The sequence below is a fragment of the Algorimicrobium echini genome, assembly GCF_900115185.1.
Taxonomy (GTDB): domain Bacteria; phylum Bacteroidota; class Bacteroidia; order Flavobacteriales; family Flavobacteriaceae; genus Algorimicrobium; species Algorimicrobium echini.
This window is the reverse complement of sequence record NZ_FOVN01000005.1, coordinates 199903-257573: the sequence shown is the minus strand read 5'-3', so window position 1 is coordinate 257573 and position 57671 is coordinate 199903. Positions and strand designations below refer to the sequence as shown.

At 34.2% G+C, this 57671-nt stretch carries 42 protein-coding genes and 2 tRNA genes (1 of these 44 running past the window's edge); 28 read left to right on the top strand and 16 right to left on the bottom strand.

Annotated features, from left to right (window positions below):
- From BM239_RS12455 to BM239_RS12435, 5 genes are all read left to right on the top strand, one after another.
- On the top strand, nucleotides 1-213 hold the 3' portion of the coding sequence (locus BM239_RS12455; RefSeq protein WP_092209110.1) for an ExbD/TolR family protein. It extends 180 nt beyond the left edge of the window; only the last 213 of its 393 coding nucleotides appear in the window; the start codon falls outside the window, past its left edge; it ends in the stop codon at nucleotides 211-213.
- A gap of 15 nt (nucleotides 214-228) precedes the next feature.
- Nucleotides 229-1125: an energy transducer TonB gene (locus tag BM239_RS12450; RefSeq protein ID WP_092209108.1), complete on the top strand. Its 897-nt coding sequence runs from the start codon at nucleotides 229-231 to the stop codon at nucleotides 1123-1125.
- A gap of 3 nt (nucleotides 1126-1128) precedes the next feature.
- Nucleotides 1129-2346, top strand: coding sequence for a bifunctional folylpolyglutamate synthase/dihydrofolate synthase (locus tag BM239_RS12445; RefSeq protein ID WP_092209106.1), 1218 nt, complete (start codon nucleotides 1129-1131; stop codon nucleotides 2344-2346).
- A 63-nt stretch (nucleotides 2347-2409) separates the two neighbouring features.
- A tRNA-Val gene (locus tag BM239_RS12440) sits at nucleotides 2410-2484 on the top strand.
- A gap of 40 nt (nucleotides 2485-2524) precedes the next feature.
- A tRNA-Val gene (locus BM239_RS12435) sits at nucleotides 2525-2599 on the top strand.
- A 253-nt stretch (nucleotides 2600-2852) separates the two neighbouring features.
- Here BM239_RS12435 and BM239_RS12430 read toward each other — a convergent pair.
- On the bottom strand, nucleotides 2853-4139 hold the full coding sequence (locus BM239_RS12430; protein WP_092209103.1) for a UDP-N-acetylmuramoyl-tripeptide--D-alanyl-D-alanine ligase: 1287 nt from the start codon (nucleotides 4137-4139) through the stop codon (nucleotides 2853-2855).
- Nucleotides 4140-4205: 66 nt separating this feature from the next.
- Entirely contained in the window at nucleotides 4206-5888 is a 1683-nt protein-coding gene (gene gldJ / locus BM239_RS12425) for a gliding motility lipoprotein GldJ (protein ID WP_177209040.1), read from the bottom strand.
- 264 nt (nucleotides 5889-6152) lie between these two features.
- Between gldJ and porU the strand changes: the two genes are divergently transcribed.
- The 9 genes from porU to ctlX all read left to right on the top strand — a co-directional run bounded on the left by porU (nucleotide 6153) and on the right by ctlX (nucleotide 21759).
- Nucleotides 6153-10022: a type IX secretion system sortase PorU gene (gene porU, locus BM239_RS12420; RefSeq protein WP_092209101.1), complete on the top strand. Its 3870-nt coding sequence runs from the start codon at nucleotides 6153-6155 to the stop codon at nucleotides 10020-10022.
- Nucleotides 10023-10055: 33 nt separating this feature from the next.
- On the top strand, nucleotides 10056-11294 hold the full coding sequence (gene porV / locus BM239_RS12415; protein ID WP_092209098.1) for a type IX secretion system outer membrane channel protein PorV: 1239 nt from the start codon (nucleotides 10056-10058) through the stop codon (nucleotides 11292-11294).
- Nucleotides 11295-11381: 87 nt separating this feature from the next.
- Complete coding sequence (cdd, locus tag BM239_RS12410) at nucleotides 11382-11864, top strand: cytidine deaminase (protein WP_092209096.1); 483 nt, start codon at nucleotides 11382-11384, stop codon at nucleotides 11862-11864.
- Between the two features lie 111 nt (nucleotides 11865-11975).
- The gene (pdhA, locus tag BM239_RS12405; RefSeq protein ID WP_092209094.1) at nucleotides 11976-12974 is read left to right on the top strand and encodes a pyruvate dehydrogenase (acetyl-transferring) E1 component subunit alpha; all 999 of its coding nucleotides are present in this window, start codon (nucleotides 11976-11978) and stop codon (nucleotides 12972-12974) included.
- Nucleotides 12975-12977: 3 nt separating this feature from the next.
- A complete protein-coding gene (locus BM239_RS12400) occupies nucleotides 12978-14681 on the top strand; it encodes a pyruvate dehydrogenase complex dihydrolipoamide acetyltransferase (RefSeq protein WP_092209092.1) in 1704 nt (567 codons plus the stop codon).
- Between the two features lie 122 nt (nucleotides 14682-14803).
- Complete coding sequence (locus BM239_RS12395) at nucleotides 14804-15769, top strand: M28 family peptidase (protein ID WP_092209090.1); 966 nt, start codon at nucleotides 14804-14806, stop codon at nucleotides 15767-15769.
- Complete coding sequence (locus tag BM239_RS12390) at nucleotides 15762-16445, top strand: SDR family NAD(P)-dependent oxidoreductase (protein ID WP_092209088.1); 684 nt, start codon at nucleotides 15762-15764, stop codon at nucleotides 16443-16445. Before BM239_RS12395 ends, BM239_RS12390 begins: the two co-directional genes overlap by 8 nt.
- Nucleotides 16446-16600: 155 nt before the next feature.
- Nucleotides 16601-20671 carry an FG-GAP-like repeat-containing protein gene (locus BM239_RS12385; RefSeq protein WP_092209086.1) on the top strand — a complete coding sequence of 1357 codons (4071 nt, stop codon included), beginning with the start codon at nucleotides 16601-16603 and terminating at the stop codon, nucleotides 20669-20671.
- A 155-nt stretch (nucleotides 20672-20826) separates the two neighbouring features.
- Nucleotides 20827-21759, top strand: a complete 933-nt coding sequence (gene ctlX, locus BM239_RS12380; protein ID WP_092209084.1) for a citrulline utilization hydrolase CtlX — start codon at nucleotides 20827-20829, stop codon at nucleotides 21757-21759.
- A gap of 5 nt (nucleotides 21760-21764) precedes the next feature.
- Here the strand turns inward: ctlX and BM239_RS12375 are convergent, their stop codons facing one another.
- On the bottom strand, nucleotides 21765-23831 hold the full coding sequence (locus BM239_RS12375) for a tetratricopeptide repeat-containing sensor histidine kinase (protein WP_092209082.1): 2067 nt from the start codon (nucleotides 23829-23831) through the stop codon (nucleotides 21765-21767).
- Nucleotides 23832-24315: 484 nt separating this feature from the next.
- Here BM239_RS12375 and argS point away from each other — a divergent pair, with 484 nt between their 5' ends.
- Both argS and BM239_RS12365 read left to right on the top strand, forming a co-directional pair.
- Nucleotides 24316-26094 carry an arginine--tRNA ligase gene (gene argS / locus BM239_RS12370; RefSeq protein WP_092209079.1) on the top strand — a complete coding sequence of 593 codons (1779 nt, stop codon included), beginning with the start codon at nucleotides 24316-24318 and terminating at the stop codon, nucleotides 26092-26094.
- Nucleotides 26095-26164: 70 nt separating this feature from the next.
- Complete coding sequence (locus BM239_RS12365) at nucleotides 26165-27340, top strand: hypothetical protein (RefSeq protein WP_143094923.1); 1176 nt, start codon at nucleotides 26165-26167, stop codon at nucleotides 27338-27340.
- Between the two features lie 4 nt (nucleotides 27341-27344).
- Here BM239_RS12365 and BM239_RS12360 read toward each other — a convergent pair whose 3' ends face one another.
- The 3 genes from BM239_RS12360 to BM239_RS12350 form a co-directional block, all read right to left on the bottom strand.
- Nucleotides 27345-29648 (bottom strand): TonB-dependent receptor plug domain-containing protein, encoded by a 2304-nt coding sequence (locus BM239_RS12360; protein ID WP_092209075.1) that lies wholly within the window; start codon nucleotides 29646-29648, stop codon nucleotides 27345-27347.
- A complete protein-coding gene (locus BM239_RS12355) occupies nucleotides 29638-30537 on the bottom strand; it encodes a FecR family protein (protein ID WP_092209073.1) in 900 nt (299 codons plus the stop codon). Before BM239_RS12355 ends, BM239_RS12360 begins: the two co-directional genes overlap by 11 nt.
- Nucleotides 30538-30602: 65 nt before the next feature.
- Entirely contained in the window at nucleotides 30603-31118 is a 516-nt protein-coding gene (locus tag BM239_RS12350) for an RNA polymerase sigma factor (RefSeq protein ID WP_092209071.1), read from the bottom strand.
- A 103-nt stretch (nucleotides 31119-31221) separates the two neighbouring features.
- On the opposite strand from BM239_RS12350, the gene BM239_RS12345 reads away from it, so the two are divergent.
- From BM239_RS12345 to BM239_RS12330, 4 genes are all read left to right on the top strand, one after another.
- Entirely contained in the window at nucleotides 31222-33537 is a 2316-nt protein-coding gene (locus BM239_RS12345; protein WP_177209039.1) for a LamG domain-containing protein, read from the top strand.
- 140 nt (nucleotides 33538-33677) lie between these two features.
- A complete protein-coding gene (gene ffh, locus BM239_RS12340; protein ID WP_092209067.1) occupies nucleotides 33678-35006 on the top strand; it encodes a signal recognition particle protein in 1329 nt (442 codons plus the stop codon).
- A gap of 153 nt (nucleotides 35007-35159) precedes the next feature.
- Nucleotides 35160-36038, top strand: coding sequence for a bifunctional 5,10-methylenetetrahydrofolate dehydrogenase/5,10-methenyltetrahydrofolate cyclohydrolase (locus tag BM239_RS12335; protein ID WP_092209065.1), 879 nt, complete (start codon nucleotides 35160-35162; stop codon nucleotides 36036-36038).
- A 16-nt stretch (nucleotides 36039-36054) separates the two neighbouring features.
- Entirely contained in the window at nucleotides 36055-36771 is a 717-nt protein-coding gene (locus BM239_RS12330; RefSeq protein ID WP_092209063.1) for a YwaF family protein, read from the top strand.
- Between the two features lie 49 nt (nucleotides 36772-36820).
- Here BM239_RS12330 and BM239_RS12325 read toward each other — a convergent pair whose 3' ends face one another.
- From BM239_RS12325 to BM239_RS12295, 7 genes are read right to left on the bottom strand one after another with little or no spacing between them, the layout of a single operon-like run.
- Nucleotides 36821-37243: a VOC family protein gene (locus tag BM239_RS12325; protein ID WP_092209060.1), complete on the bottom strand. Its 423-nt coding sequence runs from the start codon at nucleotides 37241-37243 to the stop codon at nucleotides 36821-36823.
- A 5-nt stretch (nucleotides 37244-37248) separates the two neighbouring features.
- Nucleotides 37249-38013, bottom strand: coding sequence for a 23S rRNA pseudouridine(2604) synthase RluF (gene rluF, locus BM239_RS12320; protein WP_092209058.1), 765 nt, complete (start codon nucleotides 38011-38013; stop codon nucleotides 37249-37251).
- Between the two features lie 17 nt (nucleotides 38014-38030).
- Nucleotides 38031-38855, bottom strand: a complete 825-nt coding sequence (locus BM239_RS12315; protein WP_092209056.1) for an alpha/beta fold hydrolase — start codon at nucleotides 38853-38855, stop codon at nucleotides 38031-38033.
- Nucleotides 38852-39217: a cupin domain-containing protein gene (locus BM239_RS12310; protein ID WP_092209054.1), complete on the bottom strand. Its 366-nt coding sequence runs from the start codon at nucleotides 39215-39217 to the stop codon at nucleotides 38852-38854. Before BM239_RS12310 ends, BM239_RS12315 begins: the two co-directional genes overlap by 4 nt.
- Before the next feature lie 5 nt (nucleotides 39218-39222).
- Complete coding sequence (locus tag BM239_RS12305) at nucleotides 39223-40194, bottom strand: YitT family protein (RefSeq protein WP_092209052.1); 972 nt, start codon at nucleotides 40192-40194, stop codon at nucleotides 39223-39225.
- A gap of 5 nt (nucleotides 40195-40199) precedes the next feature.
- Nucleotides 40200-40754 carry a hypothetical protein gene (locus BM239_RS12300; RefSeq protein ID WP_177209038.1) on the bottom strand — a complete coding sequence of 185 codons (555 nt, stop codon included), beginning with the start codon at nucleotides 40752-40754 and terminating at the stop codon, nucleotides 40200-40202.
- Between the two features lie 34 nt (nucleotides 40755-40788).
- The gene (locus BM239_RS12295) at nucleotides 40789-42318 is read right to left on the bottom strand and encodes a helicase HerA-like domain-containing protein (RefSeq protein ID WP_092209047.1); all 1530 of its coding nucleotides are present in this window, start codon (nucleotides 42316-42318) and stop codon (nucleotides 40789-40791) included.
- A 194-nt stretch (nucleotides 42319-42512) separates the two neighbouring features.
- Here BM239_RS12295 and BM239_RS12290 point away from each other — a divergent pair, with 194 nt between their 5' ends.
- Complete coding sequence (locus BM239_RS12290; RefSeq protein WP_092209044.1) at nucleotides 42513-43145, top strand: 7-carboxy-7-deazaguanine synthase QueE; 633 nt, start codon at nucleotides 42513-42515, stop codon at nucleotides 43143-43145.
- A gap of 53 nt (nucleotides 43146-43198) precedes the next feature.
- Here the strand turns inward: BM239_RS12290 and BM239_RS12285 are convergent, their stop codons facing one another.
- Nucleotides 43199-43738: a DUF2911 domain-containing protein gene (locus BM239_RS12285; protein WP_092209042.1), complete on the bottom strand. Its 540-nt coding sequence runs from the start codon at nucleotides 43736-43738 to the stop codon at nucleotides 43199-43201.
- 229 nt (nucleotides 43739-43967) lie between these two features.
- Between BM239_RS12285 and asnB the strand changes: the two genes are divergently transcribed.
- The 7 genes from asnB to secDF all read left to right on the top strand — a co-directional run bounded on the left by asnB (nucleotide 43968) and on the right by secDF (nucleotide 55715).
- On the top strand, nucleotides 43968-45629 hold the full coding sequence (gene asnB / locus BM239_RS12280; protein WP_092209039.1) for an asparagine synthase B: 1662 nt from the start codon (nucleotides 43968-43970) through the stop codon (nucleotides 45627-45629).
- 691 nt (nucleotides 45630-46320) lie between these two features.
- A complete protein-coding gene (gene gyrB / locus BM239_RS12275; RefSeq protein WP_092209037.1) occupies nucleotides 46321-48270 on the top strand; it encodes a DNA topoisomerase (ATP-hydrolyzing) subunit B in 1950 nt (649 codons plus the stop codon).
- A gap of 94 nt (nucleotides 48271-48364) precedes the next feature.
- Nucleotides 48365-49375 (top strand): DUF6588 family protein, encoded by a 1011-nt coding sequence (locus BM239_RS12270; protein ID WP_092209035.1) that lies wholly within the window; start codon nucleotides 48365-48367, stop codon nucleotides 49373-49375.
- 323 nt (nucleotides 49376-49698) lie between these two features.
- Nucleotides 49699-50688, top strand: a complete 990-nt coding sequence (locus tag BM239_RS12265; protein ID WP_092209032.1) for a hypothetical protein — start codon at nucleotides 49699-49701, stop codon at nucleotides 50686-50688.
- A gap of 230 nt (nucleotides 50689-50918) precedes the next feature.
- Nucleotides 50919-51845 (top strand): malate dehydrogenase, encoded by a 927-nt coding sequence (gene mdh, locus BM239_RS12260; protein WP_092209030.1) that lies wholly within the window; start codon nucleotides 50919-50921, stop codon nucleotides 51843-51845.
- Between the two features lie 76 nt (nucleotides 51846-51921).
- Nucleotides 51922-52584 (top strand): hypothetical protein, encoded by a 663-nt coding sequence (locus BM239_RS12255; RefSeq protein ID WP_092209029.1) that lies wholly within the window; start codon nucleotides 51922-51924, stop codon nucleotides 52582-52584.
- 161 nt (nucleotides 52585-52745) lie between these two features.
- Entirely contained in the window at nucleotides 52746-55715 is a 2970-nt protein-coding gene (gene secDF, locus BM239_RS12250) for a protein translocase subunit SecDF (RefSeq protein WP_092209023.1), read from the top strand.
- Between the two features lie 271 nt (nucleotides 55716-55986).
- On the opposite strand, the gene BM239_RS12245 is transcribed toward secDF, so the two are convergent.
- Together BM239_RS12245 and lgt are read right to left on the bottom strand one after the other, a co-directional pair.
- The gene (locus BM239_RS12245) at nucleotides 55987-56481 is read right to left on the bottom strand and encodes a DUF192 domain-containing protein (protein WP_092209021.1); all 495 of its coding nucleotides are present in this window, start codon (nucleotides 56479-56481) and stop codon (nucleotides 55987-55989) included.
- A gap of 5 nt (nucleotides 56482-56486) precedes the next feature.
- Nucleotides 56487-57413, bottom strand: coding sequence for a prolipoprotein diacylglyceryl transferase (gene lgt / locus BM239_RS12240; RefSeq protein WP_092209019.1), 927 nt, complete (start codon nucleotides 57411-57413; stop codon nucleotides 56487-56489).
- Between the last annotated feature and the right edge of the window lie 258 nt (nucleotides 57414-57671).

The following is a 57671-nucleotide window of genomic DNA, read 5'->3' as shown; positions in this document are numbered from 1 at the left end:
AGTATTACTAAAGATCTTCGATATTATGTAGATCAAAAATTAGTAGGAGAAAGTATGTTAGAAGGGGAACTACTATCCGCTTTATCAAGCCAAGAAAAACCAACTGTTGTTTTACGTGCTGAAAAATCAGTTCCAGTAGATAATGTGGTTAAGGTTATGGATATTGCTAATAGAAATAAAATTAAAGTTATACTTGCTGTAAAACCGAATTAAACAGCCACGCTATTCATGAAATATTTAGAGACCAAACATGAACGTAATTCTGCTAAAATTACAACCTTAATTGTTGTAATTTTGGTACTACTTCTGTTTGTGGTTGGGCCTCCATATATGGATCCTCCTGAAGAATATGGTGTTGCTGTTAACTTTGGAAATTCTACTGTGGGTAGTGGAAATATCCAGCCTAAAGAGCCTGTTAAATCCGAACAAAAAAACATAGAACGTCCGCCAGAGGAAGCGGTGACAAAACCGCAAGAAACAAAACCTGAAGCGGCTTCATCTAAACAAACAAAAGCCGAAGATGTTATAACTCAAAATAACGAAGAAGCGTTAGCTATAGAGAAAAAAAAGCAAGCAGACGCCCAGGCAAAAAAAATTGCTGATGCAAAAGCTAAAGCACAAGCTGAAGCAGATGCCAAGGCAAAAGCGGAAGCTCAACAAAAAGCTAAAGAACAAGCGGAGAAAGAAGCTAAAAAGAAAAAATTAGACGCCCTCATTGGCGGTGTCAGTAAATCGGATGGTACGGCATCTGGTAGTGAAGGTAATGATGACAAACCAGGCGATAAAGGCCAATTGGATGGCGACCCATATGCCGCCAGTTATTTTGGCGACCCAGGTTCTGGAAGTGGAGGGGTTGGTTACGGTTTAAATGGACGTGGTAAAGCAACCTACCAAAAGTTAAAACAGGATTGTAATGAGTCTGGAATGGTTATCGTTAAAATCATAGTTAATCGAGCTGGTAATGTTATAGAAGCCATTCCAGGTGTTAAAGGCACAACTAACACGGCCGAATGTTTATTAGAACCAGCAAAAAAGATTGCCTTATCTCACAAGTGGCGATCCGATAACAATGCGCCAGCAAAGCAAGTTGGATTTGTTAAAGTAAATTTCAATTTAGGTCAATAATTTATGACATATCAAGATACTTTAAACTGGATGTTTTCAAAACTTCCTATGTATCAACGACAGGGTAAAATAGCGTTTAAAGCCAATTTGAACAATTCTATTAACTTCGCAAATCATTTAAATAACCCTCAAAATAGAATACAAACCGTTCATGTTGGTGGTACCAACGGTAAAGGTTCTACAAGTAATATGTTGGCATCTATTCTTCAAGAAGCAGGTTATACAGTTGGTTTGTTTACATCGCCCCATTTAAAGGATTTTCGTGAGCGAATTCGTATTAATGGTACAATGATTTCTGAAGATTATGTTATTGGTTTTATTAAGGCGAATAAGAACTATTTAGAAAGCGCTGGGTTATCTTTCTTTGAGATGACATCTGGAATGGCTTTCGATTATTTTTCTAACCAGGAGGTTGATATTGCCATAATTGAAGTCGGATTAGGTGGCCGATTAGATTCTACTAATATAATTACACCTGTATTGTCTATTATTACTAACATAGGATTAGATCACACACAGTTTTTAGGTGATTCACTTGATAAGATTGCTATTGAAAAAGCAGGTATCATTAAAAATCGCATTCCCGTTGTAATCGGAAAAACCCAAGTAGAAACAAAACCCATTTTTAATGATATAGCAAGTAAAAACGGAGCATCTATTTTTTTTGCAGATCAAAACTTACCAACCGACTATGAATCCGATTTGAAAGGAGACTATCAAAAAGAAAATATTCAAACAGTCCTTCAGTCTGTATCGGTTTTAAAAACCTTAAATTATAATATTGGTGAAGATCATATAATAAATGGATTGAAGCACGTCATGTTGAATACCAGTTTTCAAGGTCGTTGGCAAATATTACAAGAACAGCCTTTTATAGTTTGCGATACAGCTCATAATTCTGATGGTTTAACAATAGTGATGAAACAGTTACTTAATGTACCTCATACTACGTTGCATGTTGTTTTTGGGGTTGTTAATGATAAGGATTTACTTTCTATTATGCCGCTTTTACCAAAAAAAGCCACATATTACTTTTGTAGACCTAATGTTCCAAGAGGTTTAGATGAAAATAGTTTAAAAGATACTTTTCTTGAACAAGGTTTTACAGGATCTGCCTATCATAGTGTAAATGATGCACTTATGGTGGCAAAAAAAGCGGCTCAAGAGAACGATGTAATCTATATTGGTGGTAGTACGTTTGTAGTTGCAGAAATAATTTAATTTTTTTTGAAAAAAAGTTTTGCAGTATGAAAAACTACTTTATATTTGCAATCCAATTACGAAGGGCGATTAGCTCAGTTGGTTCAGAGCACCTCGTTTACACCGAGGGGGTCGGGGGTTCGAATCCCTCATCGCCCACAGAAAAAAGTCCGTTTTTACGGACTTTTTTTAGTTTAAGGGGTCATTAACTCAGTTGGTTCAGAGTGTCACGTCGACAACGTGGAAGTCACTGGTTCGAATCCAGTATGACCCACATCAAGGGGAAATCTGTATGGAAATGCAGATTTTTTTATTTCACAAAACCCGCAAAGCTCGTTTTAAAGGGTTTTGAAATGCAAAAAGTTAGAATGCGTGAGCATACAGATTTACATTTGCAGACGTGGTTTTATTTGGGTCAATGGATTTAATCCAAGTGTCGTATGGTTGGACCTAACAGTTTTACAAAACCTGTTAAGTTTATATACATTATAAATTGGTTTAGGATTTTGTTTTAAATGAGTTCAATACTAATCTAGTAAACCCAAAACGCGTTCTAAAGCCATCCCTCGAGAGCCTTTAATGATTACTAGAGCATTATTAAGTGTATTAAGGTTAATAGTTTCTTCAAACGCTTGAAATGATTTAAAAAAAGTGGCTTTAGTGTCCTTACTTGTAGTTTTATAGAAATTTTCACCAAGAAAATAAACTTTATGAATATCAAGCGAGTTGGTTAAATTAACGATGGCTTGATGTTCTTCTTTAGCTTCTGACCCAAGTTCAAACATATCACCCAAAATGGCAATTTTATTTTGATGTTTTTGTTTTGAAAAATGTTCTAAAGCAACTTTCATACTTGAGGGGTTGGCATTGTATGCATCTAGAATGATATTGGTGGTTCCTTTATGGATAATTTGTGAGCGATTATTGGAAGGTGTATAACTTTCTATAGCGTTTTTGATATCAGAATCTGAAACCTTAAAATAATCTCCCATACTAATAGCTGCGGCAATATTACTGAAGTTATAAGCTCCTATTAGCTTACTAGTAATGGTAAGGTTATGGAACAATAGACTTACAAAAGGATTGGCATCTAAAAACTGAATGTTTAAATGATTAGTTTTATCTGAAAAACCAAAAGTAATTGTATTGGCGTTTTTTGTTTTTTCTACCTGTATAGGATCTTCAGTATTCACAAAAATGTGTTTGCCAAGGGATATCAAATAATCATATAATTCGCTTTTTCCTTTAATGACACCCTCAACACCTCCAAAACCTTCTAAATGTGCTTTACCAAAATTCGTGATATACCCAAAATCTGGTTTAGCAATTTTGCATAAAAATTCAATTTCTTTTTGATGATTTGCACCCATTTCAACAACACCTATTTCAGTTTTTTCTGTCATAGATAAAAGGGTTAAGGGAACACCTATATGGTTATTCAAATTACCCAAAGTAGCCGTTGTTTTATATTTTTTTGAAAGAATAGTATTTATGAGTTCTTTAGTCGTTGTTTTACCATTACTACCTGTTAGTGAAATAATAGGGATGTTTAAATATTCTCGATGAAAGGTTGCTAGCTTTTGTAAAGTTAATAACACATTATCTACAAGAATTGTTTGATGACTTTCTTGATATGTTTGGTTGTCAATAATGACATATTTGGCGCCTTTTTCAAGGGCTTTTTTGGCAAAGGTATTGCCATCAAAATTATCACCTTTAAGCGCAAAAAACAGGCAGTCTTTGGTTATTTTTCGGGTATCTGTGCAAACGCCTTGGCATTCCAAATAACGTTTATGAAGTTCATGTAATTCCATAAAATAAAAGTATAAAAAAAGTCCTGACAACTGTCAGGACTTTTATATTTTTTTAAACTAAATTAATTAGTTTTTCTTTTTGTTTTTGTTTTCAGATTTTGAACCTACACGAGACATTGCACATCTAAATCCAATATAATCAGTTGCCATATTTTGTGGGAAATAACGACGTTGAGCAGGGTCTAACCAGTACTCTCTGTCTTTCCAAGAACCTCCTTTATAAACACGAACTTCATCGTTAATTAAAGATGTACGCTTGTCTGAACGGTCGTACTCACGAATTAAAGCACCTGTTGAATCTGTTTCAACATTGTGTTTTGGGGAGTTGTACATTTGTCTTGTGTGCGTATCAGTAGAGGAAGAAGTTTGGCTAAAGTCTCCATCACGATAATCACGAGAAGAACGTCTGTCACCATCTCTATAATTTCTGTTATCGCTGGTGTCAAAGTTTGTTCTTAAGTATGTTTCATCTTCGTCAACTGGTACTTGGTGGATTTCGCCTGGTAAATTTCTAGCAATAACATCACCGTTTGGTAATGTGTCAAACTTAATTTCATCGCTAGTAACAATTCTTACAGTACCATCTTCATTTAGCTCATTTTTAGTATACACGTTTCCACGATAATAATTAAAATCACTAAATTCATCATCAACAATAGGTCTGTATACATCGGCAACCCATTCAGCCACATTACCAGCCATATCATATAATCCAAAATCGTTTGGTTCGTATGATTTTACAGCGTTGGTTATATCGGCACCATCATCAGACCATCCTGCAATTCCGCCATAGTCACCTTTACCTTGTTTAAAGTTAGCTAATTGATCACCTCTTACTTTACGTTTTCCAGAACGTGTATATTGACCATCCCAAGGATATTTTTTACGGCCTCTGTAAACGTTATAGCTACGAATAGACGTTAAACCTAAAGCCGCATATTCCCATTCAGTTTCTGTTGGAAGTCTGTATTTTGGAGAAATAATTCCTGTTTCACGAGTAGCATACACATTAATGGTATCTCCAGCAGCTGTAGTTTGAACTCTGCGTCTCGTGTTGTTAGGATCAGTGATGCTATCATTACCACCATAAACTTGAGTAGGAGCATTGATATAAGTATCTGTATTAAAGGTTGCATCTGAAGAAACAGAATTTAATTTTGCGTCTCTTGCTATGTAACCAGCTTCTTCTAAATTCGCTTCATTTACACGGTCAGAACGCCAGTTTGCAAATTCCACAGCTTGAATCCAGCTAACACCAACAACTGGATATTCTGCATAACCAGGATGACGTAAATAGTTTTCAGTCATTACTTCATTATAACCTAAACGATTTCTCCATACTAATGTGTCTGGAAGAACACCATCATAAATTGCTCTAAAGTTTTCTTCAGTTGGTGGATAAATACGCTTAATCCAATCTAAATATTCTAAATACATTAAATTGGTAACTTCTGTTTCATCCATATAAAAGGATTGAACGTGTTGTTGATTTGGCGTATTATTCCAATCGTGCATTACATCATCTTGAACTTTACCCATTGTAAATGTTCCACCTTCCACAAACACGAGTCCTGGACCAGCTTCTTGGCCTTTAAAACTTGTGTTATATTGGAATCCTCCATCTCTGGAATTGATATCCCAACCGGTAGCTCGAGAACTGTTAGAGCCTGATCGTTTACAACCAACAGCTGTAACAGCTATAGCTAAAACTAACAATAATTTTATTGTTAATACATTTTTCATATCCATACGTTTAAGTAAGCTAATATTAATTTTGGTGACGCAATATAAGAATTCTACCTAATATTACAAGTAATTATTTAATTTTTACTTAAAAAATTATGCATTTCATCCTATTTATTAAGCATTTTAACGATGCTTTTTGTGCGTTTGTCCGTTGTTTTGTTACAGTATAACGAGTGATTTTATTTTTTATTATTGTAATTTAGATTCATTTTCTTAAAATTGTTTAATTTTTAATAATAAGCGACACTAAATTGCGTTATTTGTGTAATGAAAAAGAAATTACTACTATTTGTTTGGTTCGTTTCTGTTGTGGCATTTTCTCAACAAAAACGTTTCGATATTACTTGGAATGGCACTAAATCCATTGCTACCGAGAGTTTTGCTATAGAAGTTCCTGCCTTTAATTCAGAATATTTTAGTTACAGCCTAACAGATGGTTTAGAATTTATTGCACAATGGGATATTCCGCAATTTATTAATGAGAATTCCGTTCAGATTTCTAATGTTAATTATGCGAACATTTCAATTACGGACTTGAAGGATGTTGATTTAAAAACAGTTCCAAATAGTTTAAAATTCCAACTTAAAAATAGTGTTAGCCGTACTAAAAATCATGCTTTTTTAACTGTTTCTGCAATTGTAAAAGATAAAGGCGTTTATAAAAAAGTCACGTCCTTTACTGTAAATTATAATTCTCAAAACAGCTTTAGGGCCTCAAACCGGTCTAATATTGTAAATTCTGTTTTAAGTTCAGGAGCATGGTATCGTTTTGAAGTGGATAGATCGGGAGTATTTAAAATATCCAGACAGTTTTTAGAACAGTTAGGTGTTAATATAGATGCCGTAGATCCTAGAACCATTAAGCTTTACGGTAATGGTGGTCGAATGATTCCCTATGCAAACTCAGACCCTTATCCTACTGACGTCATGCAAAATGCTATTCGTGTTATTGGTGAGTCTGATGGTTATTTTCATGACGGAGATTATATATTGTTTTATGCCGAAGGGCCAAATGGCTATGATGTTAAGCGAAATACGAATGTAAATGCTTATAATTCGGCTACCCATTATTACATCAATATAAGTCCAGGAAACGGAAAACGGATTCAGCCTATGATTCAACCTTCTGGTTCAGTTGATATGGTCATTAATACATTTCAAGATTATAAATATCATGAGTTAGATGAATATAATTTAGCAAGTGTTGGCAGACGCTGGTTTGGAAATAGATTTGATATCGAAACGACTCAAACATTCGATTTTTCATTCCCTAATATAGTATCAACAATTCCTGTGAAATTAAAAACCTATGTGGCTTCAACATCTGAAATTCCTACAACTATGGATTTACAAGTGAATGGTACTTCGGTTTCAAACCTTGTAATTCCTGCGGTTACTGAAACAACTTTGGTTAGTGAATCTATATTTAATGGTGATGTTGTGGTTGCAAATTCAAATGTTGCGGTTACACTTGATTATAATAATGGTGGTAATCCATCAGCATTAGGTTATATAGATTATATATCACTTGAGGCCACTCGCGAATTAAAATTTGCTGGCAGTCAATTTGTTTTTTACAATAGAGCAGTAACAGGCGCTTCAGGGGTAGGGCAGTATACCCTTTCTAATGCCAGTCAGGTTAATGAAGTTTGGGATATAACAGATATTTATAACATAAAGAATTTTAGCAATACGGGTTCAAACGCTACTATTTCATTTACAGCGCCTCTAGGGTCATTAAAGAAGTATGCGGTTGTTGCAGCACCTAGTTTTTTTGAGCCCATTATGGTTTCTAATCCTTATTTAGGCAATCAAAACCTAAAAGGAACGATTTTTAATAATGCACAAGGTGTTTTTCAAGATATAGACTATATTATAATTGCACGTGGTGATATGTTGGGACAAGCCGAACGTCTCGCGCAAATTAACAGAAATCAATATGGGTTAAATGTTAAGGTAGTTAGCTTAAACAGTATTTATACAGAATTTGGCCCTGGAACTCAAGATATTGGTGCTATCCGTAATTTTGTGAAATATGTTTATGATAATGCGAGTTCTCCAGAAAACCGTTTAAAATACCTTTGTTTATTTGGCGATGGTTCTTTTGATTATAAAGATAGAATTCCGAATAATACGAATGTCATACCATCTTGGCATGCTTACGATAGTTTTAATTTAACCAGTTCCTTTGTATCGGATGACTTCTATGGCATGATGGATCCTAATGAAGGTGAAATGCAAACGTCAGATAAATTAGATATAGCAACAGGTCGAATTTTAGCCGATTCACCACAACGTGCTAAAGAGATGGTTGATAAAATAGCATCTTATTATGTGGAGGCTTCTTATGGTAATTGGCGTAATAATGTTGTAGTTATTTCTGATGATGTCGATGAGTCTTGGGAAAAAGATATCCAATTAACAACCAATTCCATTGGTGATAATATAACTGCAGAAAAAGGCTTTATAAATGTTACTAAAATTCATTCAGATGCTTATGTGCAAGAGTCTTCGGCAGGAGGAGATACGTATCCAGCCGTTAAAACAGCCATGATAAATGCCATTGAAAATGGCGTGCTTGTAGTTAATTATTTCGGACATGGTGGTGAAGATGGTTTGACAAAAGAACGGGTTTTTGAAAAACCTGATGCTCAAAACTTAAATAATGTTTGTAAATTGAATTGTTTTGTTACAGTTACTTGCGAATATACCCGATTTGATAATCCATTTCGTCCTACTGCAGGAGAATTTACATACTGGAATAAGGATGGTGGAGCCATTGGACTGATTACAACCACGCGTCAAATTTTTGTAAGTGTAGGTATATCTTTTAATATTGCGTTAACAGAATATTTATTTTCCTATAATCCTGATGATGATTATGCTGATGATGAATACCCAAGCATGGCAGAAGCTTTACGATTAACCAAAAATAGTTCCTCCATTGCGGGAATTGGACAAAGGCGTTTGGTGTTTTTTATAGGTGATCCAGCCATGAAATTAACATTCCCTAAACCAGATATTCGTTTAACAGCTGTTAATGATATTCCTGTTTCTCAACCAGCTCCAACGCTAAAAGCTTTAAGTCGTGCAAAAATTTCAGGTGAAGTAACGGATTCAAATGGGATGGTTCTTTCAAACTATAATGGTGTCCTTTCTGTTAATATTTATGATAAAAAAACCGAACGTACAACCTTGGCAAATGATCGTGTTCGGGAAGGTGGACAACTGATTAAAATGGATTTTGAAACCTTGGGAGCAACTATTTTTAGAGGTCAAGCTTCCATAACCAATGGCCAATTTGAATTTGAGTTTATTGTTCCTAGAGATATTGGCATACCAGAAGGAAATGGTCGTATTAGTTTTTATGCAAAAAAAGCGAATGCACTCGATGATCAATCGGGAGCGAATAGCAACTCTATTATTATTGGAGGGTTAAATTTAGATGCTCCAGAAGATGTTGTTGGGCCTGTTATTCAATTGTATATGAACGATGAAAACTTCGTGTCTGGAGGTATTACCAATGGGTCTCCAAGCTTATTGGTTAAACTAGAAGATGAAAATGGCATAAATACAGCTAGTGGAATTGGTCATGATATTGTAGCTATTTTAGATGGTGATGAAACCAATCCGTATGTGTTAAATGATTATTACCAAACAGAAATTGATGATTTTCAACGAGGAACTGCTAATTATCCCTTGCGAGATATAGAACCAGGACTGCATACCCTTACTTTGAAAGCTTGGGATGTGTATAATAATTCATCCACTTCAGAAATTCAATTTGTGGTGCATGACGAAAATCAAAGCCTAGTCATCGAAAATGTTTTAAATTACCCAAACCCTTTTGTTAATTACACAGAGTTTTGGTTTAATCACAATAGTTCGGACCCTTTAGACGTTTCAGTACAAATATTCACCGTTTCAGGAAAATTAGTTAAAACAATCAATGGACAAACTAATTCTTCAGAATGTTGCGGAAAAGGAACCTCTGCTTTATCTCGCGATATTGTTTGGGATGGTCGTGACGATTTTGGAGATAAAATTGGTAAAGGCGTTTATATTTATAAGCTAACCGTTAGATCGCCATTATTAAATAAATCTGTTGAAAAAATTGAGAAACTTGTAATACTTTAATAATACATTATATTTGCTAAATAAAATCAATACATGAAAAATCAAATTTTAATACTATTTACACTTGTTTTTACGCATCAAATTATTGCACAAACAGTTGTTTTACCTAATACAAATGATTCACGTGTTATCACCACAGGCTTACCTTTTGTGTTAATTGCTTCGGATGCTCGAGCAGCTGCTATGGGAGATATGGGAGTGGCAACCAGTGTTGATGTTTTCTCTCAACAATGGAACTCATCTAAATATGCGTTTTCAGAAACAAAACAGGGTATTGGTGTGAGTTATACACCTTACTTAAGTAGTTTAGTTAAAGATATCTTTTTAGGTAATTTAACCTACTTCAACAGAATAAATGAGCGTAGTGCTTTTGCTGCTAGTTTTAGATATTTTTCATTGGGTGAAATTGAATTGGTTCAAGATGAGTTTTCTCAAGCCCTTATTGAAAAACCAAACGAAATGACTATTGATGCATCTTACTCCTTAAAATTAAGTGAGCAGTTTGCCATGTCTGTAGCCATGCGTTATTTACGTTCCGATTTGAAAATTGGCGCTATTGATGCAGACGCTATACCTGCAAGTACGTTTGGTGTGGATATTTCTGGTTATTACCAAAGTGAAGAACAAGCTTATGCATCCTTTAATGGGCGTACACGATTAGGCTTTGCCATTCAAAATATAGGGCCTAAATTTAAATATGATGAAGGTGGACAAGAAAACTTTCAGCCTACTACGTTGCGTTTAGGTGGTGGTTTCGATTTTATTTTAGACGAGTATAACAAAGTATCTGTAACAGCAGAGGTTACCAAATTATTAGTGCCAACGCCTCCAATTTATGGAACAGAGTTTAATTATACTGATAATGATGGTAATGGTGAGTACAACCCAGAAACAGACGATTTAGGTTCGGTAGTTACACCAAATGTCATTATTGATGGTAAAGATCCTGACGTTGGCTTTTTTCAAGGTATGTTTCAATCCTTTGGCGATGCGCCAGGCGGTTTTAGTGAAGAAATGAAAGAGTGGACATGGGCTTTAGGTGCCGAATATATGTACCAAGATTCTTTTGGATTCCGAGCTGGTTATTTTCATGAAAGTGAAGAAAAAGGAGCGAGACAATTTTTTGCTATAGGTGCTGGCTTTAAATATAATGTCATTGGCATCGATTTATCATACTTATTCTCAGCGTCACAGGTAAAAAGTCCTTTAGAAAATACGTTGCGTTTCTCATTAACGTTTAATTTAGGACCTGGAACATATAGAGAGTATTAATCCAGACATATTATTAAAACTAAAAACTATTGCAATTTGCAATAGTTTTTTTGTCTAACACCAATTTAGTTTCTTAATAAATAGATTATGAAAGAAGTAAAAATAGAATCCATTTTACAAGTTTATGATAATTATGATGAACTACCAGAGGAAGTAGCTGTTTTAATGACAAAGGCTACAGAAGCTAGAAGCAAAGCATATGCTCCTTATTCTAACTTTAGTGTTGGTGCCGCATTGCTACTAGACAATGGTGAGATTATTACAGGAAATAATCAAGAAAATGCTTCTTATCCGTCTGGCTTATGTGCTGAACGTACAGCAATCTATTACGCTGGTTCGCAATTTCCAGATGTCAAGGTTGTCAGAATGGCCATCATTGCTGGATCTAATGTTAAACATACCATGTCGCCAATTCCACCCTGTGGTGCTTGTCGTCAAGCAATAGCAGAATACGAAGTCAAGCAAAACGCACCTATTGAAATCTATTTTATGGGTGAAACAGGCAAAGTTGTTAAATCGGAATCACTGGCAAATTTACTGCCTTTAATTTTTGATAAGACTTTTTTATAACGATTCATGAATCATAAAAATTGGATTAAATAAATTTTTACGATTTTCGGTTTTTTCGTTAATAAGTAAAGTGTTACTTTTGTTTATTCGTTTATTAAATTAACGTAACTAATGCAAAAGATAACCAAAGAAGTATACCTAAAGTGGTATGAGGATATGTATTTCTGGAGAAAGTTTGAAGACAAACTAGCTGCTGTGTACATTCAACAAAAAGTAAGAGGATTTCTTCACTTATATAATGGTCAGGAAGCCATTTTAGCAGGCGCTTTGCATGCTATGGATTTAACCAAAGATAAAATGATTACAGCTTACAGGAATCACGTGCAACCAATTGGTATGGGTGTGGATCCTAAACGTGTTATGGCTGAATTGTATGGAAAAGCAACAGGAACGTCTCAAGGTTTAGGTGGTTCTATGCATATTTTTTCTAAAGAACACCGTTTTTATGGAGGCCATGGTATTGTTGGAGGTCAAATTCCATTAGGAGCAGGTATTGCTTTTGGTGATAAGTATCATGGAAGTGATGCGGTTACATTATGCTGTTTTGGTGATGGTGCAGCAAGACAAGGTTCGCTTCATGAAACGTTTAATTTAGCCATGTTATGGAAGCTACCGGTTGTTTTCGTTTGTGAAAACAATGGCTATGCTATGGGAACTTCTGTAGAACGTACGGCAAACCATACGGATATTTGGAAACTTGGCCTAGGATATGAAATGCCTTGCGGACCCGTAGATGGCATGAACCCAATTAAAGTTGCAGAAGCTTTTGATGAAGCAATTCAACGCGCTAGACGTGGAGATGGTCCAACATTTTTGGAGCTAAAAACTTATCGTTACAGAGGGCATTCTATGAGTGATGCGCAACATTACAGAACCAAAGATGAGGTAGCTGAATACCAGAAAATTGATCCGATTACACAAGTAAAAGATATTATTCTTGCTGAAGGCTATGCCACTGAAGCAGATATCAAGAAAATTGATAAACGTGTGAAGGACTTGGTTAGTGAATGTGAGAAGTTTGCAGAAGAGTCACCATATCCTGAAAAAAATGTGATGTACGATGCAGTTTACGAACAAGAAGATTATCCATTTATACAACATAAACTATAAACAATGGCTGAAATTATAAACATGCCACGTTTAAGCGATACCATGGAAGAGGGTACTGTTGCTACGTGGTTGAAGCAAGTTGGAGATAAGATTGAAGAAGGTGATATCCTTGCTGAAATTGAAACAGACAAAGCCACAATGGAGTTCGAATCGTTTCACGAAGGCACCTTATTACATATTGGTGTTCAAGAAGGTGAAACAACCAAAGTAGATGAGCTTTTAGCTATTATCGGCGAGGAAGGTGAAGATATTTCAGATTTGTTAAAAGGAGATTCTAAAGCCAAAAAAGAAGCGGATACATCTGAATCTGCGGATACAGACGAGGACGATTCTGAAAATGATTCAGAAGATAAATCTAACGATGAGTCTGAAGATAATAACGTTGAAGATTCTACTAAAGACGATAGTAGTGAGGAAACTGAATTGCCAGAAGGTGTAACCGTTGTTACCATGCCACGATTAAGTGATACCATGGAAGAAGGAACCGTAGCTACCTGGTTGAAAAAAATAGGTGATACGGTAGAAGAAGGTGATATTTTGGCCGAAATAGAAACCGATAAAGCTACCATGGAATTTGAATCCTTTCAATCGGGAACCTTATTGCACGTTGGGCTTGATGAAGGAGAGTCCGCAAAAGTAGATGCGCTGTTGGCTATTATTGGACCAGAAGGTACTGATGTTTCCAATATTGCCAAAAACTTTAAAGCAGAAGGGACTTCCAAAAAGTTGGACAACCAGTCAGAAAAGCCAAAATCTGAAGAGAAAAAGGCACCAACATCAGATTCGAAAAAAGAAACAACTGCAGCTTCGGAAACCGTTGAGAAAACATCAAAGGAATCAACAGAAACTTCAGGACGTATATTTATTTCGCCATTAGCAAAAAAAATGGCTGAAGAACGTGGTATTGATATCTCACAAATATCAGGTTCTGCAGAAAATGGACGTATTGTAAAACGGGATATTGAAAACTACAAACCTAAAGCAAGCACGTCTTCTTCAGTTGGTAAATTTGTGCCTACAGGCGAAGAGGATTTTGACGAGGTGAAGCATTCGCAAATGCGTAAAGTTATTGCTAAACGTTTAGCGGAATCTAAATTTACAGCGCCTCATTACTATTTAAACGTGGAGTTCGATATGGAAAATGCTATTGCGTTCCGTACACAATATAACTCATTACCAGAGACTAAAATTTCTTTTAATGATATTATTGTCAAAGCGTGTGCATTGGCCTTAAAGAAACATCCGCAAGTAAACTCGCAATGGTTTGATGATAAAATGAAATTAAATAATCATGTTCATATAGGTGTAGCTGTTGCGGTTCCAGACGGATTGGTAGTGCCTGTGGTTCGCTTTGCTAATGAACAATCTTTACCGCAAATTGGAGCCGCTGTAAAAGAGTTTGCTGTGAAAGCAAAAAACAAAAAGCTGACACCTCAAGAAATGGAAGGTAGTACCTTTACCATTTCAAATTTAGGCATGTTTGGAATTGAAAGTTTTACATCTATTATCAATCAACCAAATTCAGCTATTTTATCGGTTGGAGCAATTGTTGAGAAACCTGTTGTCAAAAATGGCCAAATAGTTGTAGGAAACACCATGAAATTAACAATGGCTTGCGACCATAGGACAGTTGATGGTGCAACGGGATCAGAATTTCTATTGACTTTAAAAGGATATATTGAGAATCCAATTACCATGTTAGTGTAATTGAAAATTAAAAAGACCTTTATATATTTACAAAATCCTGCTTATAACCTAGCAGGATTTTTTTATATTTAAACCATAATCATATCACCCTTATTTTTAAGGTAAAAACCCGTTTTATTTATATGAAAAATCTCATCTTATTATTTGTTGTCATCAGTATATTTAGTTGTAAAGCAAAACAAGAAAATCAGCAAACTGTAACTGTTGAAAATGTTGTAATTACATCCAATGAGGTAAAAGAAACCGTTTCTTTTTTGGCTTCTGATGCCCAAATGGGTAGAGGAACAGGTAGTAACGGAATTAAAGTTTCTGCAAATTATATTGAAAAACAACTAAAAGAATTTGGGGTTAGACCTTATTATGAAACATATCGTGACGATTTTAAAGTCGGCGAATTGGACGCCTATAACGTGGTTGGTTTTCTAGAAGGTACAGATGCAACACTAAAAAAAGAAATCATTATTATTGGTGCCCATTATGACCATATTGGAACCAAGGCAAAAATGGTTGAAACTGATTCAATTGCAAACGGAGCAAATGATAATGCGGCAGGAACCTCTGCGGTTTTAGCCATGGCTCGTTATTTTGGCGCTAAAAAAACAAATAAACGTAGTTTTATGTTTGTGTTATTTTCTGCAGAAGAAATGGGGTTATTAGGGTCTAAACATTTAGCTAAAAGACTTAAAGATGAAAATGCCAATTTATACACGGTTGTGAATATGGAAATGATTGGAGTTCCTTTTAAAGATCGTGAATATGTAGCCTTTTTAACAGGTTATGGAAAATCTAACATGGCAGAAAAAATTAATGATTACATAGGTTCCAATTTTTTAGGAGAGTCAGAAGTGGCTAAACAGTACAATTTGTTTAAAGCATCTGACAATTATCCGTTTTATGAAATGTTTAAAATGCCAGCACATACCATTTCATCTTGCGATTTGTCTAATTATGATTTTTACCATCATGTAGATGACGAAATTGATAAGTTAGATTATGATCATATGGCTCGCTTAATTAACCAACTCATTCCTGGTATTGAAAAAATGAGTAATACAGTAACCAAAGAAATTCAAATGACTAATGAGTAAACACGTTATAATTACCGGTACAAGCAGAGGTATCGGTTTTGAATTGGTTAAATTGTTTTCAGAACAAGGTTACAAAGTTTTGGCGCTTTCTAGAAATGAGAAACCCATTTCAGATTTAAAACTGACTCACGTTACGGCATTGCCATTTGACCTATCTAGAAAAACGGATTTTCATAAGATTGAGACGTTCATAAAAAATGAATGGAAACACGTCGATATTCTTATAAATAACGCAGGAGCAATTCTTAATAAGCCATTTTCAGAAACAACAATGGATGATTTTGAATTTGTTTATAAAACCAACGTCTTTGGTGTAGCGGAAATGACACGAATTGTTTTACCTTTTATGAGAAACCCTAGTCATGTTGTAACTATCAGTTCTATGGGTGGCGTTCAGGGTAGTATGAAATTCCCAGGATTGGCAGCATATAGTTCAAGCAAAGCAGCTGTTATTACACTTACCGAATTGTGGGCTGAAGAATATAAAGAAACTAAAATAGCTTTTAATGTTTTAGCATTAGGTGCTGTTCAAACCGAAATGCTTGCAGAAGCTTTTCCAGGGTTTGAAGTGCCAATGACACCAAAATCGATGGCTGAATATATTTATAATTTTGCCGTAACAGGGTGCAAACACTTTAATGGAAAACTATTGCAAGTGTCTAATTCTACGCCATAAAATTCATGATATCAGAATATTGAGCGTTTTGTTTAACGTTTAGTTAAGAACTTTTCTTACTTAAAATACCATTGAAAGTAATTATTTGGCACTTGGTAGAATATATTTTTAAATAATAATAAATAGTGTTTCTTTTGATTAAAATATTAATCATTATGAGGAAGAATCAACTATTCAAAGGTTTATTACTAAACCTGATTTTAATGACTTGTGCACTACAATCTACAGCACAAGTTTTTCAACGAGCAGAAGCGGTTTCAGGTTTAGGAAACCTTGAACAAAATAGTGGTGTTGCTGTAGCGGATTATGATGGAGATAACGTTATGGATATTTTTGTTGTAGCTGAAGCTATTGATGTAAACGGTATTGAACGCACACATAGTAAATTATTTAGAAATAATAATGATGGTTCATTTACGGATGTAACAGTAGCAGCAGGTTTAAACAATATGCTCATTACAGACTACAGTCAAAATGGTGTGTTTTATAGTTTTGATGGATTTAAACAAGGTGCTTTCTGGGGTGATTACAATAATGATGGCTTCCCAGATTTATTTATTACTAACACTTTTAATGTTTTACTATACCAAAACAATGGTGATGGTACATTTTCTAACATAACCGCATCAGCAGGTTTCAATTTGGCAACCACTTGTCAATATATGGGAGCTACTTGGTTTGATTATGATAACGATGGTTTTTTAGATATTTATATTAATGATTGGGGAGGTTGTTCTACAAACCTTCTATACCATAATAATGCCGATGGAACATTTACAGATGTAACAGCTGCAACAGGAATTGCGGAGGTTACTGCAAGGCAAAGTTTTACTGCCATGCCATTCGATTTTAATGATGATGGTTTTATGGATTTATATGTTAGTAATGATTTTGATGAATTAAATTATTTATACATAAATAATGGAGGTGTAAGCTTTACGGAACAAGCAAATGCTGTTGGCTTAGATAATAATTTTGACGACATGGGGATTTCCATGGGTGACTATAATAACGATGGTTTTTTCGACTTTTTTATTACTGGTATTGATCAAACGGCTTTATTTACAAACTCGGGTGTTAACACATTTACTGAACAAAGCTTAACTAACAATATAGCTGGAAATGGATGGGCCTGGGGAAACACATTTGCAGATTTTGATTTGGATGGTGATGAAGATTTATTTATTGCTAATGGTTATACCTTTGAAAATAGAAATGCAGAATACAACGTTTATTACAAGAACAAATATGTTGAAGGAAATAATAACTTTGAGAATGCTACCATAGCCTCTAATCTTCACGACCTTACAATTAGTATTGAAGCATTAGATTTTGATTATGACAATGATGGAGATTTAGATTTATACCTTACTAACAGTGATATTACTTCTTTTCTTTATGAGAATTCCACATTAAATGTAGGCGATCCAAATCCTGTACATTTCTTTAAATTATCATTAGAAGGTACTACTTCCAACAAAAGTGCAATAGGTACTCAAGTAACGATAACAACAAATTCTGGAACATTTGTACGATACTTTAATGGTGTTGGGTTTTTAGGACAAAGTATGAAGCCTGTGCATTTTGGATTAAATTCAGATACGCAAATCAGTGATGTAACCATAAAATGGCCTTCTGGACTTGTAGAATCATACCAAAATATTGCTGCGGATTCTCATTTTAAAGCAACTGAAGGCGTGGGAATGGTGGATTTAATGATAGCGCCAAGTGTTAAAATATTTGGGTGTACCGATCCAACGTCCTGTAATTACAATCCATCTGCAACTGTAGATGATGGTTCATGTACATATTTAGCTTCCGATGTTATAACAGGAGCTACCACTGTTGGATTTTTAGATGAAGAAATTTATACCTATCCATTGTCAGATCCTGGCTCTACACTTTCTTGGACTGTTACTGGAGGAGAATTAGTTAGTGGTCAAGGTACTGGTAGTCTTGTTGTAAAATGGGGAATTAACGATACCGGAAAAATAACAGTAAAAGAAACGAGTTCGTTATGTTCAAGTCCAATTGTTGAATTGGATGTTGATATCGTTATTTATGAAACACCAGATAACGTGTCCATAGCAAGACTTTGGAATGAGGCTCTTTTAGAAGCTATCCGAAAGGATTTTGCAAGACCTACCGTTCATGCAAGGAATTTATTTCATTCTAGTGTTGCTATGTATGATATATGGGCAATTTATGATAAGATTGAAAACCCAGGAAATGGTCAACACGCAGATCCTTATTTAGTTGGAAATACCGTTCATGGTTTTAGTAGTACGTTACAGGCATTTACACCCTTGGAAGGAAATACTGCATCGGTTAATAAAGCCGTAAGTTATGCTATGTATAGATTATTAACTCATAGATTTCAAAATTCACCAGGTGTTTTTCAAACCCAGCAACGCTTCAATTTCTTAATGGATCAATTAGGTTATAGCACAGGAGTCACATCAGTTGATTATACAACTGGTAATGCCGCTGAATTAGGGAATTACATTGGTCAAATTTTAATAGATTACGGAAATTCTGACGGAGCAAGAGAGGCAACCGGTTACGATAATGCTTATTATGAGCCTGCCAATCCACCTCTAGCACCAGCTTATGAGGCTGTTTCTCTAATTAATCCTAATCGTTGGCAGTCTTTAAGTTTAGATACTTATATCGATCAAAGTGGGAATTTAATTGATGGCGATGTCATAAATTTTTTAAGTCCAGAATGGGGAGATGTTATGCCATTTGCTATGACAGATGGTGATAAAGAAACATTTCAACGTGATGGCGATAATTATAATGTGTATCACAATCCTGCCAACCCACCATATATTGATAATACCAATACAAGTGCTTCTAGTGAGGCATATAAATGGAATTTTTCTATGGTGTCTGTTTGGGGTTCTCATTTAGATCCTACGGACGGTGTGATGTGGGATATTTCTCCTGGAGCAATTGGAAATACGCCTATTTCTGCGTTTCCAACAGATTATACGCAATACCCTACTTTTTACAATCGAGTTAGTGGCGGCGATCCTGGAACTGGCCGAAGTTTAAATCCTGTTACTAATCAGCCGTACCAGCCGCAAATGGTGCCGCGAGGAGATTATACACGAGTGTTGGCAGAGTTTTGGGCGGATGGTCCAGATTCTGAAACGCCTCCAGGACATTGGTTTACGTTGCTGAATCACGTTTCAGATCATCCATTACTTGAGAAAAGATTTAATGGTTCTGGAGCCATCTTAGAACCTGTAGAATGGGACGTGAAAGCTTATTTTATTCTAGGTGGTGCCATGCATGATGCGGCAATTACAGCGTGGAGTATTAAAGGGTGGCATGACTATATTCGTCCAATTTCAGCTATTCGTTATATGGCCGATTTGGGTCAAAGTTCAGACGATCAGCTACCAAGTTACAACCCACAAGGTATTAAATTGGAGCCTGGTTTTATAGAACTTGTAGAATCTGGAGATCCACTAGCAGGTGGGTTCGATCAAAATGTTGGTAAAATTAAACTATACTCTTGGAGAGGTCACGATTTTGTTAGTAACACAAATACAGATACAGCTGGTGTTGGTTGGATTTTATCGGAAGACTGGTGGCCATACCAAAGACCATCATTTGTTACACCGCCATTTGCTGGTTTTGTTTCTGGACACTCTACTTTTTCAAGAGCTGCTGCCGAAGTTATGACGCTAATTACGGGAGATGAATATTTCCCTGGTGGAATGGGTGAGTTTGTAGCTCATAAAAATGAATTTTTAGTTTTTGAAGAAGGGCCTTCTATGGATATTACACTGCAATGGGCAACCTATCGGGATGCATCGGATCAATGTAGTTTATCAAGAATTTGGGGTGGAATTCATCCGCCAGCTGATGATATTCCAGGGCGTATTATTGGAGAAACTATTGGTGTTGAAGCTTATAACTTTGCAATTCCTTATTTTGATGGTTCTACGTTAGGTGTTGATAGTTTTGCTTTTAATTCGTCAACAATATATCCTAATCCAGTAGCTTCAGGCGGAACTATTAATATTACTTACGCTAACCCTGATGATAATTATAAATTATATGATGTAAGCGGTCGTGTTATCACTATTACAAACACGCAATACGATGGTTATAGTGGTAGTGCTAGAGTTACTATCCCTGAAACCACCGCAAATGGTGTTTACATCTTATCAGGAAACAATTTCTCACAAAAAATAATAATTAGTGGAAACTAATAAACTGAATTTATTATAAACTTACATAAGGCTGCGTTATCGCAGCCTTATGTGTTTTTAGAGTACGTTGAACTATAAATAGCAAATACTTTTTATTGTTAAACCTGCTTGTGATTCTTTAAAAAATCATAATTTCGCATTTTAAATTTTAGGTTATGCCACAGACAACAAACACCATATTAATGATTCGTCCAGTTCATTTTAGAATGAATGAACAAACGGCTGTAAATAATTACTTTCAGGAAGAGTTAGATCTTAAAAATGCTGAAATTAATCGTCAAGCACAAGAAGAGTTCGATGCATTCGTTGAAAAATTAAGAGCAGTAGGCGTTTCCGTTATTGTGGAGGATGATATCGAGTCTTTAGATGCTCCAGATTCCATTTTTCCCAATAATTGGGTTAGTTTTCACGAAAACGGTGATGTGGCATTGTATCCTATGTTTGCTGAAAACAGACGCGTTGAAAGACGTGAGGATTTATTTTTACGTTTAGAGGAAGAAGGCTTTATCATTAATAATATAATAGATTATACAGAAGCTGAAAATGAAGGGGTTTTTTTAGAAGGTACTGGAAGTTTATTGTTAGATAGAATTAATAAAAAAGCATATTGTGCACTTTCTGCAAGAGCTAACGAAGATTTATTTATAGAGTTTTGTGAAGATTTTGATTATGCACCTTTTTTATTTACGGCCAACCAAACAGTAGATGGTAAACGCTTACCAATTTATCACACAAATGTCATGATGTGTCTAGCCGAGAAATTTGCTGTGATCTGTTTAGATAGTATTGATGATAAAAAAGAGCGTAAATTAATTGTTAACAGTTTAAAAGAAGACGGTAAAAGTATTATAGCAATTTCTGAAGCTCAAATGCATCATTTTGCAGGAAATATGTTGCAGGTACAAGGACATTCAAACCAGCGTTATTTAGTAATGAGTCAAGCAGCTCATAAAAGTTTAACAGCGGCACAAATTGCTGAAATTGAAAAATACTGTCCAATTTTGTCTAGCTCTTTGGAAACGATTGAAACCTGTGGTGGCGGAAGTGCACGTTGTATGATGGCTGAAGTTTTTCTACCAAAGGCATAGCCTTACTAGACTAATGGGTTTGATTTAGGTAACTCAATATAAAATGTGGTGCCCTTATTTAAGATGCTTTCCACCCAAATTTTACCATGATTAAGGTCTACTAATTCTTTACAGATTGTTAGTCCTAAACCAGTTCCTTTTTCATTGCTGGTTCCTACAGTTGTAAACGTACTATTCTTAAATAGTTTGTCAATATTTTCAGGCGCTATACCAACACCAGTATCTGAAATACTAATTATAGATCGTCCATTGCTAATTTGGTTAGCAACCGTTATAGTGTCTCCTGGCTTACTAAACTTAATGGCATTGGTTAGTAAATTCTGAATAACAATTTCAATCATACTTTGATCTGCATAAACAAAATCATGTAAAGTATGGTTTACTAGTGTTATTCCTTTTTTCTCTATTTTTTGTTCTAGTAAATGTGTTTTTTCCTCAAAAACTTCTTGAATATCAAATAAACTAGGGTTAGACTCTAACGATTGCATTTGAGATTTAGACCAGTTTAATAAGTTGAAAAGTAATAATGATGCATTATTAGCATTTTCACTTAATTCTGGAATCAATGAGTTAAATTCTGATTGTGTCAGCGAGCCATCATTTAATAAATCAATAAACCCTTTAATAGAGGTTAAGGAGTCTTTTAAATCATGTGAAACAATTGAGAACAAACGATCTTTTACTTTATTGATATCCTCAAGATGTTTTGTCTGTTCTAAAATAGCAGCATTTTGTAACTCTATTTTCTGATTTTTTTCTTCTAAATCTCGGGTATATTTTAAACGACTATTTCGTTTTGAATAAACTAAAACAAAAAACGTAAGTACAATGGCAAAAACAGCTAACAGTAAATAAAAAACAAGTTTTAAATCGTTGAGTTTTTTCTCGTTTTCAAAATTTTCTTGTTTATGTTGCTCTAAAATACTGGATTCAACAGATTTACTTATAGCATTAATTTCTGTTAAAGACGGTAGGTTAGAAGTGGTTTCCACTTTAGGAGGTAGATTTTCTAATTCAATTTTTCTTTTAAGATTGTAATAATTTCGTTGCCATTCAAAAGCGCGTTCGTAGTTTCTATTTGTTGAATCTAAAACGGTCATTAATCTATAGTTTATTAATAACTGTTGGTCGTTTTTTAAAGATTTAGCAATATTAGCCGCTTCTGTCAACTGAATTTCAGCACTGGTTGTTCTATTTTGTTGTAAATTAAGTTTTCCTAAATTGTTAAGCGAAATTAATAAACCTAACTGATTGTCAGTTTGCCTGTTTAATTTTAAACCTTCTAATAAATAATTAGCAGCAATATCATAATCTTTAAATTGAAGATATTCTCCTCCCAAACGTGGTAAAATTTCACCTTTAAGCGAGTCATTTTCAACATTTAAATCTCGAAGCACTTTTTCGTAATAATCAATTGCTTTTCGGTTTTCCTTTTCAAGGGAATAAAGTTCGGCTAGCTTTTTATGGGTTGTAATAATGCCTGATTTGTCATTTAATCCCTTTTCTATTTCAAGACGTTTTAAATTAAATTCAATTGCTTTCGAGCGGTTGTTAATATGCTCATAGGCATTGGCTAAATTTTTATAAGCGGAACATAATTCTTTTTTTAGGCCTCGCTTTTCTAATTCAATAATAGCAGATAATGAATATTGTAGTCCTTTATTATAATTACCACGAGCAATCTCTATTAAACCAATGCTGTTATTCACTTTCGCAATGTTTAAAGTATCTTTTAAGGTAATAAATAAGTCTTTAGACTTTGTATAGTTGTCTATGGCATTAATATAGTCTCCTTTTTCAGCAAATATTAGTGCTTTGTAATAGGTTATTTCGGCATTTCCTTTTTGATAATTTAAGGCATTGGAAAGTTTTTCACTTTCGGAAATAAATTTTAAAGATTTAGCATATTCTTTACTATTGTAAAGCGATTTGATAAGCTTTAAAGAAGTTTCAACTTTCGAGGTGTCAGATTTTTGAAAGGCTAATTGTATAGTAAGGCTATCCTGCTCTTTTGTTTGGGAAAAACAAATAAAAACAGAAAGAAATAATAATAAAGTTATTAATTGCCTCATACAATTATAAGCTGCAAAATGCAGTATAAACAAGCCTTATTAAGTTCTTGAGATACAACGTTAAAGCAGGTAATGTGTTAGTTAGTTTAAAAGCCCATTAATTTGGGATCAATAGCATTTACTTCACAAAAATTGGCAAAAGAGTTATAAAATGCTAATTTTTAGGTTTTAATACCAATAAATTAGTTGAAATGAACAATGTCATTTTAACTGAAAAACACCTGTCCGACTAACGGTAATTATCTTGGAATAACGACACATTTGTCGATGAAATGCACGCGTGGTCTTGTCGTTTTTAGGGTTGGTTTTAAACCGATTTATTAAAATGTTACGACCAATTTTTTAAAATCGTAAAAACCTGAATTTTAGGCTTAAAATAACTAAAGGTGAAATCCAATATTAACACCACATTAATAATTCTAAATAAAAATATCCTGTATAACTTGTATTAAAATAGTATCTTTGCACTCTTAAAAATGAAAAAATGAATCTTCAAGAAACCCTTTCAGAATCTGTAAAACAAGCGGTAAAATCAATTTATAATGTAGCTATTTCTTCAGTAGAATTTCAAGCAACTCGTAAAGAATTTCCTGGCGACATAACAATTGTTGTTTTTTCTATGCTGCGCGAAGTTAAAGGCAACCCGACTCAAATTGGTGAGCAAATAGGTCAGTTTTTAAAAGATAATCTGGATGTTGTTACAGGTTATAACGTGGTTAAAGGGTTTTTAAATGTTGAAATTAATGAAGCCTATTATCTGAATTTCTTCAATAATATGGCTCAAAAACATAATTTTGGTTTTGTTACTCCAAATGAAGAAGCTAAAGCCATAATGGTTGAATATTCGTCTCCAAACACCAATAAGCCTTTGCATTTAGGTCATATACGAAATAATTTATTAGGATACAGTGTTTCAGAAATTTTAAAAGCATCAGGAAAAAAAGTTTATAAAACTCAAATAATTAACGACCGTGGGATTCATATATGTAAGAGTATGTTGGCTTGGGAGCGTTTTGGGAATGGCGAAACTCCAGAATCTTCTGGTTTAAAAGGCGATAAGCTGGTAGGGAACTACTATGTAAAGTTTGATAAAGAATATAAAAAGGAAATTGAAGTTCTCATTAATCAAGGGAAAACGGAAACCGAAGCCAAACAGGAAGCACCAATATTAATAGAAGCGCAAAATATGCTTCTTAAATGGGAAGCAGGTGATGAAGCGGTTGTTGCCCTTTGGAACAAGATGAATGGTTGGGTTTATAGCGGTTTTGAAACAACTTATCAAAATCTAGGTGTAGATTTTGATAAACTGTATTATGAAAGTGAAACCTATTTACTAGGGAAAGAATTTGTAGCCGAAGGATTAAAAACAGGTGTTTTTTACAAAAAAGAAGATGGGTCCGTTTGGTGTGATTTAACAGATGATGGTCTTGATGAAAAAATTGTTTTGCGCGCAGACGGAACAGCCGTTTATATGACGCAAGACATTGGAACAGCCATTCAGCGTGTTAAAGATTATCCAGATGTTGGCGGTATGGTTTACACAGTTGGTAACGAACAGGATTACCATTTTCAAGTTTTATTTTTAATATTAAAAAAATTAGGTTTTGATTGGGCTAAAAATTTATTCCACTTAAGTTATGGTATGGTGGATTTGCCAAGTGGAAAAATGAAAAGCCGCGAAGGAACGGTTGTGGATGCTGACGATTTAATGCAAGACATGACAGATACTGCCGAAGAAATTTCAAATGAACTTGGAAAGTTAGATGGTTACTCTGAAAATGACAAACAGGACCTTTATAAAACCATTGGTTTGGGAGCTTTAAAATATTACATTTTAAAAGTAGATCCTAAAAAACGTATTTTATTCGACCCTAAAGAGTCTGTAGATTTTCAAGGTAATACAGGACCTTTTATTCAATATACTTATGCGCGAATTCAAGCTATTTTAAGAAAAGCAGATTTTAAGTATTCCGAGCCTATTACCACTATTTCGTTGCACGAAAAAGAACGCGACCTTATTAAACATATAGAATTATTTCCTGAAGTTATTCAAAATGCGGCAACTAATCATAGTCCGGCATTAATTGCAAACTATATTTATGATTTGGTAAAAGGTTTTAATTCCTTCTACCAGAATGTGTCAATTCTTGGTGCTGATTCAGAAAATGAAAAGGTTTTCCGAGTTCAATTGTCGCAGTCTGTTGCACGAATTATTAAAAATGGCTTTGGTTTATTAGGGATTCGGGTTCCTGAACGTATGTAAACTGCTTTTTTATAACTGATTATAAAAAGTTTTTCATTTTTGTGCTATATTTATAGTATATACCAAGTATGTGAAACTTTTAGTCTTTTTCAAAACACTTAAACGTTGTGCTTTAGTCCTGTCATTTTGTGGCATGTTCAATAATTGCTCTTTATTAAAAATTGAAACGGCTCAAGAACCTCTCTCAAAACAAGAGCTTAATATGCGTTTGCTAACGCAATCGTTAGTTACAGAGGCTACAAACCGTGTTGAATTTGCTGCAGATAGTATTATATCTACAACCGCCAATACTAATTTGCAAAAGCTGGCCTATCGTTGGAAAATTGAAACCTTAAATACCTTTAAAAATACGGCTTTTCAGAGTTCGCCTAAACTGTCTTTAATGGATACGTGGACCTATATGTTACAAGTGCGTAATTTTATGAAAACAAGCGCAGCACATGACTATTTTGGCGATTATACAGACTATGTCGCTCAAGTTGCTCAAGAGAATGTTGAGGATATTGAAAAAAAAGCACGGCAGTTTTTTACATCAGAAGCGTTCTTAAAACATCAAGATTTTGCTTCTAAATTTGCAGCTGATAATCCAATTTCAAGTGCTAATTTAAAGCATAATCCAGTGCGATCAGCTTATGTGGAGTTCTTGAAAATGCCAGATAGTTTGGCGTTTACAACTGTTGGATCCCTGTCGGAAGTCATGACAAATTTTTCAGATAAACTCACGTATTCAACTGATGCTGCTGGCAAACAATTTAAATGGAATACCGAATTAATACTGAAAGAAAAAGGATTTGATTCCGTGCAGATAAAAGATGTGATGGCAACCGTTGAAATGAAAATAGATAGGTTAAGTGATATTGCCGAGAATACGCCTGACAAATTACATGTAGCTTTAAAATCTTTTTCAACTGATATGCGGAACCTGTTTTACGCTCTTAATTCTGAAATAGGTCTGGTTAGTGAGCGAATGGCTCTAGAACGTCAGGCTATTGATACAATTATAAGGCGTGAACGGATAGCTCTAGACAGTATTATTTTAAGAGAACGTAAAGCTGTAGCTTTTGAAGCTAGTGAAATATCTGTGAGAGTTGTTGATGAAGCCATGATTCATGTAAAAGATTTAACAGGAACAATTTTATTTTATATTGTGCTGTTGTTTGCTGTTTTACTCTTCCTACCGTTTCTATTAGGCTATTTTGCTGGTAAAATTCATCAAAAAAATAAGCATCAAAAGCAAAAAGACTAAAACACTAAAAGGATACACGAAATGATAAATTGGGAGTTAAACCTAAAGCGACATTTTCTACTTGAATTGCATGGTTATTGCTGTCCATGATATAATAACTGTTAACGATATTTTCGGTGTCAAAAATGTTCCAAATAGAAGCGCCAACTTGGGCCTTGGTGTCTTTTGAAAGTTTAAAATCATAGATGGCTGATACGTCTGTTCGCCAATAATCTGGTAAATTTTCGGCATTGGGTGCTTCATAAATTAAAACGCCATTGGCTTCCGTTTGAGTATTATTTAAAATAGTATTTGGCCTTCCTGAATGCCAATTCATACCCATAGCTAATTTCAAACGATTTAAAGTATAGGTTCCAGAGATATTCAATTGGTGCTTAATATCTACATTGTTTGGAAATTTGTTACCACCAAATAAGTCTAAAAAAGTATAGTTGTTTTTACTGTAGGAATAACTCAACCAGGTACTAAAATTTTCAAATTGTGTATTAATTAAGAAGTCCAATCCGGTTATAGTATATTCTCCAATAGAGTTGGTGTATTGAAATTGATTTTGAAATCCTTGACTTCGGGAAGTAATACCGTCAACTTGTTTTAAGTAAGCCTCTAGGCTAATCACTAATTGGTTTTTGTTATAATGAATTCCTGTTGATATTTGTTGGCTTTTTATTACCGGAATATCGTTATTGTTGGCTAGAATCCAACGTTTTTTTTCTATCCCTAAAAAATCGTTTTGCAAATCAATAATTTGAGATGTCGTTTGGCTTTTAAGTTCAGCCAACACTTCAACTCTAAAGTTTTTAGCAATTATTTGATTGAAGCTCAAACGTGGCTCAAAATAAAAATCTGAAAATTTTTCAATGTAATTGGCTCGAAAACCAAACCGAGCACGAGTATTTCCAGATTTCGATTTATAACTTAACTCGTTGTAAAAACCGTGTGTTCGGAGTACTTCTTTTATGTAGCGCCTAAAATTGGGGTTGGTAACGTCCTCTAAATTGCTAATGCCAACTTCAGAATACTGGTAACCGCCTTCATAATTCAATTGTTCATCTACATTAAAAAGTAATTGGGCTTTTAAACTTCCGTCTTTAACATTGTTTTCTTGAATCAATTCTTGATTGTTGCTCAAGTCCATATGTTCAGCATACAAATCGTATGTGGAAAAGTAGGCTTGAAATGATGTTTGTAATTTAGAGGTCCAATTTCTAGTGTATCTGCTATTAACAGCCAAACTACCTTGAGTAAGTTGGCTGTTTGAAATTGTATGGCTGTTATTAACTGTTGCCGTTTCTTTGTAGTCTAAATCGTTATCAATGTTTAAAAAACTGATTTCTAATTTATCATTTTCAGAAATATCATAAATCAGTTTGGCAGAAACATCATAAAAATAGAATTCTTCAGAATTGGTAATTACGGTCTCCGTTGGATTTGATAAATTGGAATCTTGAAAAATTCGTTTAAAGTATTGTTTGTAAGTTGGCGTGTTAAAAACATCCGTCAATGAGCGTCTACCAGCAAATTGTAAACCTATTTTTTCTGAAATAGGAATAACTGCAAAAGCATCAGTTGCTAGCATATTAGCGCCAATACCAACTTCTAAATCTTTTGAGATGGTATTGGAATTATACATATCTATAATTCCTGAAACACCATCGCCAAATTGCGCACTAGATCCATTTTTTGAAATTAAAACACGATCAATTAATGATGGATTAAAAGCAGAAATCAATCCAAAAAAATGCCCTGATTGGTACATTTTAATGCCATTCCAAAGTATGAGATTTTGATCGTTTGTACCACCACGAATATTTAAATTAGAAACGCGTTCGTCAATACTGGTAATTCCTGGTAAGGCTTGAATGGTTTGTAAGATGTCTGGTTCTATCAAACCAGGTAAAATCCCAAATGATTTTAATTGAATATGAGCAGTTCCATTGGTTTGTATTGAAAGCCCTTCAGTTAAATAATTATTGATTAGCACTTCATCTAAATATTGAGTTTTGGTAATGTCTGAAAACGCAATAGGTCTAACAGCATAACTGTTTTCTGATATAGCCTCAAAAATTAACTGTGTCTCGGCTTCTAAATAGGCTATGAGTCTTGCCTTTGAAATATTTTTGATGGGTGGAATTAGAACCTTTTGGGCAATTGTTGTATCTGCATAAGAAAACGATAATTGGTATTCTTGCTCAATACTTTGTAAGATGAGTTGTAAAGGTTGCTTTTTGGGCGTGATTTTTTGTGCTTGAAGCTTTCCAAACACGCCCAAAAAGCAACAAATAAATATGAATAAGTAGCTATTTTTCATGCAATACAATCAATCCATTTTCTTTTTTGGTGTATTTTATGTTTAGCGGTAATGTAATGGCTTTGAGAGCCAAATCTAAATCATCGTGAACAAATTTTCCTGTAAACAATACCGATGTATTAATGGTTTTTGCATCTAATTTTTGTTTGTAATGTCGTTCCCATTCATTTAAAACAAATTTGTATGGCATACTTTTAAACTGACTTTCGTTGTGTAACCAAGCGGGATTTGCGCTGTTTTCTTTTTCTTGAGCAATGAATTCTCCATCTAGAATTAAAAATTGATCGCCTGGTTTTAAAACCAAATTTTTATCTTCAGTTGTAACCTGTACAGAACCTTCATAACAAACTACTTCAAAAATATCGTTCCTATTTTCTACTAAAAATTGAGTTCCTAAAACGGTAATAGTTCCAAAGGATGTTTGGACGTTAAATTTGGAACCCTTTTCAACTTTAAAAAAGGCTTCACCATGCAATGTAAGTTCACGTTGGTTTTTCCAATTTTTTTTATTGTAGGTTATTTTGGATAATGCATTTAATGTTACTTGAGAATGATCTGGTAAATAAAAGGTTGTTTTATCTGCAGTAAGTGTTGATATGCTTGTGTCTAACGTTGAGGTATAGTAATAAACACTAAACGAAATGGCAAGTAAAGCGGCAATCCTTAAAATAGGTTTTAACCATTTTGTTTTTGATTTTGGCTTTTTAGAAATTTCTGCCGAAATGGTTTCAAAAGCAACCGACTCATCAAACGCTGGCGCTTTAAAATGCTTTAAACTTTCTGATAACTTAATGAGTGCGTCATAATCATCAAGTGCCTTAAACGCCTCCATCTCTTGAGGGTTTAAGTCGTCCCGTAACCATTTTTGTATGAGTTCGTCTCGATTCATAATTTACCTATTCATCTATATAACAAGTTCACAGTTGTTTTTCCTACCTTACTGGATCTGTTTTTTTAAATATCTTCAATATCTTTTCGTAATTGTTTTAAAGCTCCATAAATACGTTTTTCTACAGCTTTGGTTGAAATATCTAGCATAGCCGCTATTTCTTTGTGTTTTTTGCCTTCAATCCGGTTTAGTAAAAAGGCCACACGTTGTGCTTCGGTTAAATTTGATATTGCGTTTTGGAGTTTCTGCATATATTCACGCTCTTCTAAAAGGAATTCAGGCGTTTCATTTGTGGCGGATTTGGGCTTGATTTCTTGAAATTTTAAAACCACTTTTTGGTGTGCCACAGCATTCAACATTAAATTATTGGCAACCGTGAATAAATAGGATTTGGCTTTGGAAGGTTTAATATCCTTACAGTTTTTCCATAATTTTATAAACGCTTCTTGAACTTGATCCTGCGGATTTAAATGATTGCCAAATTTGTAATATAAAAAGTCGTGCAAGTTTTTAGCATGCGTTTTAAACAGCTTGGAAAACAACTGTTCCTGACAAATATTTTCATTTAAATCTTTAGACATTTTTTAGTTTCTGTCTGTAAATGTATAAAAAAAGATATGGCATGGTAGGAGTTTTTTAATTTAAACTGTTTTATAAGAAATGAGTCTAATTAAAACATTTATCATGAAACAATCAATCAAATGGATCTTCATACTTATAGGTATGCTATTTATTTCGCTAACCGCATGTCAAGACGAAGTAATTGAAGAAACTCCACCAAACGAACAGGAAATTATTCAGCCAGATTCCAATTTGGCAAATGCCATGAGAGGTGCTTCAGCAAACAATGGACGTGTTGATAACCTTCTAGATGGTTCCGATTGCTTTACAGTTAATTTACCAGTAACTATTGAAGCAAATGGCATAACACTAACCATTGAAGCTTTAGATGACTTGAGTCTTTTAGAAGCTATATTTGATGCTAGTAATACCGATGAAGATACCGTAGCGTTTTTATTCCCAATCACCATAATTCTTAACGATTATACAGAAATACAAATTGAATCTGTTGAAGCATTAGACGATTTTATAGAAACTTGTATTGCAGATGAAAACATTATAGAATGCGTTGATTTTGTATACCCAATTTCGTTTTCAATTTATAATACAGATTTTCAAGTTATCGATACAGTTGTCATTGAGAATGATTACGAATTATATATCTTTTTAGAAGGTCTAGAAAATGGTAATAATGGTGTTGTTTTAGCGAGTTTAAATTTTCCAGTTTCTTTAATGTACACTAACGGTGAAACTGTTGAGGTAACTAGTAATCAGGAAATGGAAGAGGCTATTAATGCAGCTAATGAAAACTGTTTCTATGACTGTGATCTTGATGAAGTTATTGAAAATTTACAAGAATGTCATTGGACAATGGCAGCTCACAGCGGTAACGATGATTATGTAGGTTTTGACTTTTATTTTAATGATAATAATTTATTACAGATTATTTATGGAACAAGCTCTTTAACGGTTGGTGGAAACTGGAATGTTTCAACTATTGATGAGCAAGTGGTATTAAACATATCGGGATTGACAGATTTTACGCCATTAGAAGGCGATTGGTTGGTAGAAACTTGTAGCGATGATCGATTAGTATTCACCCAACAAATAAACTCTGAAACGGTTGAAATGGTTTTAGAACAGGACTGTCAAGAATATCCTTTTAATTGTTTTGCCAATCAGACATTAACGATTTGTGATTTTGACAATGATGGAGTTGGAGTTTTTGAATTGGAAACATTGGTATTGGGCACTGTAACTTGTAATGTAGATTTTACACCAACATTTCATGTAACATTAGCCGATGCTGAAAATGGAGTAAATGCCATTGCACAACCCAACTCATTTTCTAATACTACAAATCCGCAAACTATTTATTTAAGAATAGAAGCTGTTAATGGCCAGTTTGAAGTTTTTGAAATCGGCTTGGAACTTGAAAACTGTAGTGCCAACTGTTTAGAATCAGACATTGATAACTATCTACAATCCTGTATTTGGAATGTGGTAAGTTATAATGGCGACGACCATTTAATTATGTATAATTTTGAATTTATATCAACTTCTGAAGTAGTAGTTACGGGTAATGGTTTAAATATAACAGCCAACTGGTCTACAACACAAACAGGTAGCAGTGTGGCGCTGGAGTTAAGTGGTGTTAATGGGCCAAATATTCAAGCGGTAAATGATTATTGGTTGATTATTGCATGTGAGGAGGATCGACTAGAAATGGTAAATGTTAATAACACCAATATGGTTATGGAGCGTGATTGTCCAGCATGTAATAATCCTGGGACTTTAACAAACGATTTAATAATCTACATGCCTTTTGGCGATGAGGTTCGAGACTTAATTAGTGGTGAAATAGTTCCTGGCTTTACATTTTTAACTGAAGATCGTGCTGGAAATGCCACTTGTGCGGTTTCATTTGATGGAACTTCAAACTTTTCCATTCCAGTAACAGCCCAAAACCAATTGGTTCAAGGTGATAATTTTTCAGTAAGTGTTTGGTTTAAAATGCAAAATGATGATTTAGGAAATTTTGAAACTATTTTCCAAAAAGGGAATGTAAACTCCGAAGGGTTTCAATTAGCGGTTTACGATTTAAACACGCCTTTAGTAAGCGATACAACAAATGGTTACGGGCTTTGGGATAACGATTGGAATGGTGAAGTGGATGTGCAATGGGAAAACACAGACTGGCATCATTTAGTAATAACTAGAGATTCCAACAACACCATTCGTTTATATCGCGATGGTCAATTGCGAAATATTGATGAAAATTCCAATTTTAATATAGATTCGGATCCCTTAAGTAATTATGTAGTGGGACAATTTTTTACAGGGCATTTAGATGACTTACGCGTGTACAAACGTACTTTAAGTCCTAATGAAGTTGGTGATTTGTATAATTTAGAAGCAGATTGTTTTCAATGTCTGTAACCAATTAGTTAATAGTTTTATTTTTAGTAGTAAAGAGCTGTCCAAATGAGGCAGCTCTTTTTTATGTAATTAAATATGAGCATCGCTTTATTAATAGCAATCAAATCATTAAATTTGCTTCTTTAAAATTTATAAGAAGTATGTTTAATAATTTAAGTGAAAAGTTAGATAAAGCGTTACACGTATTAAAAGGACACGGAAGCATTACAGAAGTTAACGTAGCCGAAACTTTAAAAGAAGTACGAAGAGCGCTTTTAGATGCCGATGTTAACTTTAAAATTGCTAAAGAATTTACCGTTCGTGTAAAAGAAAAAGCACTTGGACAAAATGTATTAACGACACTTCAGCCAGGCCAATTAATGGTTAAAATCGTAAAAGACGAATTAACCGAATTAATGGGTGGTGATGCCGAAGGGCTAAATTTATCCGGTGCACCAAGCGTTATTCTAATGTCTGGTTTACAAGGATCTGGTAAAACAACCTTTTCTGGTAAATTAGCCAATTTTCTTAAAAACAAAAAAACTAAAAAGCCTTTATTAGTGGCCTGTGATGTGTATCGTCCTGCAGCAGTTGACCAATTACACGTTGTGGGTGATCAAATAGGTGTTGAAGTTTATAGCGATAAAGGCAATACCGATCCCGTTGCTATAGCACAAGCTGGTATTGCACACGCAAAAGCAAATGGGCATAATGTGGTTATAATAGATACTGCTGGTCGTTTAGCGGTTGATGAGGCCATGATGACCGAAATATCTAATATTCATAAAGCCACTCAGCCACAAGAAACATTGTTTGTTGTTGACTCCATGACAGGGCAAGATGCAGTAAATACAGCTAAAGCCTTCAACGATGTCTTGAATTTTGATGGTGTAATTCTAACCAAGTTAGACGGAGATACACGTGGTGGAGCAGCTATTTCCATTAAATCTGTAGTTAATAAACCAATTAAGTTTATTGGTACAGGTGAGAAAATGGAGGCTATTGATGTTTTCTACCCTTCACGTATGGCAGATAGAATTCTAGGAATGGGTGATGTTGTGTCACTTGTTGAAAGAGCTCAAGAGCAATATGATGAAGTAGAAGCTAGAAAACTTCAGAAAAAAATAGCCAAAAACCAATTCGGTTTTGATGATTTCTTAAAGCAAATTCAGCAAATTAAGAAAATGGGTAATATGAAAGATCTTATCGGCATGATTCCTGGAGCTGGAAAAATGATGAAAGATATTGATATTGATGATGATGCTTTTAAAGGCATTGAAGCTATTATTCATTCTATGACACCTTTAGAACGCACAAACCCATCTGTTATTAATGCCAGTAGAAAAAAACGAATTGGAAAAGGATCAGGCACATCAGTCCAAGAGGTTAACCAACTATTAAAACAGTTTGACCAAATGGGTAAAATGATGAAAATGATGCAAGGAGGAAAAGGTAAAGCCATGATGCAGGCTATGAAAGGGATGAGGTAAAGCTCCTTGTCTTGCGGATATTCCTCACAATTGGGAAAGTTAAATAGTCAGCATGTAATGATAGCTGATTTTGTTTTTAGAAAATTTTACAGATATAATGTAGTATAGCTTTGCTTTGCGCCTTTGCGTTCTTGCAATAAAACAGTAATAATTATGGTCATACTAGACGGAAAAAAAGTAAGCAACGATATTAAAAATGAAATTGCAGACGAGGTTAAGAAGATTATAGCCAAAGGCGAAAAAGTCCCTCATTTAGCCGCTATTATTGTTGGTAATGATGGTGCTAGTTTAACATATGTTGCCAGTAAAGTGCGGGCTTGTGAGCGTGTTGGTTTTGAGTCTACCATGGTACGAATGTCTAATACCACAAGCGAAATTGAATTATTAGATAAAATTAAAGACTTAAACGAAAATCCGGATATAGATGGGTTTATAATCCAGTTACCACTTCCAGAGCAGATTGACACCCAAAAAGTATTAATGGCTGTCAATCCAGATAAAGATGTAGATGGTTTTCACCCTATGAATTTTGGAAAAATGGCTTTAGATATGTCTACCTTTATTCCAGCAACTCCCTTTGGAATTCTAGAATTATTAGACAGATATAATGTAGAAACTAAAGGAAAACATACCGTTGTTATTGGTCGTAGTCATATAGTGGGTCGTCCTATGAGTATCTTAATGGGTAGAAAAGGATTTCCGGGGAATTCGACAGTTACTTTAACGCATAGTCACACCAAAAATATTACTCAAATTACAAGTCAAGCAGATATTATTATTACCGCTTTAGGGCATCCTAACTATTTAAAAGCTGAAATGGTAAAAGACGATGCTGTTATTATTGATGTAGGAATTACACGGGTTCCAGATGATAATTCGCCAAAAGGGTACATCATAACAGGTGATGTAGATTTTGAAAATGTCAGTAAAAAGGCAAGCTACATAACACCTGTTCCAGGAGGTGTTGGCCCAATGACAATTGCCATGTTGCTTAAAAATACTTTGTTAGCAAGAGAAAGACACTTACAATAAAGACTTATATTGTAATATGTTTTTCGGTTTCTTTCTGACTTCATGCCTTGTAGAGCGTGTTACAATAGGTAGTTGGCAGCATGTTTTGCCAATCATTTTAGTTGCTAGTACAGCTATCTTACTGATTCGCGTTTCTAATCGTAAATTGAATCAGCAGAAAAAAATAAAAACATTTCAGTTTCTTGGAGCTTTGGTTTCGTTAACTGTTATTGCTTTTCACGTTTATCACATTCTTCTTGGTAATTATAATTTATCGGAAGATTTACCCTTATTTCTCTGCAGTTTTTTAGCTCTAATCATTCCATGTTTTACATACACTAGAAGGTATTGGATGTACGAAATTCTTTTGTTTTGGATTATTGCTGGAACCTTGCAAGGGGTTATTACACCCGATATTGCCAATGGCTTTCCTAGTTTAGATTATTTTAGATATTGGATTGTACATTTAGGATTGCTCACTATTATTTTTTATGCCACATTCGTATTGAAAATGCGACCAAAATTTAAAAGTGTTTTTAAGTCCTTCTTTGCACTTCAAATTTATGCCATTATCCTTATGGTTTTAAATAATGTGTTGGGAGCCAATTACTCTTATTTAAATAGCAAACCAGAATCCGCTTCTGCATTAGATTATTTTGGTGAGTGGCCTTACTATTTGTTGGTTATGGAAGTTATTCTAATTCCATTTTTCTTGTTAATATACTGGCCGTTTTATTTAACGCGTAAAAAGTAGGTGCTTACTATAAAATAGTACTTATAAGTCTGGATAATTAACCACAGATTTATTTAGCAAACAACTGATTCAAATCTTTGAAGGCTTTAAATTCTAGAGCATTTCCTGCTGGGTCATAAAAAAACATGGTTGCCTGTTCGCCTACTTGACCTTCAAAACGAATATAGGGTTCAATAATAAATTGGATGTTTTTAGATTTTAAATGTTTTGAAAACTCATGAAAATCATTCCAAGGTAAAACAACACCATAATGAGGTACTGGAACCGATTTTCCATCAACAGAATTCGTATGTATAGTCTCTTCTGATTTTGGTTTATAGTGAATAACTAATTGGTGACCAAAAAAATTAAAATCGACCCAGTGCTCACTGCTTCTGCCTTCTTCGCAGTTTAAAATATCACGATAGAAAACTCGGCAAGTCTCTAAATTATGAACAGGAATAGCTATATGGAATGGTGAAATAGTAGGCATAACGGTTATCTTCTAGATTGTTTTGGAGGGGTTTTGGATAAAAATGTTTTAGTGGAATCTTCAAGTAAACGTGTCAGTTCTGTTAACTCTGTTTTGGTAAATTCTCTGTATTTCCCAACAGGAACATCTAATTTAATGTTCATTATTCGAACACGTTTGAGTGTTTCAACCTCATAGTTGAGATATTCGCACATGCGTCTAATTTGTCTATTTAAGCCTTGGGTTAAAATAATTTTAAACTCATGTGTTCCTAGTTTTTCAACCTCACATTTTTTTGTTGTCTTGTCTAGTTCTTCTAAATAGATGCCTTTAGACATATGTTCAATAAACGTTTGGGAAATAGGTTTGTCAACAGTTACAATATATTCCTTTTCGTGGTTGTTGCTGGCGCGTAAAATTTTATTTACAATATCTCCATCATCAGTAAGAAATATTAAACCTTCACTAGGCTTATCCAAACGACCTATTGGAAAAATACGTTTCGGATATTTTATAAAATCAATGATATTATCTTTTTCAACGCGTGTATCAGTTGTACAAACAATACCAACAGGTTTGTTGAAAGCCAAGTATACAAAAGCATTGTCTTTGCCTTTTATTTCTTTTCCATCTACTTCTACAACATCTGTTTCGGTTACTTTAGTACCCATTTCAGGAACAACACCATTTATAGTAACACGACCGGCTTCTATGAGTTTATCAGCTGCTCTACGCGAACAGTAACCAGCTTCGCTTAAATATTTATTGAGTCTTGTTAATTTTTCTTCCATAGAACAAAGATATCATTTTAGCTTTTTAAAAACTCATAAATATAGTTGGATATGCTGTCGTCTACTAAAGAATGTCCGAATCCTGTTGTGGTTATTAATTTGCTGTTTTTTAGGCTGTTATTTATTGAAAGCGCATCCTGATATGGAATAATGGTGTCCTTTTCATCGTGAATAATCAAACCCTCTAAATTTAACGTTTCTAAATATTTAGCTGTCGAAAAATTTTCAGGTTCAGCATGAAATCGGTCTTTAATTAATTGATTAATGCTTTTTACCGTTCGTTTGCTGTATCCCATCATCTGGTAATAACGAATTAAAACATCTGTAAATTCAGACGGTGTACCTAATAAAATCATTTTTTTTAATGCTTTATAATCGCTATTTGTTTGCGAAAAAACGGAAGCCATACCGCCAACTGAATGCCCAATAATAAAATCGGGTTTAAACTTTTTGGATACTACTTTTATAAAATCTGCATATAAAATAGCGTTAAATCGTTTGCTACCAGATTTGCCATGTGCTGGAGCATCTAATGCAATAATATTATAATCTAGTTTCCTTAAAGGCTCAATAAGATATTGCCATCTAGCAGCATTACTTTCCCAACCATGAGCTAATAAAATAGTGTTGCCTTTTCCTAGCCATCTATAGGTCATAATAGGAATGCTATTTATGGTTAGTTCTTCACGGAAAGCGGTGCCTAAAAAATCAAATTGCTTTTCGGTTAATTTACCACGTCTTGGTTTTGTAAATAAATACAAAGCCAAACGAGCAGCCAATTTTCTGGAAAACAGTCCAGTGACATTTATAAAAAAACCGATGAATTTTTGGAGTATTTTCATGTGTCTTCACGATTTACCAAATCCATAGAAAAAGCAGGTTTGCATATGGCTAAATAGATACAAGGTTCTGTAAAGGGATTTGAATATTGAACACGTGTTCCCTTGTTTATTTTGATAGATTGACCTGCTTCCAAGACAACTTCTTCATCATTAATAATAAATTGTTTCTTGCCTTTAATAATAAAGGTATACTCATCAAATTCAGGTGTTTGAAAAGGTTCGCTCCAGCCTGCTGGTGCCACCATATGTGCTATACTAATTTCCGAGTTACCATCCGATGCTAATCCAAAGTGCTCTTTTATTATTTTTCCATCTGTTGTTGGAACTACAAATGGATTATCTTGAATATGATATGTTTTCATGAAACTTATTTTAAAGGTTTCCGCTTAATCATTCCGCCTCGCAAATCTTTTACAAGTCCCATAATAATGAAAGCATTTTTATCTATTTTATCAATTTCTGTATGTAGTTTTGCTAATTCTAATCGGGTAACAACAGTGTAAATGATATCCTTATCATAACTGTTTCCTTGAGTACCGTAGCCACCTTTTCCAGCATAAATAGTACAAGCGCGTCTTAACTTATCAATAATCATGACACGAAGTGCTTCATGATGGTTTGAAATAATAGTAACACCAACGTATTCTTCAACGCCATCTACAACAAAATCAACTGTTTTGGCTGCCGCTAAATAGGTTAAAATAGCATATAAAGCTACTTCAATGGAAAGCACATAAGCACCAAATGAAAAAATGATGAGGTTGGTTAGTAGCAAAACGTCACCAATTGTTATGGATAGTTTTCGGCTTAAATAGATAGCTAAAACTTCTGTTCCATCAATAACACTACCACCTCTCATGGCCATTCCAATTCCAAGCCCTAGAAAGAATCCGCCAAAAACAGCTATTAACAACTTATCATCAGTAACGGTAGGATATTCTACAAAATGGACAACAAGGGCTAATAAAGTTATGGCAACAATGCTTTTAATAGCAAAGCGTATGCTGAATGTTTTGGCTCCTAAAATTATAAAAGGAATGTTAACAAGTACAAGTAAGACTCCCAACTCTAAATCGGTAATATTTTCTAATAGAAGCGATATACCTGTTGCGCCACCATCAATAAACCGATTGGGTAATAAAAAGCCTTTTAAACCAAACCCTGCCGATATGACACCAATAATAATAAATAGCGCTTCTTTAAAGGCATGACTGATTTCTACTTGAAGCGTTTTAACAAGTGGAACAAGGTCTCGGTTACTTATTTTTGCAGCTGTTTTTGTAGCTTCAAGTCGTTTACGAGCAATAGTTACTAATACTTTAGATAGGTATGATCTCATATTTTTTAGTTCCAGCCAATCATGAAATATTTAATTTTAGCTGTTTCTGGAATTTGGATAGCTTCAATTTTTACATTCGAATCAAATTGTAAACTTGCTGGTAATTCTTTTTTATCAATGGTAAAAAACGCATTGATTTCGTTTACAAAAACGACGACATTTTTAATGGTATTTTGAATATTTGAAATTTTATAGTGCTTTTGAATATCGCCAAAGGTGCTTTTTGTTGTAATTCCTTTTTCCGTTTTATAGCGAGAATCTAACACTTTTATCGTGCTGATGGTTGCAGTCGAGTCAATCATTTTATTCGGGCTTAATACCAGTAATGCATTTCCCGATTTATCAAAAATCTCTATGTCGTAATTAGCACTTTGAAAAGCTTCTTCATTGGTTAATTTTACAATAGAATCGTTAGGGAATATCATATTCAAATCGGCAATTTTTGTGGAATCCGTTAACATGCCAATATTATTTTTTTCAATTAAAAACGGATTTTTTTCCTTGGAACAACTAGTGAATATAACGGTGATTATTATTAAGCTTAAAAGGATTTTTCTCATTTGGGATTTTATTATTTTATGGTTTTATTTTAAATTATTTCATTACTTTGGTTAAGATACCAAAAACACTTCTAATAAACGTGGCACTTGTTAGTACTTTTACAATTGGGTTCATCCGAGAGCTTGAACGACGGCTGCTTTTTTTAGATTCAGCTTTTTTAAGGGCTTCCTTTTCTTTTTGAGCTTTTTCTTTTAATTCATCAGCTTCGGCTTCTTCAATTTTTTTATTGAGTAATTCATAGGCACTTTCTCTATCAATTTCATCGTTGTATTTCTTTACCAATTTAGAATCCGATAAAAGCGCTTGAAGCTCGCTATCTGTTAGGATATCCATACGACTCATTGGTGCGCGCATCATGGTAGCTGCCAATGGTGTTGGTCGTCCCTTTTCATCTAAAGCAGAAACTAAAGCTTCACCAGTACCCAATGAGGTTAATATTTCAGCAGTATCATAATATTCCGTGTCAGGATAATTTTGTGCTGCTAATTTTATAGCCTTTCTGTCTTTGGCAGTAAAAGCACGCAAAGCATGTTGCACTTTTAGTCCTAGTTGACTTAAAACAGCCTCTGGTACATCTGTTGGGTTTTGCGTTACAAAATATAATCCAACTCCTTTACTGCGTATCAGTTTTACAATACTTTCTATTTGGTTTAATAAGGCTTTGGAAGCTTCATTGAAGATTAAATGTGCCTCATCGATAAACATAATTAATTCAGGTCGGCCGGAATCTCCTTGTTCAGGAAAGGTAGAGTAAATTTCAGCTAATAGGCTCAACATAAATGTAGAAAACAATTTTGGTTTGTCTTGAATGTCTGTTAAACGAATAATATTTATGTAACCGCGACCAGTTTCATCAACACGCAATAAGTCGTCTACTTCAAAGGATTTTTCACCAAAAAACAAGTCGCCTCCTTGTTGTTCAATTTCTACAATTTTGCGTAAAATTGCGCCAGTTGATGCGGTTGAAATTCGGCCGTAAGCTTCTTCAAACTCGTCACGTCCTTCATCGGTTGTGTATTGTAGTATTTTTTTGAAATCTTTTAGGTCTAAAAGCGGTAGTTTATTATCATCACAATACTTAAATATGACCGAAATAATTCCTGCTTGGGTTTCGGTAACATCTAAAATTCTGGAAATTAATACGGGTCCAAATTCACTGATAGTTGCCCGGAGTCGCACTCCATTTTGTTTCGAAAGGGTTAAAATTTCAACAGGAAACGCTTTCGGGTTAAAAGGAAGTCCAATTTGAGCATGGCGTTCATCAATTTTTGCATGACCAGGACTTGGTTGTGCCAATCCACTTAAATCGCCTTTAATGTCCATTAATAAAACGGGAACCCCTTTTTCGCTTAAGTTTTCAGCAAGCACTTGTAATGTTTTTGTTTTGCCAGTTCCTGTTGCACCAGCAATTAAGCCATGTCTGTTCATGGTTTTTAAAGGGACATTTACAAATGCATTAGTTACTGTTTTGCCATCTAGCATAGCAGAACCTAGTGTTATAAATTCACCTTTATTTGTATTTCCTTCTTGAATGTGATTGAAAAAAGACGTGTTTCTGTCCATGCTTGTAATTTTGTATAAAAATACTAATCTTACGGTAACCTACAGAAAATTTTATCAACAATGTCCAGTTATAAAAAAGATTCTTGTAGTGCTAAATTATTTAGCTTTAAAAAGTAAGTTATCTAATAAATGGATTCTTAAAAATTAGATGCATCATAGCGCTTACTGAATCTTGTTTTATATCTTTGTACGCTATGACAAGAAGTGAAAGACAAGAATTGTTAGATAAAGGGCTTTTATTACCCTTAATGGAGGAATTTTATACCATTCAAGGGGAAGGTTACCATAAGGGAACGGCTGCCTATTTTATAAGAATTGGAGGTTGTGATGTTGGTTGTCATTGGTGCGATGTTAAAGAAAGCTGGTTAGCAGAATTACACCCACCAACTGAAACAGATAAAATTGTTGCCAATGCAGAAAAATACAGTAAAACAATTGTGGTTACTGGTGGTGAACCTTTAATGTGGGATATGACCCAATTAACCAATCAGCTAAAAGCAAGAGGTATGCAAACACATATTGAAACTTCTGGCGCCTATAAGTTAACTGGTACTTGGGACTGGATTTGTTTGTCTCCCAAAAAATTAAAATTGCCTACAGAAGAGGTTTTTAAAAAAGCACACGAATTAAAATGTATTATCTTTAATAAAGATGATTTTAGATTTGCTGAAGAACAAGCTGCACAAGTAAACAAAGATTGTATTTTATATTTACAGCCAGAATGGAGCAAACGTGAAAAAATGGTTCCAGAAATTGTAGATTATGTTATGGCAAATCCCAAGTGGAAAGTGTCGTTACAAACACACAAATATTTAAATATACCTTAATAAAAAAACGCCCTGAATTTACAGGGCGTTTTTTATATTGTTAACGAAATTTCTTATTTCGATGAGGTTGGTACAGATACTCTAACTTTATCCCATCCCATGTGCATGGTAGCATTATCATCAAAACTAATAGAGAAAGCCTCTACAGATTCGTCACTCATTTTTACAGGAGCCATAACACGTGCTACATCATTTTCTTCCTTGTAAAAATAAGCACCCCAAGTATTCAAATCTTTATTGATAATAATAGTCCATTCTTTCTCACCAGGAATAGTAAATAAAGAATAGGTTCCTTTTTTTATCATTTTACCACCAAAATCAGTATCCTTATAAAATGTAATTTCAACGGCTTCGTTTGCACCTGTACGCCAAACTTTATCATTAGGAGCTAATTTGTCTAATGAGCGATTGTTGAGTTGTGGTCTGCTATAAATTACTTTTATCGATTTGTTAGCATCTTTGTAATCTGAAGGAAAAGATGCTGCATCCATTGGACTTTTATCTAGGTTAGAAAATTCTTGAGCATATAGACCTGTTGTAAATAACATAACAAATGCAAATGCGACTGATGTCATAAATGTTGATTTTTTCATAATTGTAATTTTTTATTTCGTTAAAAATATTTAATAATTTTCAAACAGTCGCAAATTTTCACGAAACTTTACAATTTATCAATAATACAGTAAAATCAAATTTATTTAATGTCATATTTATATAAAATTACTATTTATAGTTTCATTTTATAACTGAAAATTGATTTATTGTTTTTAAAATATATTATTATATTCATATTTGCTTCATTAAATAAAATATCAAAATATTATGTGTGGAATTGTATGTGCATTCGAGCTGAAACAGAAAGTAACGGAATTGAGGCCTCAAGTATTAGAAATGGCAAAGAAAATAAGACATCGTGGTCCAGATTGGAGTGGAATATATGATCATGAAAAGGCTATTATGGCTCACGAACGTTTAGCTATTGTAGATCCAGCTTCGGGAAAGCAGCCGTTAATTAGTGCTGATAAAAAATTAGTGTTGGCAGCCAATGGCGAAATCTATAACCATCGTGAGTTGCGTAAGCAGTTTCCAGATTATAACTTTCAAACAGAAAGTGACTGCGAAGTCATTTTAGCACTTTATCAAGAAAAAGGAGTTCATTTTATTGATGAAATGAATGGAATTTTTGGGTTTGCTATTTACGATATCGAAAAAGATGAATACTTTGTAGCACGAGACCACATGGGAATTATTCCCTTGTATATTGGTTGGGACGAACATGGAACTTTTTATGTAGCTTCAGAATTGAAGGCTTTAGAAGGTTATTGTACCAAAATTGAATTATTTCCTCCAGGACATTATTTGTCAAGTAACGATGGCAAACTTGTACAGTGGTACAAACGCGATTGGATGGAGTATGACGCTGTTAAAGAAAACGAAACCCATATTGCTGAAATTAAAAAGGCTTTGGAGGCTGCTGTGCATAGACAACTGATGAGTGATGTGCCTTACGGTGTTTTGCTATCTGGTGGATTAGATTCGTCTGTAACATCAGCCATCGCTAAAAAATACGCGCAAAAACGTATTGAGAGTGATGATATTGCAGATGCCTGGTATCCACAATTACACAGTTTTTCGGTAGGATTGGAAGGTTCACCAGATTTAGCAGCAGCTCGGAAAGTGGCTGACCATATTGGGACAGTGCATCATGAAATTAAGTTTACAATTCAAGAAGGACTGGATGCCATAAAAGATGTTATTTATCAGCTAGAAACGTATGACGTAACAACTATCCGGGCTAGTACTCCTATGTATTTAATGGCAAGAGTAATCAAATCCATGGGTGTTAAAATGGTGTTGTCTGGTGAAGGCGCTGATGAATTATTTGGTGGGTATTTATATTTTCATAAGGCGCCAAATGCGCAAGAATTTCATGAAGAAACGGTGCGTAAATTAAGCAAATTGCATCAGTACGATTGCTTGCGTGCCAATAAGAGTTTGGCTGCTTGGGGAATAGAAGGGCGTGTGCCGTTTTTGGATAAAGAATTCATGGACGTGGCCATGCGAATCAACCCACAAGATAAAATGATTAATGGCGAGCGTATGGAAAAATGGGTCATTAGAAAAGCCTTTGAAGATCTGATTCCTGAAGCTGTTGCCTGGCGACAAAAAGAACAATTTAGTGATGGCGTAGGTTATAGCTGGATAGACTCTTTAAAGGAAATTGTAGCCATAGAAGTTAGTGATGAACAATTAGCAAACGCGAAGTATAAATTTCCATTGCAAACACCAACTAGTAAAGAAGAGTTTTATTACCGGACTATTTTTGCTGAACACTTTCCAAGTGATGCTGCCGCTTTATGTGTACCGCAAGAAGCTAGCGTAGCTTGTAGCACCAAAATTGCATTAGAGTGGGATGAAAGCTTTAAAAACATGAACGACCCAAGTGGAAGAGCCGTTGCTCATGTGCATGCAGATGCGTATTAACGAGGTTTTGAATTGTCAAGACGAAGTCACGGAAAATTTAATTAAACCGATTTAATCCTGATGCTTATCTGGATCTATTAGTAATCATCCATTTTTTATATATTCAAAGATTAAGCATTTTTAACGAGTCTTGAAGTAGACGGTATGTTGTTTGATTATTGTATGAACCAGCCGTTTGTGACTACCAATAAAGAGTCTATTCTAAAGTTTTTAGAGAATACTCTCCAGTTAATTGTTAAAAGTTTAGAACAGAATTAAACCTCTAATACCGATTGTTAAAATGCAATCGGCATTAATCATTTGTAAGTATATTATTTTATTGAAATGGGCTTTCAAATCCAATTTTCAGTAATATCAAAAACATCAAAATAACGCTTGTAGCTAACGTTCTCGTTTTTTTAATTTTTAGCTGGCCATACAAACTGCTAAAATTCAATTTAAGCTAATTTTTAGACGTTTTAAGACACTTTTAAGTAATTAACAAATGTTGATAATTTTCAACTTCAATTACTAAAAAGCTTTTAAAAAGCATGAAAAAGTTGTATCTTTGGTTGTATTCAAAAGGATGCTTTTAAGCGTCTTTTTTTGTGCTAATAAAATTCATTTTTTAATAATTATAAAACATAACAGCAGGCTAAAAAGTGTCTATTTTTTATTGGAAGGATACCGAAAGGCTTAAAATATTTAAAACATGAGCGAAAAAAGAGAAGAGTTTAACAAAGATAACTATTCAGCAGATAGTATTCAGGCATTAGAAGGCATGGAGCATGTGCGCATGCGGCCATCCATGTATATCGGTGATGTTGGGACACGTGGTTTACACCACTTGGTTTATGAGGTCGTAGATAATTCTATTGATGAAGCATTAGCTGGGCATTGTGATAATATTACCGTAATTATAAACGAAGATAACTCTATTACAACGGAAGATGATGGACGTGGAATTCCGGTAGATTTGCACAAAAAAGAAGGGGTTTCTGCACTTGAAGTTGTGATGACTAAAATTGGAGCTGGAGGTAAATTTGATAAAGACTCCTATAAAGTTTCAGGTGGTTTGCACGGTGTTGGTGTTAGTTGTGTGAATGCCTTATCACAGCACTTAAAAGCTACCGTATATAGAAAAGGAGAGATTTGGGAACAGGAATATGAGCGCGGAAAAGCTATGTATCCAGTTAAAAAAGTTGGTGATACCGATAAGAGAGGTACCATTGTAACTTTTAAACCAGATCCAACAATCTTCACTCAAACATTAGAGTATAATTATGATACATTAGCCAGTAGATTACGTGAATTAGCCTACCTGAATAAAGGTATAACGATTCATTTAGTAGATAAGCGTCATAAAAAAGATAATGGTGAGTTTGAAGGGGAAACGTTTCATTCAGAAGAAGGTCTTAAAGAATTCATCAAGTTTTTAGATGGTAATAGAGAACCCCTAATGAAAGATGTTATTTCATTTGAAGGTGAAAAAAACGGCGTTCCAGTAGAAGTTGCTATGATTTATAACACATCATATGCTGAAAATTTGCATTCCTATGTTAATAATATTAATACACATGAAGGAGGAACCCACTTATCTGGATTCCGTCGTGGATTAACACATACACTTAAAAAGTATGCCGATGAATCAGGCATGCTTGATAAATTGAAATTTGATATTGCTGGTGATGATTTTCGTGAAGGCTTAACCGCTATCATATCTGTAAAAGTTCAAGAACCACAATTTGAAGGCCAAACAAAAACCAAATTAGGAAATAGAGAAGTTTCAGCATCAGTTAGTCAAGCTGTTTCTGAAATGTTGACGGATTATTTAGAAGAAAATCCAGAAGATGCTAAAACAATTGTACAAAAAGTAATTTTAGCTGCTCAAGCACGTCACGCTGCCCAAAAAGCACGTGAAATGGTTCAGAGAAAAACGGTTATGAGTATTGGTGGTTTGCCAGGAAAATTGTCCGATTGTTCAGAACAAGATCCTTCAAAATGTGAAGTTTATCTTGTTGAGGGAGATTCAGCAGGTGGAACCGCTAAACAAGGACGTGATCGTGCCTTCCAAGCTATTTTGCCCTTACGTGGTAAAATTTTAAACGTGGAAAAAGCCATGACACATAAGGTTTTTGAAAATGAAGAAATTAAAAATATTTTTACGGCCCTTGGTGTTACAATTGGTACCGATGATGACAGTAAGGCGCTTAACTTATCAAAATTACGCTATCATAAAGTTGTAATTATGTGTGATGCCGATATTGATGGAAGTCATATTGAAACCTTGATTCTTACATTTTTCTTCAGATATATGAGAGAGTTAATTGAAAACGGTCATATTTATATTGCAACGCCTCCTTTATACTTAATTAAAAAAGGTGCGAAAAAACAATATGCATGGACAGATGAGGAACGTGCTGCAATTTTGAAAGATTTTGGCGAAAATTCTAAAATCCAACGCTACAAAGGTCTTGGAGAGATGAATGCAGAACAACTTTGGGACACAACTATGAATCCTGACTTTAGAACACTGCGTCAAATTCAAATTGAAAATGGAGCAGAGGCTGATAGAATATTCTCCATGCTTATGGGTGATGAAGTGCCACCACGTAGAGAGTTTATTGAAAAGAATGCTATTTATGCAAATATTGATGCCTAGGTAACAGGCTGGAAACATAAAAAAATTAACGCGCTTATAAACCAATAAGCGCGTTTTTTCGTTTATATTATAACAACAAACAAAATAATCTATAATGAAAAAGCTAATCTTAATAATTTTATTAATTTCTGCAACAGGAATGTATGCTCAACAAAATATTGATGATTTATTAGCTGCTGGTGTAAATGATGCTCAGCGGTTTAGTAAAGACTATTTAGCGCCAGCAACAGAAGGATTGGTTTATGGTGTAAATAATGGCTGGTTTAACCATGGAAAAGGACAAAAGCGTTTTGGTTTTGAAATTGGATTAGTGGCCAATTCGTCATTCATAGCCACTGATAAAAAATCGTTTGATATGCATGTAAGCGATTATGAGAATATTCGCTTTCCTGACAACAGCCCATCCAAACGTGTAGCAACAGCTCTTGGAACTAACAATCCAGATGTGGTTGTTATTTTAACCTATGACGACCCTATTTTTGGGAATCAAGAAACGGAAATTACTTTGCCAACTGGACTAGGTGCTTCAGATATAAATATCATACCTGCTGCTTTTCTTCAAGTGGGTTTTTCGCCTTTTAAAGGGACACAATTAAAAGCAAGGTACTTTCCTAAAATTGAGGTGGACGATGTAAAAACGGGATTGTATGGATTTGGTATACAACAAGAGTTTACAGCGTGGTTGCCGAAAGAAGAATTATTTCCATTAGCCATTTCAGGATTAATAGCATACACACATCTAGATGGAAGTTATGATTTTACAGATGACGGTATAGTGGATGGTCAGAATCAACAGGTTCAAACTAATGTTAATACCATGCTTTATGAACTTATAGCTTCAACGAAATTTAAGATTATAAATGTATATGCTGGTTTAGGGTATGTTACTGGTAAATCTGAAACTGATTTATTAGGAACTTACGTTGTTTCTGATGGCGTTTTGTTTTCAGAATCCATAATAGACCCATTTTCTATAGACGAAAAAGTTACGGGAGTACGGACAACTATAGGTGCCCATTTAAAAATGGGTGTTTTTTCTGTAAATGCAGATTATACATTTGCGGAATTTAATAGTGCCACATTAGGATTACAGCTGTCCTTTTAGGTTTTATGAAATCTTCAAACATATAAAAACTATTAAATTTGTGAAAATTAATGTTTCACAAATAAAAGAATCATATATACATGAAAGTAACAGCAGTAGGAGCCAGTAGTGCAGAATACATAGCCATTAAAAATTTCGCGTCTTAATAGCTTTCAAAATAACATTTTAGAAGCTATAATAATATTTTTAGTCCACAGGTGTTCTGTAAATAGGAGATGTGTATTTACATTAAAATGACTCTTTTTGTACTTAATTTGTAATTTAAATATCAAAATATTGTTATTTTCGCGCGTTTAATAAAATTTTACCAATAATTATAAAAAATGAAAAAAGGATTATTCTTATTAAGTTGTGTTTTTATTTTGACACAAGGCTGTTCCAAGGATTCAGACGAGTCTAATGATGATGGAAGTGCTAATGAATGTGGCGTTGTAAGTTTGTCGAGTGTTGTTCAAAATGGAAATGAGTTAGTTTTTAATTACCAAACGCAAAACTCTTTTAACTATTTTCAAATAGGTTACGACCAAACTACGAATGTTAGTAATCAGGACGTAAACAGCGATTTTTTCTTCTTGAATGAGGGGTTTACTACAACCAATGTATCTACAGCAACAATAATAGATGAGAGTTTGTACTTTTATGCAGAAAATAATCAAACCTTAAGCTTTTTCATTAGAGCACAATGTAGCAATGGTAATTTAACAAAATGGCAAGGCCCTATAGTTTTAAGCATTGAAGAATATTGCCAAGAACCGTATGATTTTGTAGTTGAATCTGGAACAGCCTATTGGGATACCTATTACAATGATACAGACGCATCTTACTTTCAAATAGAATATGGGAATCAAGGGTTTCAAATAGGAAGTGGTGAATTAGCGACAACCAATAGCGAAAGTTTTTCCGATGCTTCACTAGTTTCAGGAAACACCTACGATTTTTATGTTCGTTCCTATTGCAATAATAATTTGGGTTTTAGTAATTGGGTAGGTCCTGTAAGCTATTTTGCAGAATATGATCAGAATTTATGCAATCCACCATCTAATATTACCACAGAAATAGAACGTAACGGTTCAGGCCAGGCAGTCGGAGCTGTTTTTAGATGGTCATACAATGGAGAGCGTAATTTTGAACATGTTGTGGTAGGGAATAATCAGCCTGCAAGTTCTGGCTCTGTTAATGTTTCAGATAATGCGGGATGGCCTTTTTATAATTTAGCTCAAAATACCAATTATGACTTTTATATACGAGCAGTATGTTTAGATGGTTCAAGAACGGAATGGGTTGGTCCAATTGATATAAATATTGGTAGTTAGTAAAATAACTCTAATAAATTAAATATAGTATGTTTTAAAAGCGCAAGTGTTAAACTTGCGCTTTTGCTTTTATTACGTCATTTCAAAATATAAAAGCGTCTATATGTTCTATATGATTTCTCATTAAGACTTTAGTAGAATAGATTTTAGTAATTCTTCAAACATATATGGTTTAAAAATATTAAATTTGTGAAAATTAATGTTTCACAAATTAAAAAAATCATAAATACATGAAAGTAACAGTAGTAGGAGCTGGAGCGGTAGGAGCCAGTTGTGCAGAATACATAGCTATTAAAAATTTTGCTTCAGAAGTAGTTCTGTTAGATATTAAAGAAGGTTTTGCTGAAGGTAAAGCTATGGATTTAATGCAAACAGCCTCATTAAACGGATTCGATACAAAAATAACTGGTATTACTAATGATTATTCGGCAACTGCCAATAGTGATATTTGTGTAATTACGTCTGGTATTCCTAGAAAACCAGGTATGACACGTGAGGAATTAATTGGTATTAATGCAGGAATTGTAAAAACAGTTTCTTCAAGCTTAATTGAGCATTCTCCAAACACTATTATTATTGTGGTTAGTAATCCTATGGATACTATGACTTATTTAGTTCATAAAACAACAGGTTTACCAAAACATCGAATCATAGGAATGGGTGGTGCATTAGATTCTGCACGTTTTAAATACCGTTTAGCGGAAGCTTTGGGTGCGCCTATAAGTGATGTGGATGGTATGGTAATAGGTGGCCATAGTGATACTGGAATGGTGCCTTTAACGCGTTTAGCAACACGTAACAGTGTGTTAGTTTCTGAATTTTTATCAGAAGATCGTCTCAACCAAGTAAAAGAAGATACCAAAGTTGGTGGTGCAACCTTAACAAAACTATTAGGAACGTCTGCTTGGTATGCGCCAGGAGCAGCTGTAAGCGGCTTAGTTCAAGCTATTGCCTGCAATCAGAAAAAAATGTTCCCATGTTCAGTATTGTTAGAAGGTGAGTATGGTTTAAATGATATTTGTATTGGAGCACCTGTAATTTTAGGTCGTAATGGTATTGAAAAAATCGTTGAAATTGAATTGTCAGATGCTGAAAAAGCCCATATGCAAGAAAGTTCAGAAGGTGTGAGAAAAACAAATGGCCTTTTGGCATTATAATTGTAAAAAATGAAACCTGTTGTTTTAGGTAGCTAGAGCGACTATTAATCAATAAATAACTAAAAAAATAATTCAAATGAAAAAACTAATTTATGTTCTAGTATTCGCAATGAGCCTAACAGGTTTTGCCCAAGACGCCATGACAGAAGGTGTTGTTAAATCTAAACAAACCATGTCTAGTGATAATGAGCAAATGCAGGCGCAATTGGCTATGGTTGGAGATATCCTTACAACCACCTATTTTAAGTCAGATAAAACACGTTCTGAAACCTTTAACCTGATGTCTGGAAATACCACAACAATTATGAATGGAGAAACCAATGAAATGTTAACGTTCATGGACAACCAAATGACTGGTAAGATGTATACCATTTCAGATATGAAGCCAAATGAAGAAGATACAGAAGGTATGAATGTTGTAAAAGGCGATGAAACTAAAACCATTTTAGGGTATGTCTGTCAGGAGTACAATGTAACACTTGAAAAAGAAGGTGCTACCGTAAATATGGATATTTATGTCACTGATAAAATTCAAGCAATGAATCCACAAGTGGCACAAATGGGTGCTCAAATAGACGGTTTTCCATTATATATGAAAATGGATGTAAGTCAAATGGGTATGGCTTTAACTATTACTAGTGAAGTAACAGAAATAAAAAAAGAAACGGTTTCTGCCGATAAATTTGATATGACACCTCCAGAAGGATATACAAAAACAGATAAATTAATGGGAATGTAAAATTCCAAACTTAATTATATTGAAAAAAACAGCTTATTAAGCTGTTTTTTTTTTGTTCAAAAACAAGCAGAAACTATCCAAACCTTTTGTTAAATCATTATAGAAGATATATATTTGCTCGTTTTTAAAAATATCAACAATAAATCATAATTTAACACATAATGCAAAATAAAGGATTAGTAAAACTGTTTGCAATTTTGTTTGGACTGGTAAGTATTTATCAGCTGTCTTTCACTTTTAAGGCAAATAGTATTGACGACCAAGCTGTGGCATATTCAAATGGCGATGAGGTAAAAGAGCGAAAGTATCTAGATTCTCTTGATAATGTAGAGGTTTATAATTTAGGAGTAGCAAGTTATACCTATTCTGAAGTTAAGGAAAATTCCATGAACCTTGGTTTGGATTTAAAAGGTGGTGTTAGTGTTATTCTTCAAGTATCTGTAAAAGATATTTTAAAAGGGTTAGCAAACTACAGTAAAAATCCAGTTTTCAATCAAGCGTTAGATGATGCTGATGAAATTCAAAAGAATAGTCAAAACGATTATGTTACTGATTTCTTTGTTGCATTCGATAAAATAAAAGGAGATACCAAATTAGCATCTCCAGAGATTTTCTACACGCGTGCTCTTGATGGCGAAATAGAAGGTAGCATGACCGATTCAGAAGTGCAACCAATAATTGAGCGTAAAATTGACGAATCAATTGTTTCTGCTTTTGAAGTATTACGTAAGCGTATAGATGAGTTTGGTGTTACATCACCAAGTATTCAGCGTTTAGGAAGTTCTGGTCGTATTTTAGTTGAACTTCCAGGTGTTAAAGATAAAGAACGTGCTATTAAGTTATTACAAAGTACAGCACAGTTAGAGTTCTGGGATGTTTACAAGCGTGATATGTTTGGCCAATTTTTATTTGATGCTAACAACCTGTTAAAGGAATTGGAAGCTCCAAAAACAGAAGCTGTTGCTGAACAATCTGAAGAGCCACAAGATTCTGAAGATGCTGCAATTGAAGATTTATTAGGAGCTGATCCAGACTCAACAGCTACAGAAGTTAATCCATTACGGGACTTATTATTCCAATCTCAAAATCCTGCTGCCATTGCTATGGTAAATATTAAGGACAGAGAGAAAGTGATGGAGTATTTAAATATGCCTCAAGTACGCTCTTTATTACCAGGCGAACAGCGTTTTACAAAATTTGCTTTTGGTAAACCAGCTAAAGATAGTGAAGTGGTTGATTTGTATGCTTTAGAAGGTAACAGAGATAACGTACCACAATTAAGTGGTGCTGTAGTTACAGACGCACGCCAAGAGTACGACCCAATGGGTAAACCAACGGTTTCCATGCAAATGAATTCTAAAGGTGCCAAAATCTGGGAAGAAATGACTGGAAATGCCTTTACAGAAGGAACTAATATTGCAATCGTTTTAGATGATTTAGTATATTCTGCACCAGGTGTTACAACAGGTGCTATTGCAGGAGGTAATTCTTCTATTTCTGGAAACTTTACATTAAATGAAGCAACCGATTTAGCAAACGTATTACGTGCTGGTAAATTACCAGCTTCAGCCGATATTATTCAAGGTGAAGTTGTTGGTCCATCATTAGGTCAAGAAGCCATTGAAAGCGGTCAAATGTCTTTCCTTATTGCATTATCTTTAGTATTAGTTTGGATGTTCCTTTACTACGGTAAAGCAGGTCTGTTTGCTGATATTGCCATGATATTTAATATTGTATTAATCTTTGGTGTATTATCAGGATTAGGAGCGGTATTAACATTGCCTGGTATTGCAGGTATTGTATTAACTATTGGTATGTCTGTGGATGCAAACGTACTTATCTTTGAGCGTATTCGAGAGGAAATTGCTAAAGGTAAAGGCTTGAAAGAATCTATTGATGATGGTTTTAGCAATGCATTGTCTTCTATTTTAGATGCCAACATTACAACGGGTTTAACAGCTTTAATTTTATTTATATTCGGAACAGGCCCAATAAAAGGATTTGCTACAACCTTATTAATTGGTATTGCAACGTCTTTATTTACGGCCATCTTTATAACAAGATTAATAGTGGATTGGTATGCAAATAGAAACGGGAATTTAGATTTCTCAACAGCTATTACTAAAAATCTATTCAGAAATATTAATATCAATTTCTTAAAGAAACGTAAAATTGCTTATGTTATTTCCGGAGTTGCTATTCTGGTTAGTTTAGGTTCTCTGTTCACAAATAGTCTAGATCAAGGTGTGGATTTTGTTGGTGGTAGAACCTATCAAGTTCGTTTTGCAGAACCAGTAAGTGCTAACGAAATTTCAGAAACGTTAGGAGATGCTTTCGGTAGTGCTGAAGCTAAAACGTTTGGTAGTGCCAATCAATTAAAAATAACAACCAAATATAAAGTTAACGAAACCGATAATGCTATTGATGAAGAAATCAGAAATACGTTATTTACAGAGTTACAACCATACATGCCAGGTCTTTCTTACGAGGAATTTATTAGCGATGACCAAGGCAAAACAGTAGGTTTAATGAAGTACTATAAAGTAAGTCCAACTATTGCGGATGATATTAAAAAATCATCTATTTGGGCTATTCTAGGATCTTTAGTTGTTGTATTCTTGTATATCTTAATTCGTTTTAAAAGATGGCAATTTTCATTGGGTGCGGTTGCAGCTGTGTTCCATGACGTATTAATTGTATTAGGTGTCTTCTCTTTAACATACAAGTACATGCCATTTAGTATGGAAATAGATCAAGCTTTCATTGCGGCAATCCTTACGGTAATTGGTTACTCCTTAAATGACACGGTAGTTGTATTTGATAGAATTCGTGAATTTTTTAATGAACATACAAGTTGGCCATTTAATAAAGTAATTAATGTGTCTTTAAGCAGTACCTTAAGTAGAACATTAAATACATCTTTAACGACATTAGTGGTATTACTGGCTATCTTCATCTTTGGTGGAGATTCTATTAGAGGCTTTATGTTTGCATTAATAGTGGGTGTTATTGTGGGTACTTACTCATCATTATTTATTGCAACGCCTTTAATGTATGACGCTGTTAAAAAAGGCGATGCTGCCAATGCCTTAAAAGAAAAAGAGAAAGTTGAAGATTCTGAGGTTGTGTAATCCAATCTTTTTAAATAAACTAAAAGCCTTTTTGATGTTACTCAAAAAGGCTTTTTTTATGATTTTTTTTTCGAGTTATAGAAATTGTCCTTTAATTATTATTAACCTTCAAATTTTCTAGGGATATTAAATAACTATAAGAATAAAAGGAATTGTGTATTGTGGTTTCGGTACAACTGATAAATAGTTATGCCATTTTTTTATATCTAGTTGTTGATAACTAGAACATCAATTAAAAGAAGATATAAAAATTAGTAGATGTATTAATTTGCTATTCAGGCTTGAAAGCCATGCTGTCACCAACCGCTAATTGCCATTGTTTAACCAATCCAGCATTTACTTCTAAAACATATTTAGCTGCTGCATTGGACGGTAAGGAGCCTTCATTAAATGGTTGAGCATTTTCCTGAAAACTAACTACCTTTTTATCAGTATCTAAATAAATCAGATCTAAAGCAAAGCGCGTATTCTTCATATAAAATGAACGCGGTTGTTCGTCTGGGAAAATAAATAACATACCACGGTTTGCTTTCATAGATTCCCGATACATTAATCCTGTTTGAGTTTCAAATTCATTATCAGCAATTTCAATATCTAACGTGGCTATAACTGAATCGTTTGTTTTTTTTATAAGTTCAAGAGTCCCTTCTTTTTTAAAAGTGACTTCAGCTTGTTTGGGTTTTTTGGGTTCGTCTTTGCAAGAGGTTGCACCTAAAACAAATAAGGATGCCGATAGACAAACAATTTTAAAATAAGGACGTTTCATAAAGCCTAATTCGTTGTTTTTGGTTTATAAATAAACATAAAATAGAGCCCTATTAATACAAATGGGATACTTAACATTTGCCCTGTATTTAGTCCAAACATGGTAATGTACTCGTCACCTTGTGGTTCTTTTACAAATTCTACAAAGAAACGAACGGTCCATAATAGCACTAAAAATAGTCCAAACAAATAACCGCTTTGTTGCCCTTTATTTGTTTTTTGATAAATAAACCATAGAATCAAAAACACAAATATGTAGCAAAATGATTCATACAATTGTGCAGGATGACGCACAGGAACCGCATCCAATAAATGCTGAAACTGCGGATTGTTAGTAACAGCAGCATAGGCTTCCTTATAGTTTTCAATACCTGTTTCAGCTACTATTTGACGTTTATTATAATAATCTTGAACAAAACGAACGCCTAAAGGCGAGTCTGTTATTTTTCCAATAATTTCAGAGTTGATAAAGTTGCCAATTCTAATAAAAACAGCACCCGAAGAAACGGATATCACAACACGATCTAAAATCCACATAAGGGATTTATACTTGTATTTTCTACGGTATAAATACATGCCTATGATGATTCCAATGGCAGCACCATGACTAGCTAATCCTTGAAAACCGGTAAACTCAAAACCTCCTTTAAATTTAAAAGGTAAAAAGATACTAAAGAAGTCTTGTGAAATTAATTCCGATTGATAGAATAGAACATGCCCTAATCTGGCACCGAGCATGGTTGCTAAAACGGTATAAATAAAAAGCGGATCTAAATAATCCAGATTCACTTTTTCTTTTAGAAAAATACGTTTCATGATTTGAAAACCTAAAAGAAAAGCAACAATCCACATAACACTGTAAAAGTGTAATTTAAAATTACCGAAAATATCAATCCCAGTTATTGGATTCCAATCAAATTGTAGTAATAACATACGTCATTTTTTAAGTAAGTAAATATATGGAATTGAAAACGGATACGAAAGCCAAGAACTTATAATGAATTGTTATTTTTTAAATTGATTTTGTCATACAATAGTGGGAAAGACAGTTGTATCTCATTTTTATTTAAAGCTTATACTTGCCAGGAATATGATTAAAGCCAGAACGTCCCCAAGGCGACAGAACGTAAAGAAAATGTACGGTGTACATTTTTAGAGAAAGTGCGAGCTGGCGAGTTGGCAATTTTTAGT

Coding starts and splice junctions, on each gene's coding strand:
- BM239_RS12450 (WP_092209108.1), top strand. CDS start 229: ATGAAATATTTAGAGACCAAACATGAACGTAATTCTGCTAAAATTACA.
- BM239_RS12445 (WP_092209106.1), top strand. CDS start 1,129: ATGACATATCAAGATACTTTAAACTGGATGTTTTCAAAACTTCCTATG.
- BM239_RS12430 (WP_092209103.1), bottom strand. CDS start 4,139: ATGGAATTACATGAACTTCATAAACGTTATTTGGAATGCCAAGGCGTT.
- gldJ (WP_177209040.1), bottom strand. CDS start 5,888: ATGGATATGAAAAATGTATTAACAATAAAATTATTGTTAGTTTTAGCT.
- porU (WP_092209101.1), top strand. CDS start 6,153: ATGAAAAAGAAATTACTACTATTTGTTTGGTTCGTTTCTGTTGTGGCA.
- porV (WP_092209098.1), top strand. CDS start 10,056: ATGAAAAATCAAATTTTAATACTATTTACACTTGTTTTTACGCATCAA.
- cdd (WP_092209096.1), top strand. CDS start 11,382: ATGAAAGAAGTAAAAATAGAATCCATTTTACAAGTTTATGATAATTAT.
- pdhA (WP_092209094.1), top strand. CDS start 11,976: ATGCAAAAGATAACCAAAGAAGTATACCTAAAGTGGTATGAGGATATG.
- BM239_RS12400 (WP_092209092.1), top strand. CDS start 12,978: ATGGCTGAAATTATAAACATGCCACGTTTAAGCGATACCATGGAAGAG.
- BM239_RS12395 (WP_092209090.1), top strand. CDS start 14,804: ATGAAAAATCTCATCTTATTATTTGTTGTCATCAGTATATTTAGTTGT.
- BM239_RS12390 (WP_092209088.1), top strand. CDS start 15,762: ATGAGTAAACACGTTATAATTACCGGTACAAGCAGAGGTATCGGTTTT.
- BM239_RS12385 (WP_092209086.1), top strand. CDS start 16,601: ATGAGGAAGAATCAACTATTCAAAGGTTTATTACTAAACCTGATTTTA.
- ctlX (WP_092209084.1), top strand. CDS start 20,827: ATGCCACAGACAACAAACACCATATTAATGATTCGTCCAGTTCATTTT.
- BM239_RS12375 (WP_092209082.1), bottom strand. CDS start 23,831: ATGAGGCAATTAATAACTTTATTATTATTTCTTTCTGTTTTTATTTGT.
- argS (WP_092209079.1), top strand. CDS start 24,316: ATGAATCTTCAAGAAACCCTTTCAGAATCTGTAAAACAAGCGGTAAAA.
- BM239_RS12360 (WP_092209075.1), bottom strand. CDS start 29,648: ATGAAAAATAGCTACTTATTCATATTTATTTGTTGCTTTTTGGGCGTG.
- BM239_RS12355 (WP_092209073.1), bottom strand. CDS start 30,537: ATGAATCGAGACGAACTCATACAAAAATGGTTACGGGACGACTTAAAC.
- BM239_RS12350 (WP_092209071.1), bottom strand. CDS start 31,118: ATGTCTAAAGATTTAAATGAAAATATTTGTCAGGAACAGTTGTTTTCC.
- BM239_RS12345 (WP_177209039.1), top strand. CDS start 31,222: ATGAAACAATCAATCAAATGGATCTTCATACTTATAGGTATGCTATTT.
- ffh (WP_092209067.1), top strand. CDS start 33,678: ATGTTTAATAATTTAAGTGAAAAGTTAGATAAAGCGTTACACGTATTA.
- BM239_RS12335 (WP_092209065.1), top strand. CDS start 35,160: ATGGTCATACTAGACGGAAAAAAAGTAAGCAACGATATTAAAAATGAA.
- BM239_RS12330 (WP_092209063.1), top strand. CDS start 36,055: ATGTTTTTCGGTTTCTTTCTGACTTCATGCCTTGTAGAGCGTGTTACA.
- BM239_RS12325 (WP_092209060.1), bottom strand. CDS start 37,243: ATGCCTACTATTTCACCATTCCATATAGCTATTCCTGTTCATAATTTA.
- rluF (WP_092209058.1), bottom strand. CDS start 38,013: ATGGAAGAAAAATTAACAAGACTCAATAAATATTTAAGCGAAGCTGGT.
- BM239_RS12315 (WP_092209056.1), bottom strand. CDS start 38,855: ATGAAAATACTCCAAAAATTCATCGGTTTTTTTATAAATGTCACTGGA.
- BM239_RS12310 (WP_092209054.1), bottom strand. CDS start 39,217: ATGAAAACATATCATATTCAAGATAATCCATTTGTAGTTCCAACAACA.
- BM239_RS12305 (WP_092209052.1), bottom strand. CDS start 40,194: ATGAGATCATACCTATCTAAAGTATTAGTAACTATTGCTCGTAAACGA.
- BM239_RS12300 (WP_177209038.1), bottom strand. CDS start 40,754: ATGAGAAAAATCCTTTTAAGCTTAATAATAATCACCGTTATATTCACT.
- BM239_RS12295 (WP_092209047.1), bottom strand. CDS start 42,318: ATGGACAGAAACACGTCTTTTTTCAATCACATTCAAGAAGGAAATACA.
- BM239_RS12290 (WP_092209044.1), top strand. CDS start 42,513: ATGACAAGAAGTGAAAGACAAGAATTGTTAGATAAAGGGCTTTTATTA.
- BM239_RS12285 (WP_092209042.1), bottom strand. CDS start 43,738: ATGAAAAAATCAACATTTATGACATCAGTCGCATTTGCATTTGTTATG.
- asnB (WP_092209039.1), top strand. CDS start 43,968: ATGTGTGGAATTGTATGTGCATTCGAGCTGAAACAGAAAGTAACGGAA.
- gyrB (WP_092209037.1), top strand. CDS start 46,321: ATGAGCGAAAAAAGAGAAGAGTTTAACAAAGATAACTATTCAGCAGAT.
- BM239_RS12270 (WP_092209035.1), top strand. CDS start 48,365: ATGAAAAAGCTAATCTTAATAATTTTATTAATTTCTGCAACAGGAATG.
- BM239_RS12265 (WP_092209032.1), top strand. CDS start 49,699: ATGAAAAAAGGATTATTCTTATTAAGTTGTGTTTTTATTTTGACACAA.
- mdh (WP_092209030.1), top strand. CDS start 50,919: ATGAAAGTAACAGTAGTAGGAGCTGGAGCGGTAGGAGCCAGTTGTGCA.
- BM239_RS12255 (WP_092209029.1), top strand. CDS start 51,922: ATGAAAAAACTAATTTATGTTCTAGTATTCGCAATGAGCCTAACAGGT.
- secDF (WP_092209023.1), top strand. CDS start 52,746: ATGCAAAATAAAGGATTAGTAAAACTGTTTGCAATTTTGTTTGGACTG.
- BM239_RS12245 (WP_092209021.1), bottom strand. CDS start 56,481: ATGAAACGTCCTTATTTTAAAATTGTTTGTCTATCGGCATCCTTATTT.
- lgt (WP_092209019.1), bottom strand. CDS start 57,413: ATGTTATTACTACAATTTGATTGGAATCCAATAACTGGGATTGATATT.